This window comes from Hymenobacter sp. PAMC 26628, assembly GCF_001562275.1.
Lineage (GTDB): Bacteria > Bacteroidota > Bacteroidia > Cytophagales > Hymenobacteraceae > Hymenobacter.
Genome location: NZ_CP014304.1, coordinates 5,181,421 through 5,239,091, shown reverse-complemented (window position 1 = coordinate 5,239,091; position 57,671 = coordinate 5,181,421). Strand labels below are relative to the sequence as shown.

Annotated in this window: 44 protein-coding genes and 1 tRNA gene; 19 read left to right on the top strand and 26 right to left on the bottom strand. The window is 63.7% G+C overall.

What is annotated here, in order from left to right; genetic code table 11:
• Positions 1–477 precede the first annotated feature (477 nt).
• Complete coding sequence (locus AXW84_RS22735) at positions 478–1,083, bottom strand: pentapeptide repeat-containing protein (protein WP_068238718.1); 606 nt, start codon at positions 1,081–1,083, stop codon at positions 478–480.
• A gap of 111 nt (positions 1,084–1,194) precedes the next feature.
• On the opposite strand from AXW84_RS22735, the gene AXW84_RS22730 reads away from it, so the two are divergent.
• On the top strand, positions 1,195–1,980 hold the full coding sequence (locus tag AXW84_RS22730; RefSeq protein WP_157887200.1) for a bestrophin-like domain: 786 nt from the start codon (positions 1,195–1,197) through the stop codon (positions 1,978–1,980).
• Positions 1,981–2,052: 72 nt separating this feature from the next.
• Positions 2,053–2,472, top strand: a complete 420-nt coding sequence (locus AXW84_RS22725; protein ID WP_068238714.1) for a hypothetical protein — start codon at positions 2,053–2,055, stop codon at positions 2,470–2,472.
• Between the two features lie 102 nt (positions 2,473–2,574).
• Here the strand turns inward: AXW84_RS22725 and AXW84_RS22720 are convergent, their stop codons facing one another.
• Positions 2,575–3,645 (bottom strand): NADH:flavin oxidoreductase/NADH oxidase, encoded by a 1,071-nt coding sequence (locus AXW84_RS22720; protein ID WP_068238711.1) that lies wholly within the window; start codon positions 3,643–3,645, stop codon positions 2,575–2,577.
• Positions 3,646–3,796: 151 nt separating this feature from the next.
• On the opposite strand from AXW84_RS22720, the gene AXW84_RS22715 reads away from it, so the two are divergent.
• Positions 3,797–5,158 carry a Gfo/Idh/MocA family protein gene (locus tag AXW84_RS22715; protein ID WP_082774068.1) on the top strand — a complete coding sequence of 454 codons (1,362 nt, stop codon included), beginning with the start codon at positions 3,797–3,799 and terminating at the stop codon, positions 5,156–5,158.
• A gap of 80 nt (positions 5,159–5,238) precedes the next feature.
• The gene (locus AXW84_RS22710) at positions 5,239–6,102 is read left to right on the top strand and encodes a pirin family protein (protein WP_236943204.1); all 864 of its coding nucleotides are present in this window, start codon (positions 5,239–5,241) and stop codon (positions 6,100–6,102) included.
• A 188-nt stretch (positions 6,103–6,290) separates the two neighbouring features.
• On the opposite strand, the gene AXW84_RS22705 is transcribed toward AXW84_RS22710, so the two are convergent.
• A complete protein-coding gene (locus AXW84_RS22705) occupies positions 6,291–8,396 on the bottom strand; it encodes a M13 family metallopeptidase (protein ID WP_068238709.1) in 2,106 nt (701 codons plus the stop codon).
• 440 nt (positions 8,397–8,836) lie between these two features.
• Between AXW84_RS22705 and AXW84_RS22700 the strand changes: the two genes are divergently transcribed.
• From AXW84_RS22700 to AXW84_RS22680, 5 genes are all read left to right on the top strand, one after another.
• Positions 8,837–9,706 carry a prephenate dehydratase gene (locus AXW84_RS22700; protein ID WP_068239935.1) on the top strand — a complete coding sequence of 290 codons (870 nt, stop codon included), beginning with the start codon at positions 8,837–8,839 and terminating at the stop codon, positions 9,704–9,706.
• Positions 9,707–9,902: 196 nt separating this feature from the next.
• Complete coding sequence (locus tag AXW84_RS22695; protein WP_068238707.1) at positions 9,903–11,114, top strand: pyridoxal phosphate-dependent aminotransferase; 1,212 nt, start codon at positions 9,903–9,905, stop codon at positions 11,112–11,114.
• A gap of 95 nt (positions 11,115–11,209) precedes the next feature.
• Entirely contained in the window at positions 11,210–12,055 is an 846-nt protein-coding gene (locus AXW84_RS22690; RefSeq protein ID WP_068238705.1) for a prephenate dehydrogenase, read from the top strand.
• A gap of 79 nt (positions 12,056–12,134) precedes the next feature.
• Positions 12,135–13,205, top strand: coding sequence for a chorismate mutase (locus AXW84_RS22685; RefSeq protein WP_068238703.1), 1,071 nt, complete (start codon positions 12,135–12,137; stop codon positions 13,203–13,205).
• Between the two features lie 188 nt (positions 13,206–13,393).
• A complete protein-coding gene (locus AXW84_RS22680) occupies positions 13,394–14,011 on the top strand; it encodes an Hsp20/alpha crystallin family protein (protein WP_071892455.1) in 618 nt (205 codons plus the stop codon).
• 109 nt (positions 14,012–14,120) lie between these two features.
• Here AXW84_RS22680 and lysA read toward each other — a convergent pair whose 3' ends face one another.
• On the bottom strand, positions 14,121–15,326 hold the full coding sequence (gene lysA / locus AXW84_RS22675; RefSeq protein ID WP_068238701.1) for a diaminopimelate decarboxylase: 1,206 nt from the start codon (positions 15,324–15,326) through the stop codon (positions 14,121–14,123).
• Between the two features lie 204 nt (positions 15,327–15,530).
• Here lysA and AXW84_RS22670 point away from each other — a divergent pair, with 204 nt between their 5' ends.
• Positions 15,531–16,052 (top strand): DinB family protein, encoded by a 522-nt coding sequence (locus AXW84_RS22670; protein WP_068238699.1) that lies wholly within the window; start codon positions 15,531–15,533, stop codon positions 16,050–16,052.
• A 5-nt stretch (positions 16,053–16,057) separates the two neighbouring features.
• Here the strand turns inward: AXW84_RS22670 and AXW84_RS22665 are convergent, their stop codons facing one another.
• The 5 genes from AXW84_RS22665 to AXW84_RS22645 form a co-directional block, all read right to left on the bottom strand.
• The gene (locus tag AXW84_RS22665; RefSeq protein WP_068238697.1) at positions 16,058–16,624 is read right to left on the bottom strand and encodes a hypothetical protein; all 567 of its coding nucleotides are present in this window, start codon (positions 16,622–16,624) and stop codon (positions 16,058–16,060) included.
• A gap of 50 nt (positions 16,625–16,674) precedes the next feature.
• Positions 16,675–18,441 carry a M56 family metallopeptidase gene (locus AXW84_RS22660; RefSeq protein WP_068238695.1) on the bottom strand — a complete coding sequence of 589 codons (1,767 nt, stop codon included), beginning with the start codon at positions 18,439–18,441 and terminating at the stop codon, positions 16,675–16,677.
• 2 nt (positions 18,442–18,443) lie between these two features.
• Positions 18,444–18,818, bottom strand: coding sequence for a BlaI/MecI/CopY family transcriptional regulator (locus AXW84_RS22655; protein WP_068239933.1), 375 nt, complete (start codon positions 18,816–18,818; stop codon positions 18,444–18,446).
• A 570-nt stretch (positions 18,819–19,388) separates the two neighbouring features.
• A complete protein-coding gene (locus AXW84_RS22650) occupies positions 19,389–19,835 on the bottom strand; it encodes a hypothetical protein (protein WP_068238693.1) in 447 nt (148 codons plus the stop codon).
• Positions 19,836–19,879: 44 nt separating this feature from the next.
• Entirely contained in the window at positions 19,880–21,145 is a 1,266-nt protein-coding gene (locus tag AXW84_RS22645; protein ID WP_068238691.1) for a TCR/Tet family MFS transporter, read from the bottom strand.
• Between the two features lie 151 nt (positions 21,146–21,296).
• Here AXW84_RS22645 and AXW84_RS22640 point away from each other — a divergent pair.
• Together AXW84_RS22640 and AXW84_RS22635 are read left to right on the top strand one after the other, a co-directional pair.
• Positions 21,297–21,369 (top strand) — tRNA-Met (locus tag AXW84_RS22640).
• Positions 21,370–21,620: 251 nt separating this feature from the next.
• Positions 21,621–22,634 carry an IS701 family transposase gene (locus AXW84_RS22635; RefSeq protein ID WP_068230834.1) on the top strand — a complete coding sequence of 338 codons (1,014 nt, stop codon included), beginning with the start codon at positions 21,621–21,623 and terminating at the stop codon, positions 22,632–22,634.
• 81 nt (positions 22,635–22,715) lie between these two features.
• Here AXW84_RS22635 and AXW84_RS22630 read toward each other — a convergent pair whose 3' ends face one another.
• Positions 22,716–23,432 (bottom strand): 3-ketoacyl-ACP reductase, encoded by a 717-nt coding sequence (locus tag AXW84_RS22630; RefSeq protein WP_068238689.1) that lies wholly within the window; start codon positions 23,430–23,432, stop codon positions 22,716–22,718.
• A gap of 111 nt (positions 23,433–23,543) precedes the next feature.
• Here AXW84_RS22630 and AXW84_RS22625 point away from each other — a divergent pair, with 111 nt between their 5' ends.
• Complete coding sequence (locus AXW84_RS22625; RefSeq protein WP_068238687.1) at positions 23,544–24,215, top strand: HAD family hydrolase; 672 nt, start codon at positions 23,544–23,546, stop codon at positions 24,213–24,215.
• Positions 24,216–24,232: 17 nt separating this feature from the next.
• On the top strand, positions 24,233–24,790 hold the full coding sequence (locus AXW84_RS25320; RefSeq protein ID WP_157887199.1) for a hypothetical protein: 558 nt from the start codon (positions 24,233–24,235) through the stop codon (positions 24,788–24,790).
• Here AXW84_RS25320 and AXW84_RS26685 read toward each other — a convergent pair.
• The 4 genes from AXW84_RS26685 to gltB form a co-directional block, all read right to left on the bottom strand.
• Complete coding sequence (locus AXW84_RS26685; RefSeq protein WP_082773711.1) at positions 24,705–25,403, bottom strand: IS630 family transposase; 699 nt, start codon at positions 25,401–25,403, stop codon at positions 24,705–24,707. The genes AXW84_RS25320 and AXW84_RS26685 overlap by 86 nt on opposite strands.
• The gene (locus tag AXW84_RS26680; RefSeq protein WP_442905548.1) at positions 25,400–25,762 is read right to left on the bottom strand and encodes a helix-turn-helix domain-containing protein; all 363 of its coding nucleotides are present in this window, start codon (positions 25,760–25,762) and stop codon (positions 25,400–25,402) included. Before AXW84_RS26680 ends, AXW84_RS26685 begins: the two co-directional genes overlap by 4 nt.
• A 372-nt stretch (positions 25,763–26,134) precedes the next feature.
• A complete protein-coding gene (locus AXW84_RS22610) occupies positions 26,135–27,604 on the bottom strand; it encodes a glutamate synthase subunit beta (protein ID WP_068238685.1) in 1,470 nt (489 codons plus the stop codon).
• A 170-nt stretch (positions 27,605–27,774) separates the two neighbouring features.
• Positions 27,775–32,304, bottom strand: a complete 4,530-nt coding sequence (gene gltB / locus AXW84_RS22605) for a glutamate synthase large subunit (RefSeq protein WP_068238683.1) — start codon at positions 32,302–32,304, stop codon at positions 27,775–27,777.
• A gap of 283 nt (positions 32,305–32,587) precedes the next feature.
• Between gltB and AXW84_RS22600 the strand changes: the two genes are divergently transcribed.
• The 3 genes from AXW84_RS22600 to AXW84_RS22590 all read left to right on the top strand — a co-directional run bounded on the left by AXW84_RS22600 (position 32,588) and on the right by AXW84_RS22590 (position 36,795).
• A complete protein-coding gene (locus tag AXW84_RS22600; protein WP_071892452.1) occupies positions 32,588–34,252 on the top strand; it encodes an MFS transporter in 1,665 nt (554 codons plus the stop codon).
• Between the two features lie 356 nt (positions 34,253–34,608).
• On the top strand, positions 34,609–36,006 hold the full coding sequence (locus AXW84_RS22595; RefSeq protein WP_082774067.1) for an exopolysaccharide biosynthesis polyprenyl glycosylphosphotransferase: 1,398 nt from the start codon (positions 34,609–34,611) through the stop codon (positions 36,004–36,006).
• Between the two features lie 42 nt (positions 36,007–36,048).
• A complete protein-coding gene (locus AXW84_RS22590; RefSeq protein WP_068238677.1) occupies positions 36,049–36,795 on the top strand; it encodes a WecB/TagA/CpsF family glycosyltransferase in 747 nt (248 codons plus the stop codon).
• An 80-nt stretch (positions 36,796–36,875) separates the two neighbouring features.
• Here the strand turns inward: AXW84_RS22590 and AXW84_RS22585 are convergent, their stop codons facing one another.
• Complete coding sequence (locus AXW84_RS22585; protein WP_157887198.1) at positions 36,876–39,911, bottom strand: Ig-like domain-containing protein; 3,036 nt, start codon at positions 39,909–39,911, stop codon at positions 36,876–36,878.
• Between the two features lie 546 nt (positions 39,912–40,457).
• On the opposite strand from AXW84_RS22585, the gene AXW84_RS22580 reads away from it, so the two are divergent.
• The gene (locus tag AXW84_RS22580; protein ID WP_068238673.1) at positions 40,458–41,432 is read left to right on the top strand and encodes a polysaccharide deacetylase family protein; all 975 of its coding nucleotides are present in this window, start codon (positions 40,458–40,460) and stop codon (positions 41,430–41,432) included.
• Positions 41,433–41,488: 56 nt separating this feature from the next.
• The gene (locus AXW84_RS22575; RefSeq protein WP_068238671.1) at positions 41,489–42,691 is read left to right on the top strand and encodes a glycosyltransferase family 4 protein; all 1,203 of its coding nucleotides are present in this window, start codon (positions 41,489–41,491) and stop codon (positions 42,689–42,691) included.
• A gap of 87 nt (positions 42,692–42,778) precedes the next feature.
• Here AXW84_RS22575 and AXW84_RS22570 read toward each other — a convergent pair whose 3' ends face one another.
• The 11 genes from AXW84_RS22570 to AXW84_RS22520 all read right to left on the bottom strand — a co-directional run bounded on the left by AXW84_RS22570 (position 42,779) and on the right by AXW84_RS22520 (position 57,405).
• Positions 42,779–43,966 carry a glycosyltransferase family 4 protein gene (locus AXW84_RS22570; RefSeq protein ID WP_068238669.1) on the bottom strand — a complete coding sequence of 396 codons (1,188 nt, stop codon included), beginning with the start codon at positions 43,964–43,966 and terminating at the stop codon, positions 42,779–42,781.
• Between the two features lie 7 nt (positions 43,967–43,973).
• Complete coding sequence (locus tag AXW84_RS22565; protein WP_068238667.1) at positions 43,974–45,179, bottom strand: hypothetical protein; 1,206 nt, start codon at positions 45,177–45,179, stop codon at positions 43,974–43,976.
• Complete coding sequence (locus AXW84_RS22560; protein ID WP_068238665.1) at positions 45,179–46,018, bottom strand: glycosyltransferase family 2 protein; 840 nt, start codon at positions 46,016–46,018, stop codon at positions 45,179–45,181. Before AXW84_RS22560 ends, AXW84_RS22565 begins: the two co-directional genes overlap by 1 nt.
• Positions 46,019–46,052: 34 nt before the next feature.
• Complete coding sequence (locus tag AXW84_RS22555; RefSeq protein WP_071892449.1) at positions 46,053–47,315, bottom strand: glycosyltransferase family 4 protein; 1,263 nt, start codon at positions 47,313–47,315, stop codon at positions 46,053–46,055.
• Positions 47,312–48,343, bottom strand: a complete 1,032-nt coding sequence (locus AXW84_RS22550; protein ID WP_204248405.1) for a nucleotide-diphospho-sugar transferase — start codon at positions 48,341–48,343, stop codon at positions 47,312–47,314. The genes AXW84_RS22555 and AXW84_RS22550 overlap by 4 nt, the downstream gene beginning before the upstream one ends.
• Before the next feature lie 247 nt (positions 48,344–48,590).
• A complete protein-coding gene (locus AXW84_RS22545) occupies positions 48,591–49,868 on the bottom strand; it encodes a glycosyltransferase family 4 protein (RefSeq protein ID WP_068238660.1) in 1,278 nt (425 codons plus the stop codon).
• A gap of 192 nt (positions 49,869–50,060) precedes the next feature.
• Complete coding sequence (locus AXW84_RS22540; RefSeq protein ID WP_068238658.1) at positions 50,061–51,353, bottom strand: O-antigen ligase family protein; 1,293 nt, start codon at positions 51,351–51,353, stop codon at positions 50,061–50,063.
• Between the two features lie 34 nt (positions 51,354–51,387).
• Positions 51,388–52,623 carry a glycosyltransferase family 4 protein gene (locus tag AXW84_RS22535; RefSeq protein ID WP_068238656.1) on the bottom strand — a complete coding sequence of 412 codons (1,236 nt, stop codon included), beginning with the start codon at positions 52,621–52,623 and terminating at the stop codon, positions 51,388–51,390.
• The gene (locus AXW84_RS22530) at positions 52,620–54,200 is read right to left on the bottom strand and encodes a lipopolysaccharide biosynthesis protein (protein ID WP_068238654.1); all 1,581 of its coding nucleotides are present in this window, start codon (positions 54,198–54,200) and stop codon (positions 52,620–52,622) included. The genes AXW84_RS22535 and AXW84_RS22530 overlap by 4 nt, the downstream gene beginning before the upstream one ends.
• 39 nt (positions 54,201–54,239) lie before the next feature.
• Positions 54,240–56,627: a polysaccharide biosynthesis tyrosine autokinase gene (locus AXW84_RS22525; RefSeq protein WP_068238652.1), complete on the bottom strand. Its 2,388-nt coding sequence runs from the start codon at positions 56,625–56,627 to the stop codon at positions 54,240–54,242.
• 64 nt (positions 56,628–56,691) lie between these two features.
• Complete coding sequence (locus AXW84_RS22520; protein ID WP_162268278.1) at positions 56,692–57,405, bottom strand: polysaccharide biosynthesis/export family protein; 714 nt, start codon at positions 57,403–57,405, stop codon at positions 56,692–56,694.
• Positions 57,406–57,671 lie beyond the last annotated feature (266 nt).

The window sequence follows — 57,671 nt, the reverse complement described above, 5'->3', positions numbered from 1 at the left end:
GGGTCGACCGCGGGCCAGCGGGACTGCCTAGATTGCTCGTGACGACTCGACTTACTACCGCGCAGCACACGGAAGACTTCTTGCTGCAATTGGACTCCGTCCGAGGGCCAGGAAGCTACCGGTGCTCGCCCCAGTTCACCGGCACGGTCAGACCGGTGCCAACCGGATTTGCCCTGCAGGACAACCTGACGACGGAGGCCACCCATCGGCTGGCCCTGAGCACGGCCGCGACCAGCCGCATTGTGCTAACGCAGGTGGACACGGTGCGCCACATCATAGCAGGCACGTTTGAGGGACAACTGCGTCAGACCTGGGCGCCCTACGTGACCAGTGAACTAACACAAGGTCGCTTCGATATCCGCTATTGACGCCAGTTGGGTATCAATAACTAGTGTTCAGGAAAACGGTGATTTAAATAAGCCATTAGGCTTTTAAATCTTGTAAACGGTCCTTCACAGCACAAAAAAACCCGCTCCCTTACTCCACCACCAGCCCGTACTTCTCCAATAAGCCCGGTAGGCTGGCCAGGGCGAAACGGGCCCCTGCGAGGCCGTTGGCTTCGGGGTCGAGGGCGAGGCCGGTGGCGGTGCGGAAATCGGCCCCGGCCAGCTGGGTGTCGTGAAACACGGTGCCGACCAGCGAGCAGTCGGCAAACAGGGCCCCGGTGAGGTCGGCGTTGGTAAAATCGGCCTCGTCGAGGGTGCAGTGGGCGAAGCGGGTGGCCGGCATTTTGCGGCCCCCGAAGGTAGCGTAGCGCAGCTGGCAGTGATCGAAGTGCACGCCAAAAAACAGGTCGCGGCAGGCCCCGAAGGGCACGCCCAGCAGCTTGCAGCCGTCGAAGGCCACGTTTTGCAGGGCGGTTTGGTTGAGCTGCGCCGCGGCCAGGTTGCAGCGCTCGAAGCGGCAGTCGAGGAAGCGCAGGCGGCTGAGGTCGGCCCCGCCAAAGTCGCCACCGATGAAATGGAACTGCTCGAACTCGGGGCCCTCGGCCAGCAGGCGGCGGGCGTCCCAGCGCTCCACCACTTGGTCGGAGGGGAAACGGGTGGGCGGGCGCAGCACAACGGGTTTGCGGGACGGTTTCATGGGCGCAAAAGGCGAACGGTGGGGGCCCAAAAGTAGCACCGCTGGCCGGTATGCTTCACGCGGCGTACCGGCAAGGGCGCGTTTCTTTGCGGCCCGCTTATGCCGTTCCTCTTGCTTGCTTCCGCCTGGCTGGCCGTCGTCGATTCGTACTGGGCCACCTTCATCTACCCCGTGGGGCTGGGCCTGGCCGTGTACCTGGGCAGCTGGCTGGCCCAGCGCCAGTACCTGCGCCACGGGCGGGCCTGGAAGCCGATTGGCGTAGAAGGTGGCATTTTCAGCATGTTCGGCCTGCTGCTTTCCTTCACGATGGTGGCCTCGGGCACGGCCGTCAAAACCCGCGACGCCACGGTGCACGCCGAGGCCAACAGCATTTCCGACCTGCACCGCCAGAGCCAGCTGTACCCGCCGGCGCTGCGGGCCCGGGTGCGGAGGTACTTATTGGCGTCGTTGCGCGACCAGCTGGCCCACCCCACCCCCAACGCCACTGAGTGCCTGCGCCTGGTGCACCGCGCCGACTCGCTCAACCAGGCCTTCGACGCCGGCCTGCTGGCCCACCTGGCCGGGGCCCCCGCGGACCGCCCCGTGGTGCAGCAGATTTTGACGCTGGCGGCCGCCAAAAACGCCAATTATTTCGCCCTGCTCTACACGTTTCGCGAGCGCACGCCGCGCACCATTTTGGTGGCGCTGGTGGTGCTCTCGCTGGCCATGGGCTTTATGATTGGCTTCATGAACCGCTTCCAGGACTACCCCAGCCAGATTATTCCCATCATTTTCGTCGTCGCGGTGGCCGTGCTCGTCACCACCATCCGCGACCTCGACAACCCCGGCCGCGGCGTGGTGACGCCCGACTACGACGACCTCACCAACGTGGAAGCCGTCATTCGCCGGGGGCCCTAGCGGGCCCGGCCCAAACCCCAGGCGCCGTTTTGTAGTTTAGCGCGGATGGGCGGCGCTCTTCTTTTTGTTTCTATGGCTTCTCGCTCTGTTTATTTTGAAAATGCCGCGGGGCGCGTTTGGGAAGAACCCCTGAACTACCTGCGGCTCGATTACTACGCCGCCCCGCGCGAGGAAGTGGCCTTCCGGGCCCTGCTCACGCACGTGCTACAAGCCATGGTGCGGCGAGGCTGGGGCAAAATGCTCATTGACCAGCGCAAAATGGTGCCCTACTCCGACGCCGAGCGCGCCTGGCTGGTGGATGAGTGGCTGCCACGCGCCATCCGCGAGGGCGGCTACCGCTACGGCGCGGTAGTGCTGGCCGAAAGTCCCTTTGCCCGCGTCAGCATGACGCGCCTCGCCTTGGCCTCGCGCGAGTTGGGCAACACCTACAAGACCTTTGATAACGAGGACGACGCCGCAGCCTGGCTCACGCAAGCCGTGTTGGCGCGGTAGCGCAAAGACGCTTTTAAAGCATAAAACAGGGGCCCCAGGCATTACCCAGGGCCCCTGTTTTATGCTCTAAAAGCGTCGCTTAAAAGCCATCCAAATAGGCGCTTAGTGCCGCGGTTTGGCGCGTTCGTACTGCACGGGCCAGGCCACGTCGGCGCGTAGCTCGTGGGCGGCGTGCAGCGGGAAGTAGGGGTCGCGCAGCTCCTCGCGGGCCAGCAGCACGAGGTCGGCCTGGCCGCTGGCCACAATTTCCTCGGCCTGGGCCGCGGTGGTGATGAGGCCCACGGCCCCGGTGGCCACGCCGGCCTCGCGGCGGATGCGCTCGGCAAACTCGACCTGGTAGCCGGGCGTGCTCGGGATTTTAGCGTGCGGCACGTTGCCGCCCGTAGACGTATCGATGAGGTCGGCGCCTTCGGCTTTCAGCACCTTCGCCAGCTCCACCGAGTCCTCGATGGTCCAGCCGCCTGCCGTCCAGTCGGTGGCCGAAATGCGCACCAGCAGCGGCAAGTGATTGGGCAGCAGGGCCCCCACGGCGCGCACCACTTCCACCGTCAGGCGAATGCGGTTCTCGAACGAGCCGCCGTACTCGTCGGTGCGCTGGTTGCTGAGGGGCGAGTAGAACTCGTGCAGCAGGTAGCCGTGGGCGGCGTGGATTTCAATAATCTGGAAACCCGCCGCCAGGGCCCGTACCGTGGCGGCCCGAAAATCGGCGATTACTTTTTGGATACCCGCCGCATCCAGGGCCACCGGCCGCGGGTAGTCGTCGGCGAAGGGCACGTCGCCGGGGCCCACCACCTGCCAACCGCCGAACGTCATCGGCACGGCGCCGCTGCCTTTCCAGCTGGTGTAGGTGCTGGCCTTGCGGCCGGCGTGGGCCAGCTGGATGCCGGGCACGCTGCCCTGGGCCGTGATAAACGCGTTGATGCGCCGAAGGAAATCCACGTGCTCGTCTTTCCAGATGCCCAGGTCGTCGGAGGTGATGCGGGCCTCGGGCGACACGGCGGCCGCCTCAAAAATGATGAGGCCGGCGCCGCCCACGGCCCGGCTGCCCAGGTGCACCAGGTGCCAGTCGTTGGCGAAGCCGTCGACGCTGCTGTACTCGCACATGGGCGACACGACGAGGCGGTTTTTGAGGGTGACGCCGCGCAGGGCGAAAGAATCGAAGAGGGAGGGCATGGAAAGGTGTTCGGAGTGAGCAATCAGATACCCGCAACGGCCCAACCGGCCCCCGGGTTTTTTTAGGGATTCCAAGCCCAGCCGTAGCAACGCGACCCCCGGCCCGGCACGTACAGCCAAGCCGCTCCTCATCTTCCAATCTTTTCGCGTTATGTTCCAAGAATCTTCCACCCCGGCCTTCGTGCCCGGGGCCGATGCCCCCGCGCTGGGCGCCACCGCTGCCTCGCGTCGCCAGTTCATCAACCACGCCGGCCGCGGCCTGCTGGCCACCGCCGTGGCCGGGGCCCTGCCCCTGGCCGCTGCCGAAGCCGCCGACCTGAGCGGCTTCGGCACCCAGGCCCAAACGCCCACCGGCGACCTCGACATCAAGCTGCCGCCGCTGGAGGCCCCCACCGACCCCAAGGCCGGCCCGTTTCCCAACCCCGACGCGCCCGACCAGCGCGTGGGCTTTGCCATTGTGGGCCTGGGCCACCTCACGCTGGCCGAGATTTTGCCCGCCTTCGGGCAGTGCAAGCACGCCAAGCCGGTGGCCCTGGTGAGCGGCGACGCCGACAAAATGGCCAAGGCCGCCAAGCAGTACGGCATCAAGCCCAGCAGCTGCTACTCGTACCAGGCTTACGACCAGCTCAAGGACAACCCCGAGGTGCAGGTCATTTACATTGTGCTGCCCAACGCGCAGCACCATGAGTTTACCATCCGCGGGGCCAAGGCCGGCAAGCACATTCTGTGCGAGAAGCCGATGGCCAACTCAGTGAAGGAGTGCGAGGAAATGATTGCCGCCTGCAACAAGGCCGGCAAGAAGCTGATGATTGCCTACCGCATCCAGTACGAGCCCCTGAACCGGGCCGCCATGAAGCTGGTGCGCGACAAAACCTACGGCAAAACCAAGCTCATCCAAATGATGAACTGCCAGAACCAGGCCCACGACCAGCAGTGGCGCCACAAAAAAGCCCTGGCCGGCGGCGGCTCCTTGCCCGACGTCGGGCTGTACTGCCTCAACACCACGCGCTTTTTGCTGGGCGAAGAACCCACCGAGGTATCGGCCCAGATTTACAGCACGCCCGGCGACGACCGGTTCCGGGAAATTGAAGAAAACGTGAGCTTTACGCTGCGCTTTCCAAGCGGCGTCATCTCGCAGTGCATGACGGGCTACGGCTCGTTCAACGCCAAGAGCTACGCCGTGCACGCCGAAACCGGCACCATCAAAATGGACCCGGCCTTTCCCTACAAGGGCCTCAAGCAGGAGCTGGTGCACGCCCCCAACGGCAAGCAGGTCATCGAGCAGCCCAGCAACCCTGATAAGCAGCAGTTTGCCCTCGAAATGGACCACATGGCCGAGTGCGTGCGCAACAACAAAACGCCCTACACGCCCGGCGAAGAAGGCCTCCAGGACCAGCGCATTATGGAAGCCATCTACCAGTCGGCCAAGGAAAACCGGCCCGTGAAACTAACGGCCGGCGTGGGCAAAACGGACGCCTTCCGGGGCCCCGCGCCCGCCGAGGAACCGGCGTAGCTTTGCCCCGTTTCCCTCACACTGCGGCAACGGCGCGGGGCCCCAGGCCCCGCGCCGTTGCCCTTTCTACCCTTCCAGGTATGATTCCATCTATCCGCACCGTTCGGCAGCAGCACCGGGCCGTCAACGCGCCCATTGCCGGTCTGCTGACCTACCGGGCCCTGCCCACCGATTCGGTCGATTACGTCGACCCTTTTCTGTTCCTCAACCACCACGGGCCCCAGATGTACCGGCCTCATAACCAGGGCCTGCCCTTCGGCCCGCACCCGCACCGCGGGTTCGAAACCGTGACGTTCATCCTGAAGGGCGACATTCTGCACAAAGACAGCAGCGGCCACGAGAGCGTGATTACGGCCGGCGGCATCCAATGGATGACGGCCGGCTCCGGGCTGATTCACGCCGAAGTATCGTCGGATGAGTTCAAGGAAACCGGGGGACCCCTGGAGATTTTGCAGCTCTGGGTGAACCTGCCGGCCCAGTACAAGATGACCGACCCGCGCTACACCGGCCTGCAAGCCAGTGAAATTCCGCTGGTCACGGCCACCGCCGGCGTCACCATCCACGCCGTATCGGGCGAGTGGGCCGGCACCGTGGGGCCCATCGCGTCGCTGGCCGACGTGCAGCTGGCCTGGCTCGATTTGGCGGCGGGGGCCCGGATAACGCTGCCCATCGCGGCGGCGCGCACCATTTTTTTTTACACCGTGGCCGGCCAACTGCGCGCCAACGGCACCGAAACCCAGGCCCGCCAGCTGCTGGAATTCAACCACGACGGCGACCGGCTGACCATTGAGGCCCTCGCCGACAGCGTGCTGCTGCTCGGCCACGCCCTGCCGCTCAAAGAGCCCAAAGTGGCCTACGGCCCTTTCGTGATGAACACCGAGGCCGAAATCCAGCAAGCCTACCAAGACTACCAACTCGGCAAATTTGGCACCTGGAATGGGTAGCAACGCAACCCCGCAACTGCAATAGATAAGGCTGTATTGAAGCAGTAAGGCCTTCGTGCTGAGCCTGCCGAAGCAACTCTCCCCCTCACTAAACAATTTAATTGATTGGCGAGGGGGAGAATTGCTTCGGCAGGCTTAGTACGACGGCCTTGTCTATTTATTATTCGCGGGATTTTAATTAAAAACAATTACCAAATCACGGCCCGGTCGGCTGTGGTGCGCGTCATTTTGCTGCCTTCCTTGCAGCCGAAAGCGGCCTGGAATTGCGGCATGTTCATGATGGGCCCGATGGTGCGGTACTGGTCGGGCGAATGCGGGTCGGTGAGGATTTGCTGGCGCAGGGCCTCGGGCCGGATGTTGGAGCGCCGCAGCTGCGCCCAGCTCAGGAAAAAGCGCTGCTCGGGCGTGAAGCCGTCGAAGTTGGGCCGGGGCCCCGCGCCGTAGCGCTGCTGCAATTGCTTCTCCAGGGCCCCGTACACGACGGTGAGACCGGCGAAGTCGGCCAGGTTTTCGCCCATCGTCAGCTTGCCGTTCACGTGCACCGAGTCGAGGGGCGAAAATTCGTCGTACTGGCGCCCCACGAGGGCGGCGCGCTTCGTGAACTCGGCCGCGTCGGCGGGCGTCCACCAGTCGCGCAGGTTGCCCTGGGCGTCGTACTGGCGGCCCTCGTCGTCGAAGCCGTGGGTCATTTCGTGGCCCATCACCCCGCCGATGGCCCCGTAGTTCACCGCGTCGTCGGCCTTGGGGTCGAAGAACGGCGGCTGCAAGTAGCCGGCCGGAAACACGATTTCGTTCAGCGGCGGGTTATAGTACGCGTTGATGGTGGAGGGCGTCATGCCCCACTCGTTGCGGTCGATGGGGCCCCCAAAGTGGGCCAGCTCCTGGCGGCTGTCCCAGGCGCGGGCGGCCAGCAGGTTTTGCACGTACGAAGCGCGGCTGATGGCGAGCTTCGAATAGTCCTTCCACACGTCGGGGTAGCCGATTTTCACGTGCAGGGCCCCCAGCTTTTTCAGGGCTTCGGCCTTGGTGGGCGCGCTCATCCAGGTGTTGGTTTGGATGTGCTCGGCCATGCTGGCCTTCACGTTGTTCACCATTTCCAGGGCCTTTTGCTTGGCCGCGGGGCTGAAAGCCTGGTCCACGTACAGCTGCCCGAAGGCTTCGCCCAGGTTCTGGTCGGTAGCGGTTTGCACGCGCTTCCAGCGGGCGGGCTGCTGCTTGGCGCCGGTCAGGGCCTGGCTGTAGGCGAAGGCCGCGTCGGCGTAGGCGGCGGGCAGCGCCGGGGCCACCGAGCGCACCAAGTGCCAGCGCATATAGGTCTTGAGGTCGGCCAGCGGCTCGGTTTTCAGCACCGCGTTCAGCTCATCGAAAAACGCCGGTTGGCCCACAATTACCTCTTGGGCCTTACCCAATTGCTGGGCCGCCAGCAGGCGCGTGGGGCCGAGGGCCGGGTAGCGCTTTTGGGCGGCGGCCAGGGCCATTTGGTTGTAGTTAGCCTGCGGGTCGCGCAGCTCCACGCGGGTACGCGAGCCCTTGGCCAAGCGCGTTTCGATGCGCTCCACGGCGGCGGCGTTGCGGGCAGCTTCGGCAGGCTTATCGCCCAACAGGCCAAACACCTGCGTCATATACGTGCGGTACGCGGCTTTCACCTTGGCCGTGCGCGCATCGTCTTTGAAGTAGTAGTCGCGGTCGGGCAGCGTGAGGCCGCCCTGGTCCAGCTGCACCACGTAGCGGGTCGTGTTTTTCTCGTCCACCTGCACCCCACCGCGGAAAAATACGCCCGTCTGCAATTCGTGCGCGTGGGCGATGAGCGCGGGCAGCTGCGCCCGGTCGCGCAGGGCCCCGATGCGGGCCAGCTCGGGCCGCAGGGGCCCCAGGCCGGCCCGCTCAATGGCCGCCGTGTCCATGGCCGCGGCGTAGAAGTCGCCCACCTTCTGGGCGTTCGAGCCGGGGGCGGCGCCGCGGTTGGCGGCCGCATCTTCCAAGATCTGGCGCAACAGTTTCTGGGTGCGCTCGCCGAGCAGGTTGCGGGGGCCCCAGCGCGAGGCGTAGTCGGGCAGCGGGTTATTCTTCAGCCAGTTGCCGCCCGAAAACTGGTAGAAATTGTCGCAGGCTTCCACCGTGCGGTCAAGGTCGGCCACGTCGAGGCCCACGCCTTTCGGGTCGGGCGCGGCGGGGGCAGTAGTGGGGCTGGCGGCCGGCGGGGCCACCGCGGTGGTGGCCGGGGTGCTGCGGGCGCAGCCGGCCAGGGCCAGCGCCGCGGCCGCCAAACCTGCGCGAAGAGGTGCTTTTATCATGTAGCGAAAGTAGAATATTTGACGGAAAAAGCTGTACTAACGCCAGTTAGTTGGGGCCCCAGGGGCAATATTTTTTCTTCATCTGCTAGGATATTCCAGTATTCGCTGAGAACTTGCCGCCGCAAACCCGCCACCGCATGCCCCGCACCAGCTACTTTTTTGGCTTTTATTCTTTCTACGCCGCCGCGTAGAACGAGCCACCGTGTAGCCCACCGCTAGCGCCGCTCGTTCTTCGGGAGGCGCTTTTTTAATGCCCGTTTATTTTGAATCCGATGCTGACCGCCCCCGCTTTTTATTATTTCGGCTACCGCTATTTCTTCTTTTTTAAGAAGAACCGGGCCTGCCGTTGCGGGTGCTAATTGAAAAGCACACCTCCCCAACCAAGCAAGGCCCCGGACTTCCGGCGGCCTTTTTTATTGTCGTTTTTTGCCTCCACTGCCATGCACGTTGCCATCCAGGGTTTCCAGGGAAGTTTCCACCAAGTAGCCGCCCGCCAGTACTTCGGGGCGGCCGCGGCCTTGAATTTCTGCGCCACCTTCGGCGAAGTGGTGGCCCAGGTAGCCGACGGCCGCGCCGACGCCGCCCTCATGGCCATGGAAAACTCGTTGGCCGGCAGCATCCTACCTAATTATTTGCTACTGGAACGGGCCGACCTCACCATTACCGGCGAGGTGTACTTGCCCATTCACCAACACCTACTGGCCTTGCCCGGCACCACGCTGGCCGACGTGCAAGCCGTGCACTCGCACCCCATGGCCCTGCGCCAGTGCGGCGATTTCCTGGCCCAGCACCCCCACTGGCAGTTGGTAGAAACCGAAGACACCGGCCTCAGCGCCCAGCTGCTGGCCGAGCGCCAGACGCCGGGCGTGGCCGTAGTGGCGGGGGCCCAGGCGGCCGCCGCATTCGGCCTGCAATTGCTGGCCCCCGCCATCCACGACGATCCCCATAATTACACCCGTTTTCTGGTGCTGGAGCGGGCCCCGGAAGCCCAGCCCATGACCGCGCCCGACAAGGCCTCGCTGTATTTCTACACCTCGCACGCGCCGGGCTGCCTGGCCCAGGTGCTCACGCTGGTGGCCGCCCACGGCTTCAACCTGAGCAAGTTGCAGTCGTGCCCGCGCCCCAGCCAGCCCTGGCACTACGGCTTCCACGCCGACGTAGAATTTGACAACCCCGCCCAACTGGCCACGCTTTTGCACGAGTTGCCCCACGTAACGGAGGAATTGCGCGTGCTGGGCACGTACCAGCGTGGCAGTATGGAATTCGGGGAATTGGTGACGGAGAATAAAGCGTCGGCAGGTAGTATTTAATTACAGATAGCATTTAATTATGCAAAGCCGTCATGCTCATCTGACGTTCGCGTAGTCGAAGCATCTACCTAGCTAACTAAATGATTAATTACTAATGTAATAGAGATGCTTTGACTACGCGGACATCAGATGAGCATGACGGCCTAATTAATTACCTAATTCAGCTCATCACCTATAAACAATTAACCGAATTAATATGAACGTCTCCGTAGCCAGCCGCCTTGCCCACACCGGCGAATATTACTTCTCGCGCAAGCTGCGCGAGCTGGCGGCCCTCAACGCGGCGGGGGCCAACATCATCAGCTTGGGCATCGGCAGCCCCGATTTGCCGCCGCACCCGAGCGTGACGGCGGCGCTGGCGGCCACGGCGGCACTGCCCAACGCCCACGGCTACCAGAGCTACCAGGGCACGCCGGCCTTGCGCGGGGCCCTGGCCGAGTTTTACCAGCGCCACTACGGCGTGGCCCTCGACCCGGCCACCGAAATCCTGCCGCTGCTGGGCTCGAAGGAAGGCCTGATGCACATCGGGATGACGTTTTTAGAAGCCGGCGACGCGGTGCTCATCCCCAACCCCGGCTACCCGACCTACCGGGCCGTGGCCGAAATCTGTGGAGCGGAGGTGCGCGAGTACGACCTGACCGCCGCCACCGGCTGGCTGCCCGACCTGGGGGCCCTGGCGGCCACCGACTTGTCAAACGTAAAAATGATGCTGGTCAACTACCCGCACATGCCCACCGGCACGCCCGCCGGCCTACCGTTCCTCACCGAGCTGGTGGAATTTGCCCGCGCCCACGACATTCTGCTGGTGCACGACAACCCCTACGGCTTCGTGCTGAACGAGACGCCACCCACGAGCTTGCTCTCGGTACCCGGCGCGAAGGACGTAGCCCTGGAGCTAAACTCGCTCAGCAAGTCGCACAACCTGGCCGGCTGGCGCGTGGGCGCCCTGGTGGGCCGCGCCGACTTGCTAGCCGCCGTGCTTCGCTTCAAAAGCAACATGGATTCGGGCATGTTCCTGCCCGTGCAGCAGGCCGCCGTGGCCGCCCTGGCGCTGGGCGACGACTGGTTTCAGGAGCTAAACGCGACGTACCGCGCCCGCCGAACCTTGGTCATCGAACTGCTGCAAACCCTGGGTTGCGCGCCGGCCCCGGGCCAGGTGGGCCTGTTCATTTGGGCCCCCGTGCCCGCCCACTACGCCGACGGCTATGCCCTGAGCGACGCCGTACTGGCCAAAGCCCGGGTATTTTTGACGCCCGGCGGCATTTTCGGCAGCAACGGGCTGGGTTACATCCGCGCCAGCCTGTGCCAGCCCGAAGCCCTGCTGCGCGAGGCCCTGGCGCGGGTAATAGAAATGCAAAAAGACCGTCACGCGGAACGTAGCGAAGCATCTTTCCCGCTGGTTAATTGATTACTGCCGCAGTAGAGGTGCTTCGCTGCGCGCTGCATGGCCGCTTAATTGCAAACTTCCTACCCACAAACCCGCCTATCCTCACACCTTTCATCATGACCGTTACCATCATCGGCCTCGGACTTATCGGCGGCTCGCTGGCGCTCAGCCTGCGGCAGCACGGGCTGGCTGCGCACCTCATCGGGGTGGAGCAGAGCGCCGAGCACGCGCGCCGGGCCCTGGAACTGGGTTTGGTGGACGAGGTAGAAGCTGACCTGCCCGCCGCCGTGCGCCGCGCTGACCTTGTGGTGGTAGCCGTGCCCATGGACGCCATGCTAACCGTGCTGCCTCAGGTCCTCGACGCCACGGGGCCCCACCAAACGGTGATTGACGTGGGCTCGACCAAGGCGACGCTGCTGGCAGCCGTGGCCGGGCACCCGCGCCGCGGCCGCTTCGTGGCCACGCACCCCATGGCGGGCACCGAGTATTCGGGCCCCGAAGCGGCCGTGCTGGGCCTCTACGAAGGCAAAACGGTGGTACTCTGCGACACCAATCACAGCGACGCCGACGCGCTGCAGCTGGTCGAAAAGCTGTTTCGCGCCCTGCCCATGCGCTTGCTTTACCTCGACGCGCAAGCCCACGACTTGCACACAGCCTACGTGTCGCACATCTCGCACATCACCTCGTTTGCCCTGGCCCTCACCGTGTTGGAGAAAGAAAAGGAGGAGCAGCGCATCTTCGACTTGGCCGGCGGCGGCTTTGCTTCCACCGTGCGGCTGGCCAAAAGCTCGGCGGCCATGTGGGTGCCCATCTTCCGCCAGAACCGGCCCAACGTGCTCGACGTGCTCGACGAGCACCTGCACCAGCTCCAGCACCTGCGCGACTTGCTGGCCCAGGAAGATTACGCCGGCCTGACCGACAAAATTCACCAAGCCAACCACATCCGCAAGACCATTCCCTAATAATTTAGTAATAAAAGGTACAAGCCGGCACAAATGCGGCTAGTTATTCCCTCCGCAAACAATCCATCTCCTCAAACCCATGTTCGACAAGCTCTTCAACCGCCAACCCAACGACAAGCCGTTCCTGATTTCGGGGCCCTGCTCGGCCGAAACCGAAGACCAGGTCATTGAAACCTGCCAGCGCCTAGCAGCCATCGGCAAAGTGCAGGCCCTACGCGCCGGCATCTGGAAGCCGCGCACCAAGCCCGGCGGCTTCGAAGGCGTGGGCGCCAAGGGCCTGCCCTGGCTGAAAAAAGCCAGCGAGCTGACCGGCCTGCCCGTGGCCGTGGAAGTGGCCACCGCCAAGCACGTCGAGGATTGCCTGGCCTTCGGCGTGGACCTGGTGTGGGTGGGCGCGCGCACCACCGGCAACCCGTTTTCGGTGCAGGAAATTGCCAATGCCCTGCGCGGCGTGGACATTCCAGTGCTGGTAAAAAACCCCATTCACCCCGAGCTGGAGCTGTGGGTGGGCGCCATCGAGCGCCTGCAAAAGGCGGGTTTGAAGCAAGTAGGCATGATTCACCGCGGCTTTTCGAGCTACGGCAATACCGATTTCCGCAACGCGCCGATGTGGCACCTGCCCATCGAGATGAAGCGCCGCATGCCCGAGCTGCCCATTCTCAACGACCCCAGCCACATCTGCGGGCGGCGCGACACGCTGTTTGCCGTGGCCCAGCAGGCCCTGGACCTGGACTTCGACGGGACCATGATTGAGAGCCACATCGACCCCGACAACGCCTGGAGCGACGCCAAGCAGCAAATTACGCCCGAGGTGCTCGGCCAGCTCATCACCGACCTGGTGTGGCGCCACGAAACCACCGACAAGGCGGAATTCCTGACGGCATTGGCCGGCTTGCGTGAGCAAATCAACAACCTCGACGCCGAGGTAATGCAGCTGCTGGGCCGCCGCATGGCCGTGGCCGAAAAAATCGGCCAGTACAAGAAAGAAAACGATATCACCATCCTTCAAACCGCCCGCCTCAACGAAATCATGGAGCGCAGTAAGCGCCAGGGGGCCCAAGTAGGCCTCACCGAAGACTTCGTGGAGCGCTACATGGAAGCCGTACACCTGGAGTCGGTGATGCGCCAGGAGCGGGTGATGAACGGCTAGGCACCGGCGCGGCGGCCCAGCCACTGCCCGACCCGCGGCCGGCAAAAAAATTTAAAAAAAGTGTTCTTAATGGCCATTAAGAACACTTTTTTTTGAAACCCGGGAAAAATCAGGTTCGTAAAAATCCCTAAGTCGGCAACGACTTTCATCCTTCTCAACCTTTTTTCTAACCTTAACTTTTTCACGTCATGGCCATTCAAACGTATCAGGATTCCTTCGGGAACCTCGTGCCGCAGACATTCTCCACCATGCTTGACCGCTTCTTCAACGATTCGGTGGCAGGACGGAGCCGGGTGGCGGCGTTCTCGCCGCAGGTCGACGCTTACGAGACCGAAAAGGGCTACCAAGTGGAGGTGGCGCTGCCCGGCCTCAAGCAAAACGACATTAAAGTAGACTTCCGCCAGGGCCGCCTGACCATTTCGGGCGAGCGCAGCTTCCGCAACGACCAGAACGACCGCCGCTACCACGTGGTGGAAAGCTCCTACGGCTCGTTCCAGCGCTCGTTTCAGTTGCCCGACACCGTGAACCCGAGCCAAATCGAAGCCACCTTTGAGGATGGCATCCTGCACGTGACGGTGCCCAAGGACGAGCAGAAGACCATGCGCCACCAAATCCAGGTGAAGGGTAGCCAGCCCGCCAACGGGCCCGCACCGGAACGCCTTAGCCAGCAAGCCGCCGAGGGCGCGCAAGATACCAGCGCCCGGGTAGCCAACGCCCAAGCGGCCAGCGCGGCCAGCGCCGGCGGCTCCCAGTCCACCAGCAGCGCCAAAGGCAAGGCCCAGTTGGCCGCGAACACGGTCAACTAGCTGTTAATTAACCGGTTATGAGCAAGAAGGGCGCTCCAGCTGGAGCGCCCTTCTTATTTGGTATCTGGCCGGGGCCCAAACGGTGGTGCGGGCCCTGGCCGCGCCGCCGTTATTCCTGGCCGGCCAGCAAATCTTCGAACGTTTGGCGGCGGCGGATTTGCCGCAACTCACCGTTTTCGAGGAGCACTTCGGCGGGGCGCACGCGCGAGTTGAAGCTGCTGCTCATCTCGAAGCCGTAGGCCCCAGCGTTGTGGAAGGCCAGCAGGTCGCCCTCGCGCACTTCGGGCAGGCGGCGGTCCCAGGCGAAGGTGTCGGTTTCGCAGATATTACCCACCACGGTGTACACCCGCTCGGGGCCGTCGGGGTGGCTCAGGTTGCTGATGTGGTGGTAGCTGTCGTAGAACATGGGCCGAATCAAGTGGTTGAAACCCGAATCGACGCCGGCGAACACCGTGGCCGGCGTTTGCTTCACCACTGCCACGCGCACCAGTAGAAAACCGCTTTCGCTCACCAAGTATTTGCCCGGCTCGAACCAGGCTTGCAGCGGCCGGCCGTACTCCTTCTCAAACTCGGCGAAGGCCGCTGTGACGCGGCGGCCCAGCTCGGCCATGTCGGTGGCCACGTCGCCGGGCTTGTAGGGCACCTTGAAGCCCGAGCCCAAGTCCAGAAACTCCAGGTCGGGGAAGCGGCGGGCGGCCTCAAAAAGCACGTCCAGGGCCCTCAGGAACACGTCCACGTCCTTTATTTCGGAGCCCGTGTGCATGTGCAGGCCCTTTACGTTCAAGCCAGTACCTTTCACCACGCGCTCCAGGTGGCGCATCTGGTGGATGCTGATGCCGAATTTGCTGTCGATGTGGCCGGTGGAAATCTTGTAGTTGCCGCCCGCCTCGATGTGCGGGTTCAGGCGTATGCACACCGGGTAGCTGCCGCCGTACGTGGTGCCGAAGCGCTCCAGCATCGAAATATTATCGATGTTCAAGTGCACGCCCAAGTCCTTGGCGGCCACAATTTCTTCAAACGTGACGCTGTTGGGCGTGAAAAGGATATTTTCGGGCGCAAAGCCGGCGTGTAGCCCCAGCTTCACTTCGTTGAGGCTCACGCAATCGAGGCCTGCGCCCAGGCCCCGGATGTGGCGCAGAATGGCTTGGTTACTGAGGGCCTTGCAAGCGTAGAAAAAGCGCGTGGAGTGGCCAGTAAAGGCCGTTTCCAACTGGTGAAACTGCCGGGCGATGGTTTCGGCCTGGTACACGTAGAGCGGGGTGCCAAACTGCTCGGCAGCAGCCAACAGGCTTTCGGCGGGGATGGTAGCGGACATAGACCACAAAAGTACGGCCGCCCCGCCCGCCGAACGATTCAAAAAGCTGTTTTTCGGATTATGCTGAGTTTGCCGAAGCAGCTCTCCCACTGAGTGAATGGTTGCTGCCGCAGGAGAGCTGCGTTTACAAGCGGGCGCCAGACGAGTATAATAGCCAAAAACAGCTTTCCTTACTTTAAACTTGCTCCTGTTCTTCCCTAGCTCATGCCCGATACCCTGCCCGAAGTGTGGCTCCGGGGGCCCCTGCCCGCCGTACCGCCGCTGCTTCAGCCGGTGGCCCACGCCCTGCTGCAAGCCCAGGCCGACGTAGCCGCCGCCCTCGCTCCTTTTCCCGCCGCCCAGTTGTGGGCCCGGCCGGCCGGCGTGGCCTCGGTCGGCTTCCACCTCCAGCACCTGGCCGGCGTGCTCGACCGCATGCTCACCTACGCCCAATACCAGCCCCTAAGCCCCGCCCAGCTCACCTACCTGGCCGCCGAAGGCCACCCCGCGCCCGATGCCGGGGCTCCTGCTGCGCAAGTAGCAGCGCTGCAAAAAGCCTTCGGGGATAAAGTGCAGCAGGCCCTGGCCCAGCTGCACCTTACCCCCGAAAACACGCTGACCGACTACCGCCCGGTGGGCCGCGCCGCCCTGCCGTCCACCGTCATCGGCCTGCTGGTGCACGCCGCCGAGCACACCCAGCGCCACGTGGGCCAGCTGCTCGTTACGGCCCGCATTTTGGCCGGCTAGGGGCCCTACTGGGCCACCGGCTGGCCTTGGGCGTTGAAGTACAGCTTGTACGTTTTGCCACCGTTTTCAAATTCTGCGGCGTAATACCCAGCTTGTTTTTTATCCTCGTAGATGGAATTCAACTTGGCGTTGGGGTACGTCTGCTTGATGTATTCACGCACGGCTGCTTCGGCAGCGGTATGAGCCGGTGAAGCAGCCGTGAATACAATATTATGCTTCTTGTTGAAAGCCAGCACTTCTGGTGAGCCCTCCATGCTTTTGGTGGTGATGAGGATTACGCCGCTGCCCGTGGCCTTGCCGGTCAATTCCTCGGCTTGCTTGCCCTTTAGCACGTTGATGTAACCAATATCACCCGGATTCATGGCGCTGAGGGCGTCGGGGGCCGCCAGCTTGCCGTCCACGTAGTACACGACGTCGGCCGGCAGCGGCTTTTTGGGTTCGTTGGCCACCACCGTGGGCGTCACGGTTTGGGCGTGGGCCCCGGCGGCGCCCAAGGCCAGCGCCACAGCCAGGGGCCCCACCAGGGCACGGCGTAAGCTCAACGAACAGGCGAAAATGAGTTGGTTATGCATGGGAATGAATAAGTTGCGTGGGTGGAAATGGGAAAAGGAGAAATTGTAAATTACTCGGTCACGGGCTGGCCTTGGGTGTCAAACACTGCATACTGTGGCCGGCGGCCCTTCGTCACCTCCACTCGGTAATTGAGATGGCCCGTTTTAGCGTTTTTCGTCTCCATCACGCCCGTAATCCGGCTGTCGGGGTAATTCTTGGTGATGTAGGCCAGCGCCGGCGCCGCCACGTAGCTGATAGATACTTCGCGGCCGGCGGACGGGGCCGTTTGGGCGGGGCCCGCCACCGTGGCATTCGCAGGAGCAATGGATGCGTACACCGGCACTTGGCGCTGCACTTTGGCATTGAACGCCATTACCTCCGGTAAATGCTCGCCGGCTTTAGTAGTGATGAGGATCACACCATCCGCTCCGGGATTACTACCGAGAAAATCGTTAGCCTGTGCCCCCTTCAGCACATCGATGCTGGCAATATCCGTTGGCTTTACGGCACTGTTTAACTCGCTGCCAACCAGTTTACCGTCGACGTAGTAAACGGGTTGCTTAGGGGCTGTGGGCTTTGCTTGCACTTGCGCGACAGGGGTTGGCTCGGGGCCCCCGTTGCGCGTTAGCGTTCCCACACCCTGGCCGTCAATTCCCATACGGTTCGGGGCCACGCGCCGCACTTTTTCGTTGAAGGCCACCACGGCGGGCTCCGCCTTTTTGGCCTCGGTAGTGATGACGTAGGCACTTTTGTTGGCTCCTAGCAGCGGGCGCGCCTGCCTGGCGGGCACTACGCGCACGCTGGCCACGGCGGCTGGGTTCACTTGGGAGATGGTAGCGTAGCTGCTCGCCTGGCCATCAACGTAGTACGCGGCCGGGCCGGCTAGCTTCAGCACCGTGGTACCGGCATTGTTGGTGATGGCGAACGACTCATCAGCCGGAGTGGCTGGATTCGGGGCGGGCTGCGCGTGGGCGGCCGAATAGGCCAGCGCGGCGGCCACCACCAGGGGCCCCGCCAGGGCGTAGCGCAGCAGCTGCAAACGATTGGAAACGGGCTGGTTCATCATCAGAATGCGGTTTTTGAGGGTGGAAAGCGAGAAGGGCGACACCAAGGCAGGGCTGCCCGCGGCGGGGCCCAACCGGAGCAGGCTGTACTGGTAGGCACGGCGGTCGAGGCCGGTGCGCAGGGTGGCCGCGTCGGCTAGGTATTCGAGGTTGTCGAGCAGGGCGCGGCGCAGCAGCCACACCGCCGGGTTCAGCCAAAACACGGCCGTGGCCACGTGCGCCAGCAGCACGTCGAGGGTGTGGGCCTGGCGCACATGGGCCTGCTCGTGGGCCAGCACCGCGGCCAGCTCGGCGGGGGCCGGGTGCGGCGCCGGCAAGTAGATGGTGCGGCCGAAGGAAAATGGGCCGCCCCCGCCGGCCAGTTGCCGGTACGCCACGCCGCCGGGGGCCCCGGCGGGCCGGGCCGCCCGGTGCAGCCGCGCCAGCGACAGCAGCTGCACCACTAGGCGGCCCAGCAGCAGCGCCACCCCGGCCGCGTAGGCGGCCAGCAGCCACGCCGGCCAGTCGGGCCCCGGGGCGGGAAGTGCCGCCGCGGGGGCCCCGGCGGGCAGCTCGGCCAGTACCCAGGCCACGGCGGGCGCGGGCGCGGCGGCTGGCCACAGCGCTGGCATCGGCAGGGCCGGGTAGGCGGCGGCAAAGAGCAGCGCAAACGCCAGGTACGCCCGGTTCAGGGCGAAAAACGTGAGCGGGCGCAGCAGCCCGAAGTACGCCGCCGCGAACAGCAGCAGCACCGCGTGGGCCTTGAGCAGGTAGAGCAGGGGCGCGGACGGCATGGCTACTCGGCCTTTTTATCGCCGCCCTCGATGAGGCGGAGAATGTCCTGCAAATCGGCGGCGCTGATCTTTTCCTCCTTCGCAAAAAAGGATACCAGCTCCTTATACGAATCCCGGAAGTGCTCCTTCACCAGGGCCCCCAGCGAGCGGCGCTGGTAGTCTTCGGCCGATACCAAGGGGCTGAAGCGGAAGGAGTTGCCGAGCTTTTCGGCGTGCACGTAGCCCTTGCGCTCCAGGTTGCGCAGGGTACTGGCCAGCGTGGTGTAGGGCGGGCGCGGGGCGGGCAGGCCGTCGAGCACATCCTTCACAAAGGCCCCGCCGGGCAGGGGCCACAGGGCTCGCAGGGCGTCTTCTTCGGGTTGGGTGAGGCGTTCCATCAGCATTATTACGATTGTTTCGTAAATCTACGAAATAATCGTAATAAGTGTTCCTCTTCGCCCGAAATATTTTTATCACCGCTGGCTAGGCCTGTTTTACGAAAGGCATGCTTAAGGCACCTTACCCCGCCCCCGCCGCCCATAAAATGGCTCTAAAATGGGCGTGGCCGCTGCCGAACTCCGCCTTAGGACGCGGATTCGACTATGAGCGACCGATTTAGAGCAGTTTTGGGCCCCCGTGAGGTTCCGGCGGCGATTTCTGTACACGGAATACGAAACCGCCCTGGGCTGGCAAACGCGCCAGTAGGCTGCTTTCTGTAGGTTCTTGGGCAGGCTGCGACCGTTTGTCAACCGAGCGTGAGGGCTCGTCAACAGCCACGGGCGTTTTCAGGTGCCCGCTACCCACTGCCTCGTAATGGCTGCCGGCACGACAAAACGCGGTAGCGGAAACTCATAACAGCAATCAAACTATCCGACAGGCACTTCTGGCGGCTTTTCGGTACCCTGACGCGGGTGGGCACCGGCCTGTGCTACTTACCCGCACGCGTTGGGCCCCCAACGGCTCCTTATTTAAATTGCGGACCCGCCGGGCGCGCCCTGGCTTTGTTGCTGCGCATACAGCCAGGCCACGGCCGCGCCCTCGTCGCCGAAAAATGCCACCGCAAACGGCCGGCCCTCGTAGGCATCCACGTCGGCAAACCCGGGGCCCTCCCGTATGGCCTGGTGCAGGGCCGGGCTAGTGAGGTAGGCCACGCACAGTTGGGGCCCGAGCCGAACGGCCATGGCGGGGAAGTACTCGCCGAGCAGCCACGCGGTGGTGGCGGGGTCGTTGGAGGCGCGGCGGCGGATGTCTTGCAGCCAGTAGCGGCAGTTGGCGGCGTGGGCGTGGGCCGTCAGGCACTCGTAGGCGGCGGGCAGGGCCGCCGGGTCGGGCTGGTAGCCCCAGCGGCCCACCAGAATGCCGAGGTCGGCGCGGTGCACGACATCAAGCAAGGGCAGCGTATCGGGTATGGACATAAAAACGAATAAAAAAGGATAGCTAAACTGGGTCTTCGCCAAAGTTAATGCAGGGCGGGAGCCCCCGCCAAGGCCGCCGCAGTGGCCGCGGGGTACTTGCGCAGCGTGCGCACGGCCAGGGCGGCGCTGGCCAGCGTAAGCACGGCCCCGAGCGCAAATGGGGCCCCGGGGAACTCGGCCACCGCGCCGGGCCCAGTGAAGGCGGCGAACAAGTGCGTCATAAACAGGGGCCCCACCACGCCCGTGAGGCTAAGGAGGCTGGTGAGGGCCCCCTGCAACTCGCCCTGCTCGGTGGGCGGCACCTGGCCCGAAATGGTGCCCTGCAACGCCGGCCCCGCAATGCCGCCCAGGCAGTACGGCACCAAAAAAGCGAACATCATCCAGCCGTGCGTGGCAAAGGCAAACAGCACAAAACCAAGTGCGTAGCACAGCAGGCCCACCACAATGGCGCGCGGGGCCCCCAGCTTCGGGATGGCCACGCGCACCAATCCGCCCTGCACCAGGGCCGTGAACAAGCCCACTGCGCCCAGCGAGTAGCCCACCAGCTTGGTGCCCCAGTCAAACTTGTAGATGGTATAGAACGTCCAGACGGACTGCGTGGCCGAACCCGCTAAGTAGATGAGCACCAGCGAAGCTACCAGCCCCAGGATGACCGGGTAGCGCCCCAGCCGCAGCAGCGAGGCCACGGGGTTGGCGCGGGACCAGGCGAAGGGCCGCCGCCGCTCGGCGGGCAGCGACTCGGGCAGCACAAAGTAGCCGTAGCAGAAGTTGACCAGGCTCAGGACCGCCGCGGCCATAAACGGCACCCGGGGGCCCCAGGTGGCCAGCACCCCGCCCAGCGCCGGCCCGATGATGAAGCCCACCCCGAAGGCCGCCCCCACCAGCCCAAAATTCTGGCTGCGCTTCTCGGGCGTGCTGATGTCGGCGATGTAGGCCGTGGCCGTGGTGAAGCTGGCCCCGGTAATGCCCGCCAGCACCCGCCCCACAAATAGCCAGGCCAGCGTGGGCGCGAAGCTAAGAAACACGTAATCAAGCCCCAGGCCCAGCAGCGCGGCCAGCAGCACCGGCCGCCGCCCCAGCCGGTCGCTGAGGGCCCCCACCACCGGCGCACACAAAAACTGGGCCCCCGCGTAGGCAAAAGACAGCCACCCCGCGTACTCCGACACCCGGCTGATGCCCTCGCCCGTGAGCTGCTCGAGCAGCTTGGGCAACACCGGAATGATGATGCCCAGCCCAATCACGTCGATGAGCACGGTGACGAAAATAAAACCCAGGGCGGCGGGACGAGGCGAAGAGCTAGGAGCGGGCATAAGCAGCGAAAAGACCCGCAAAAGTAGCCGCCCCGCCCCCGCCGTTGCATTTTTTCGCGCTGATACTCACCGTTTCGGCCCATTGGCCGCGCCAATTGCGCACATTCTGCGGCTTTTCTTAAAATTTGTATTACCTTTGTATTACAAACAGTGCGGGGTGGAGCAGTTGGTAGCTCGTTGGGCTCATAACCCAAAGGTCATAGGTTCGAGTCCTATCCCCGCTACCTAAAAGGCCGTTTTCCAACAGGAAAACGGCCTTTTCTTTTTGCCCGCTGGGCGTTGAGAAGCTGTTTAAAATTGGTTTAAAAGCATTCAGAGCGGTCATGCTGAGCGCAGTCGAAGCATCTCTCTCGCGGCAATAATCCTGCTGATTGAATTACTTACGCGGGAGAGATGCGTCGACTTCGCTCAGTATGGCCATTTTACTGAATCAGGACTTACGCAAAGGTGCTACTTTGAGGTAAACCCATGAGCCATGCTGACCCAAGCAAAGCACATTGATTATCTGCTCAGTACACCCCGCAACTACACGTGCACGCACCTGGCGGCGCATCTGCCGGGCGTGAGCCACGACGAGGTGAACCGATTTTTGCGCAACAGCGCCTTTTCCGCCAACCAGTTGCGGGCCCTGGTGCTGCCACTGCTGCGTGATTCGCCAGAGGCTTTTTTGCTGGTCGACGACAGCGTCCAGGACAAGCGCTACAGTCGCTTCATCGAAGTGGCCAAGCGGCAGTACTCCGGCACCGTGCACGGCCCGGTCACGGGCATCGGCTTGGTCAAGCTGGTACACAGCAGCGGCGAAAGCGGCGACTTTTTGCCCTTGGATTTCCGCGTCTACGCCCCGGACGCCGACGGGCTGACCAAGAACGAGCACTTCCAAGCCATGTTTGCGCAGGTCGTGGCCGAGGACAAGCTGCTGGCGCGCACGGTCTTATTCGACTCCTGGTATGCGGCCAGCGCGAATTTGAAGCAGATTCACCGGGCCGGTTGGACGTTTTTCACTACTCTGAAAAGCAACCGCTTGGTGAGCCTGAGCAAAGAAAGCGGCTACCAGGGCCTGGACACGCTCGAACCGCCGGCCAGCGGCTGGAGCCAGGGCGTGGAAGTGCGGCTGCAACAAGTGCCCTTTGCGGTAAAACTCTTCAAGCTGGTTGCCACGGACGGCAGCATTGCATGGGTTGTTACCAACCACTTGGCCGCCCACCTGAGCCGCGAAATGGTCATTGAAGCCGTGCAGCGGCGCTGGCAGGCGGAGGAATTCCACCGCAGCTTCAAACAGCTCACCGGCTCCGAAAAATGCCAGTGCCGCAAGGCCAGCGCCCAGCGCAACCACCTCACTTGCTGCTACCTGGCCTGGGTGTCGCTGCGCCAGCACGCCCGTGCCATCGGCCAAACCATTTACCAAGCCCATCAGCAGCCCTGGTCGGCGTTTCTGCGCCAACAGCTCCAAAATCCTCCTTTCCCTGTAATACTACCCCTTCCTGCGTAAGCCCTATGAATAAAACAATGTCTAAACAAGAACGGCCAGGGCCAATTTGGGGCCCCGGCCGTTCTTGTTTAGACCAATTCCTTACGGGTTGGTGCTCCACATGCCAGCTTCCTTGATGAAGATGCGGCGGTTGAGCTTAAGCTGGGCCACCATGAACTCGGCCAAATCTTCGGGCTGCATCACCTTATCGGGGTTGCCGTCGGTGAGGCCGCTGCCGATGGCAAGGTCCGTGGCCACCGTGCTCGGCGTAAGGGCCGACACGCGGATGTTCTGCTTGCGCACCTCCTGCATCAGGGCTTCCGTGAGGCCCATGAGGGCAAATTTGCTGGCGCTGTAGGCACTGCTGCCCGCTGAGGCGCGCTGCCCCGAAGTGGAGGCCACGTTGATGATGTCGCCCGTTTCGCGCGCAATCATGCCCGGCAGCACGGCGCGCGTCACGTAGTACACGCCCATCAAATTCACCTGGATGATGTGCTCCCAGTCGGCCGGCTCCATCTCCAGGAACTTAGCGAAGGTGCCGATGCCAGCGTTGTTAATGAGGATGTCGATGGGCCCCAACGCCTGCTGCACCTGCGCCACCGCCGCTTCCACAGCGGCACGGTCGGCCACGTCGACGGCGGCCACGGCGGTTTTCACGCCCAGGGCCTGCAGCTCCTGAGCTACTTCTTGCAGCTGGCTTTCGGTGCGGGCCAGCAGGCCCACGTGCACGCCTTCGTGGGCCAGGGCCACGGCCGTGGCGCGGCCGATGCCTTTGCCGGCGCCGGTCACCAGGGCAATTTTTCCTTTGAGGGATTCCATGTTTTTTCGTTTGATGGGCCCCCGTATAACCGTTGGCCCCCCCGGGGGTTTCAGTGCTTCACCTTGGCGCGCCGGGGCCCCACGCGGGGCCAGCGCGCCGTTTCTTTGCGCATGCCCTATTCCACGTTGCTTTTCGATTACGACGGCACCCTGTGCGACACCCGCCAGGCCATTTACCACAGCCTCCAGCAAGTATTCCGCCTGCACCGCGCGCCGGTGCCCACCACGGCCGCCCTTGATGAAGTGGTAACGCTGGGCCTGCCCACCCTCGAAATCCTGTACATGCTGCACCCCGCCGGCGCCGACGCCGACGTATCGGCCTGGGTGCCCGCCTACCGCGCCATCTACGCCGCCGAGGGCGAGCCGCTGGTGCAGCCCTTCGCCGGGGCCCCCGAGGTGCTGGCCGAGCTGCAAGCCGCCGGCTACGGCCTGGCCTACGTCAGCAACAAGAACATTGTCACCCTGGGCACGTCGCTCGACCGGCTCGACTTGCGCCGCTACGCCTCGCTCGTCGTGGGCGAGGGCAGCTCCCCCGACCGGGTCATGGCCCTGAAACCGGCCCCCGACATGTTCTACGAGGTGGTGCAGCCGCACTTCGAGGGCACGCCCGCCGCCGCCATGCTGATGATCGGCGACACGCCCTCCGACCTGCTGTTTGCCCGCAGCGCCGGCGTGCCCGCCTGCTGGGCCGCCTACGGCTTCGGCGACGCGGTTACCTGTATGGCCCTGGGGCCCCAGCACCACATCCGCGACGTGCGCGACGTGCTGGAGCTGGTGGGGTAAGCTAAGCTACTCTAAACTTGCGCCAGACCATTTTGAGAGTTATGAGCAGTAATTTTGAAGAGCAAAATTCCTCACGTTTAGTCTCTGTTACTATGGGAATGGATTATTATATTTCTCCAAATACGGAGGTAAAATGTGAAAATGAGTTTCCGGAAAGGCTATCCCAATTTTTTGAACAGATTGGAGGCTATGGCGAGTTTGCTGAAGCAACCCAAATCAGTAAAATATTGGACATTGATTTGTCAATTTTTCAAGATATCGATTATGATGTTCACGATAAGAGCGAAGACACTGCGCACTGGCATACTGTTGACGAATATTTGTCAACAATCGAAAACTTTATAAATAAATTGACTGAAAGACCGACCTATTACACTCAAGTACTTCATGGTGCAACCCCAGATAATTCTAGCATTGCGAATCAAGTGTTACGAATAGCTACCTTACATAATGAAAGTGAAGCTGCTAAACAGTGGGTAGAACTAGTGCCTAGTCAGGGGAATTATTTGCACAAACCTTTTGATAATGGCGGGAGAGTTTCTGTCGGGCCTTGTCAAGCGAAAATTGCCAGTTGACGGTTGCTCGCCGGGCATTGCGCTCCGCCACGCAGGCGTCGACGTGCGCGCGCAGTTCGTCTTGGGTGGGAATGCGCTGGTGCAGGCACTGGCGGGCAATGGCCGATAGTTCGAGTTCGACCATGTTAAGCCAGGAGGCATTTTTGGGTGTGTAGTGGACCTCGAAGCGGGCGGCTAGGGCGCGGGCCTGGGCGGCGGGCAGATGCTGGTAGAAGACGGCATCGGTGTGGGTGTTGAGGTTGTCCTGGACTAGCACGATTTTCTGGGCCTGGGGGTAAGCAGCGTCCAGCGCTTGCATAAAGCGGCAATAGTCGGCCCCGGTGCGGCGGGCCGACACCTCGACCAGGCGCTGCCCCGTGCCCGGCTCGAAGGCCGCCAGTAGGCAGGCCGTACCCTGACGCACATACGTGCTGCTTTCGCGCCGGGGACGGCCGACTTTGGCGGGTCGCTCGCCCACTGCGGGCTGGGCCGGCACAGGCGGCAGCGGTTCGACGGGCTGGCCGTGCAGCACGCAAGGGCGTTCATCGAAACAGACCACCGGAAACTGCGGGTCGTGGACCCGCTCATAGACGGCCAGTACGTCTTCCATACGGGCCAGGAAGGCGGCGTTCATTTCGCCCAGGCACCAGTGTTGCTGGCGGTGGGGCTGTAGCTCGTTTTTTTGAGCACCTGGCTCACGGTTTCGTGCGAAATGGTGTCCACCAGGCACGATTCTACGGCTTTGTCGGCCAGCAGGCGCAGGGTCCAGCGACTGTGCCCTATCGGAGCCGGGGTGCAGGCCAGGGCCGTGAGCGCGGCGCGGGCCGCCCCGTCAAAGCGCCGCGGACCGCCGCTGCGCGGGGCCTCGCCGAGCGCCGTGGCCAGCCCCTGCTCGACGTAGCGGCGGCGCACCTGATATACCGTCTGCACGCAGCAACCCAACTCAGCCCCGACAGGGTAGCCGCTCACCCCATCAGCCAGCCGCAACAGCATCCGCCCGCGTTGGACTGTGCGCCCGGCGTGCCGGCCTTTGCGCGTTAAGCTTTCAATAGTCAGGCGATCAGCCGATGACAGGATAAATGGTGTGAGTGGTCTTCCCATTCAACGGCAACGACCTGCCTCTCTTTTTGTTCGAAAAACTCCCCTGACTAAGCACTAGAAAGAAAATACGAAGCGTGTTATCCGCCTGATTATAGCTTTTTAAGCAGCGGACAACTATTAGCAGAGTTGAAGATTTTTCAACAAACTCTGCTATGCTACAGAGATAACGGGGTAACAGAAGCTCGACTTTATTATGCGTAAAAAAGGGGGCCCCGGAAGCAATTGCTTCCGGGCCCCCTTTTATAAATTGAACTTGCGTTCATCTCACGCAAACATGCCCACCGCGTTTTTGCTTGGCAATGCCGTCTGCCCCATTAGAAACACGTCGATTTGGCGGGCGGCTTCGCGGCCTTCGGAGATGGCCCAGACGACCAGCGATTGGCCGCGGCGCATGTCGCCGGCCACGAACACGCCGGGCACGTTGGTTTGGTAAGTGGTTTCGGGGGCTTGCACGAGGCCGTTTTTTTCCACGCCCACGCCCAGCTGGGCCAGCAGGCCCTCGTAGGGGTTGGCGTGGAAGCCCATGGCCAGCAGCACCAGCTCGCAGGGGATTTCGCGGGTCGAGTTCGGCACTTCTTCCGAGGTGAGGCGGCGGCCCATGGCGTCGGTTTCCCAGGTCACGTCGCTCACTTGCAGGGCCCTGACGTGGCCGTTTTCGTCGCCTAGAAATGCCTTGGTGCTGATGCCCCAGTGGCGCTGGCAGCCCTCTTCGTGCGAGCTGCTGGTGCGGAACACCGTGGGGTAGTGCGGCCAGGGCGTGTGGGCCGGCCGCTCGTTGGAAGGCTGGTTCATGAGGGCGAACTGGGCCACGGCGGTGGCCTGCTGGCGGTTGGCAATGCCCACGCAGTCGGAGCCCGTGTCGCCGCTGCCAATTACCACCACGTGCTTGTCGGTGGCCAGGATGTCGGGGCCCTGGACGGGAATGTTACTCACGCGGCGGTTTTGCTGGCCCAGGTAGTCCATGGCGTAGTGGATGCCGGCCAGCTCGCGGCCGGGCAGCGGCAGGTCGCGCGGGGCGATGGCCCCGCCGGCCAGCACCACGGCGTCGAAGGTGCGCTGGAGCTCGTCGGCGGGCAGGTCGCGGCCGATTTCGGTGTTGCAGCGAAACACGATGCCGTCCTTTTCCATCAGCTCGATGCGACGGTCAATCACCCACTTCTCCAGCTTGAAATCGGGCACGCCGTAGCGCAGCAGGCCCCCGGGCTGCTCGTCGCGCTCGAACACCGTGACGGCGTGGCCGGCCTTGGCCAGCTGCGCAGCCACCGCCAGCCCGGCGGGCCCCGAGCCCACTACGGCCACCGTTTTGCCGGTTTTCAGCACCGGCGCGGTGGGGTGCACGTAGCCTTTCTCGAAGGCAATTTCGATGATGTGCTTCTCGATTTCCTCGATGGCCACCGCCGTGCTGTGGATGCTCAGCACGCAGGCCGACTCGCAGGGTGCGGGGCAAATGCGGCCCGTGAATTCGGGGAAGTTGTTGGTGGTGGTGAGGATTTGGTAGGCGTCTTCCCAATCCTGCCGGTACACGGCCTCGTTGAACTCGGGGATGATGTTGCCCAGCGGGCAGCCCGAGTGGCAGAAAGGGATGCCGCAGTTCATGCACCGGGCCGCCTGCTGGTGCAGCGCCTCGGGCGGGTACAGGCCGATGAACTCCTGGTAATTGGTGGTGCGCACCTGCGGGGCCTCCTTGGCGGGCAGCGCGCGCTCGAATTGCTTGAAACCGGTGATGTTGCCCATTGCGGGTTATCGTATTGGAAGTTAAGTTTTTGCGTTTGAACGTCATGCTGATCGCAGCCGAAGCATCTCTCCCGCTGAGTAATTATTTACTGCCGCAGTAGAGATGCTTCGGCTGCGCTCAGCATGACGGCCTTTTTGCCTTACTCATCATCGTTGGATTGCCGGGGCCCCTACCCCGCCGCTTGCAGCTGCGCCCGTTGCAGCACCTTCTTGTATTCCGAGGGAAATACCTTCACGAAGCGGCCGGTTTCCTCGGCCCAGTTGGCGAGTAGGAACTGGGCTTTGTCGCTGCCGGTCAGGTCGTGGTGGCGGCGCAATAGGGCCTGAATTTGGTCTTCATCGTCGGCGGTGAGGCCTTCGAGCTCCACCATTTCCAGGTTGCAGTTTTCGGGGAACGTGCCGTCGGGGTCGTAAATCCAGGCGATGCCGCCGCTCATGCCGGCGGCGAAGTTGCGCCCGGTCTGGCCCAGGATGAGGGCCCGGCCGCCGGTCATGTACTCACAGCCGTGGTCGCCCACGCCCTCGACCACGGCCGTGGCCCCGGAGTTACGCACCGCGAACCGCTCGCCGGCCTGCCCGCGGGCAAACAGGGCCCCGGAGGTGGCCCCGTACAGCGCCACGTTGCCGATGATGATGTTGTTTTCGGGCACCAGCTGGCTTTCTGGGGCCGGGAAGATGGCCAGCTGGGCCCCCGAGAGGCCCTTGCCCACGTAGTCGTTGGCTTCGCCGGCCAAGCTGAAGGCCAGGCCTTTGACGGCAAACGCGCCGAAGCTTTGGCCCGCCGAGCCTTTGAAGCGGAAGTGGATGGTGCCCTCGGGCAGGCCGGCGGCGTGGTAGCGTTTCGTGATTTCGTTGGAAAGCAGCGTGCCCAGCGTGCGGTCGGTGTTGCGCACGTCGAACGAGCCGAACACCAGCGTCTGGTGGTCCAGCGCGGGTTGGGCGTGGGCCAGCAGCTCCCAGTCGAGGATGTTGGCGAGGCCGTGGTCTTGGTCTTCGCTCTTATATAAGGTGGCGCCGGTGGGGTTGGGGGCCGGGTAGAGCACGCCGCTCAGGTCCACCTGCCGGGCCTTCCAGTGGCTGACGCCCGCTTTGCGCTTGAGGAACTGCGAGCGGCCCACCATCTCGTTCACGGTGCGGAAACCGAGCGAGGCCATGATTTCGCGCAACTCTTCGGCCAGGAAGCGGAAGAGGTTGACGATGTGCTCGGGCTGGCCGGTGAAGAGCTTGCGCAGCTCGGGGTCCTGGGTGGCCACGCCCACGGGGCAGGTGTTGAGGTGGCACTTGCGCATCATCACGCAGCCCCCGGCGATGAGGGCAGCGGTGGCCACGCCCCATTCTTCGGCCCCCAAAAGCGCCGCTACGGCCAGGTCGCGGCCGGTTTTGAGCTGGCCGTCGGCTTGCAGCACCACGCGGCTGCGCAGCTGGTTGCGCACCAGAGTTTGGTGGGCTTCAGCCAGGCCCAGCTCCCAGGGCAGGCCCGCGTGGCGGATGCTACTGAGCGGCGAGGCCCCGGTGCCGCCGTCGTAGCCCGAAATCAGAATTACGTCGGCGTGGGCCTTGGCCACGCCGGCGGCGATGGTGCCCACGCCCGCCTTGCTTACCAGCTTCACGTTGATGCGGGCGGCGCGGTTGGCGTTTTTCAGGTCGAAAATCAGCTGGGCTAGGTCCTCGATGGAGTAGATGTCGTGGTGGGGCGGCGGCGAAATCAGGCCCACGCCGGGCGTGGCGTGGCGCACTTTGGCAATCCACTCATCTACTTTATGGCCGGGGAGCTGGCCGCCTTCGCCGGGCTTGGCCCCCTGGGCCATCTTGATTTGCAATTCGTCGGCATTGGTCAGGTAGTGGGCCGTGACGCCGAAGCGGGCCGAGGCAATCTGCTTGATGGCCGAGCGCATGGAGTCGCCGTTCGCCATCACCTCGAAGCGCAGCGGGTCTTCGCCGCCCTCGCCGGTGTTGCTCTTGCCGCCGATGCGGTTCATGGCAATGGCCAGGGTACTGTGCGCCTCGTGCGAAATCGAGCCGAACGACATGGCCCCGGTGGCGAAGCGCTTCATAATCAGCGCCGCCGGCTCCACTTCCTCCAAGGCAATGGCCTCGCGGTGCTGGGCAAAGTCGAGCAGGCCCCGGATGCTGAAGGCCTGGCTGGGGTGCGCGTTCAGCAGCTTGGCGTAGCGCTGGTAGGTGGCGTAATTATTCGTGCGGGTGGCGAGTTGGAGCAGGTGCACCGTTTCGGGGTTGAACATGTGCGCCTCGCCGCGCCGCCGCCACTGGTAGAAGCCGCCGTCGCCGAGCCCCTCGGCCTCGGGCGGGGTGTTGCTGCGGAAGCCCTGGAAGTGCTTGTACAGCGTTTCGCGGGCAATTTCGTCGAGCCCCAGGCCCCCAATGCGCGTCACGGCCCCGGTAAAGTAGCGGTCCACCACTTCCTGGTTGAGGCCCAGAATCTCGAACACCTGGGCCCCGTGATACGAGAGCAGGGTCGAAATGCCCATCTTGGAGAAAATCTTCAGCAAGCCGTCGTTCACGGCCTTCACGTAGTTTTTCAGCAGCTGGGGGCCCTCCAAGCGGGTTTCGAGGCGGCCATCCAGGTGCGTGGTCTGGATGGTGGCCAGGGCCAGATACGGGTTGATGGCGGTGCCGCCGAAGGCCAGCAGGCAGGCGAAGTGATGCACTTCCCACACGTCGCCGGCCTCCACCACGAGGCCCACCGAACCGCGCCGGCTGATGCGAATCAGGTGGTGGTGCACCGCCGACACGGCCAGCAGCGACGGGATGGGCGCGTGCTCGGAGTCCAGGGCCCTGTCCGACAGAATCAGCACCTCGAAGCCGTCGTTCACCGCGTCCTCCGCGTAGCGGCACAGGCGCGCCAGGCCGGCTTCGAGCGAGCTGGGCAGCCCATCGGCCTTGAAGTAGGTTTGGAGCGTTTTGGCGTGGAACAGGCCGGTGTCGATGCTGCGCAGCTTTTCGAGCTGGTGGTTGGCGAGGATGGGGTGGCGCAGGGCCACGCAGTGCCCGTGCATCTTGTCCTCGTCGAGGATGTTGCCGTTGTTGCCGATGAAGGTGGCCAGGCTCATCACCAGCCGCTCCCGAATGGGGTCGATGGGCGGGTTGGTGACCTGGGCGAAGAACTGCTTGAAGTAGCTGCTCAGGTGCTGCGGCTGGTCGGAGAGCACGGCCAGGGGCACGTCCACGCCCATCGAGCCGATGGCCTCTTTTCCTTCCAAAGCCATCGGCAAAATCACGGTTTCGATGTCCTCGCGGGTGTAGCCAAAGGCCTGGTGGTACTTGAGCACGGCGGCCGCGCCGAGGTCGGAAAATACCTGGCGGGGCTCCTCCAGCTCGTCCAGCCGAATCTGGTAGTTGCGCAGCCAGTCGCCGTAAGGCTGGCGGCTGGCGGCCTGGTGCTTGATTTCAGCGTCGGTGATGATGGCCCCGGCCACGGTGTCCACCACGAACATTTTGCCCGGCTGCAAGCGCCCTTTCTCCAGGATAATTTCCTCCGGGATGGGCAGCACGCCGGCCTCGGAGGCCACCAGCACGCGCCCGTCGTTCGTCACGACGTAGCGCAGCGGGCGCAGGCCGTTGCGGTCGAGCATGGCCCCCACCAGGCGGCCGTCGGTGAAGTTGAGGGCCGCGGGGCCGTCCCAGGGGGCCATAAAGGTGGCGTGGAACTCGTAGAACGCCTTTTTCAGCGGGTCCATTTGCTCGTTGCCGTCCCAGGCCTCGGGCACCAGCATCATCAGCACGTGGGGTAGGGTGCGGCCGCAGTGCAGCAGCAGCTCCACGATGTTGTCGAGGCACGCCGAGTCCGACTGGCCGGCGTCAATCACGGGCAGCAGCATCGCCATTTCCGCAGCCGTGAAGTAGGGCGAGGCGTAGGTTTGCAAGCCGGCGTAAAACCAGTTCAGGTTGCCGCGCAGGGTATTAATTTCGCCGTTGTGGGCCAGGTAGCGGAAGGGCTGCGCCAGCCGCCAGCTTGGGAACGTATTGGTCGAGAAGCGCGAGTGGATGAGGCCAAAGCCGGTCGTCACCCGCTCGTCGGTGAGGTCGGGGTAGTAGCCGCGCACCTGGTAAGTGGTGAGCTGGCCCTTATATACGATAGTCTGGCAGGAGAACGAGGCGAAGTACAAATCGTCGAGGCCTCCGGGCAGCACTTCCTTCACGTTTTTCACGATGAGCCGGCGCAGGATGTAGAGCTTGCGCTCGAAGTCCTCGGTGGTGAGCACCGTAGCGGGCCGGGCCACGAACACCTGCTCCATCACCGGCTCGCCGCTCAGGGCCGTGACGCCGATGCCGGCCGGGTTCGTCGGTACGGGCCGGTAGCCGAGCACGCGCAGCCCGAGCTGCTTGGCCGCCGCGTCGATGAGGCCCCGGGCGGTGGCGCGGGCGGCCGCGTCTTTTGGCAAAAAAGCCTGGCCCACGCCGTAGCCGCCGGGCTCGGGCAGCTGAATATCCAGCGCCAGGCATTCCTCTAAGAGGAACCAGTGCGGGATTTGCAGCAGCAGGCCCGCGCCGTCGCCCGAGTCGTGGTCGCAGCCGCAGGCGCCGCGGTGCTCCATGTTTTCCAACATGGTCAGCGCGTCCACCACCATCTGGTGCGACTTGCGCCCGGTGATGGACGTGAGGAAGCCCGTGCCGCAGGCGTCGTGTTCGAACTCCGGGCGGTAGAGGCCCGCCGAAGCAGCGTTGTGGTCAACCGTCATTTTATTTTTAGTTATTTGATTGTCAAATAAATGCTACCCCGCGTACCGTTGGCCCAGGCCCCCTAGGGGCCCTAGCCGGCGCGCCCGGGCCGCCCCAACGGGTGGGGTAGCCAAGGTGCTGCGCGTTAAAGTATTACACAGCGTGGTTTTCGCCTAATCAATTTTTCGCCGGTTTATTATTTCCAAAGTACCGGCCCGGGAGCCTCCTTGGGGCCCCGGGGACCCGGTTAGCGCACCCCGGGGGCGCGACATCCGTAAGCCGGTGAGCGCTGTTATTTCCCTGATGACTCCTTCCCTCACCCCTGCCCCAGCCGCCCGGGCCACCATGTGGAGCCCCCTGGCCTACCACGTGTTCCGGGCCGTGTGGATTGCCTCGCTCGCGTCCAACGTGGGCACCTGGATGCAGAACGTGGCCGGCGTGTGGCTCGTAACGACGCTCACGACCTCGGCCCTGCTCGTGGCGTTAATGCAAACCGCCACCAGCCTCCCCGCCTTTTTGCTGAGCCTGCCCGGCGGGGCCCTGGCCGACTTGGCGGACCGGCGCAAGCTGCTGCTGGGCACGCAGGGCTTTATGGCGGTGGTGGCCACCATCTTGGGGGCCCTTACGCTGGGTGGGCAGGTGTCGGCCTTTGGGGTGCTGGGCTTCACGTTTCTGCTGGGCATGGGTTCGGCCCTGAACGGCCCGGTGTGGCAAACGGTGACCACTGAGCTGGTGCCGCGCCCGGTGCTACCCTTCGCCATCACGCTGAACGGCGTGAGCAACAACATTGCCCGGGCCATCGGGCCGGCGCTGGGCGGGCTGGTCATCGCCTACTACTCGCCGGGTTGGGTGTTCATGCTCAACGGGGTATCGTTTTTAGGCACGTTCGCCGTCATCTACTTCTGGAAGCGCGACGCCGAGGAAAGCCAGGGCCCCACCGAGCACTTCCTGGGGGCCCTGCGGGCGGGCATGCGCTACGTGCACTACGCGCCGCCCATCCACGCGGTGCTGGTGCGGGTGTTTGCGTTTGGGTTCGGAGCCAGCGCCATGTGGGCGCTGCTCTCGGTGGTCATCGCCCGCAAGCTGCACCTGAGCGCCGGGCACTACGGCGTCATGCTCTCGTGGCTGGGCGCGGGGGCCGTGGCGGGCGCCTTTCTGATGGGCCGGGCGGGGCAGCGCATCAGCCTCAACCAGCGGGTGTTGCTGGGCGTGCTCACCTTCGTGGGCACCAACCTAAGTCTAGCATTCATCGAGAACACCGCCATCCTGGGGCCCATCATGTTCGTGTCGGGCACGGCCTGGCTGATGGCCATGACCAGCTTCAGCACCACTGTGCAGCTAAACGTGCCGAAGTGGGTGCAGGCGCGCGTGGTGAGCATTTACATGCTGCTGTTCCAGGCCGGCATGAGCCTGGGCAGCTTGGCGTGGGGCGAGTTGGCCGACTACTTCAGCCCGCAGGTGGCCCTGTGCGTGGCCGCCGGCTGGATGGCCGCCAGCGTTCTGCTAGCCGTGCCGTACCCGCTCCAGGCCGCCGATAACCTCAACCTTGACCCTGCCGAGCCTTGGCTCGACCCGCCCGTAGCCGACGGTCCCGCCGACCTCGATGACGGCCCCGTGGTGGTAATGATCACCTATTCCATCGAGCCCGCCGATTGGGCCGCGTTCCAGCCGGTGGCCAACCGCCTTTCGCGCCTGCGCCTGCGCGACGGGGCCCTGCGCGCCGGCGTATTTGCCGACCTGGCTGACCCCTCGCGCATCACCGAATTTTTCTATGTGGCCACCTGGGGCGAACACCTGCGCCAGCACCACCGCTTCACGCGCGACGACCAAGTGGTGGAGGACCAGGTGCGCCAATTCCACCGGGGCCCCGAGCCGCCGCACGTGGCGCACTTCCTGGCCTTCCCCACGGCCATCAACGTGCCCGTGGAAGTAGCCGCCCCCTACCCCAACGTAGAACTAACCCACTAATTATTGGCACGGCCTTTGGAAGGGGCTTTTTTAATTAAAGTTAAAAATTAAATAATAACAATTTGTTGGATTAATATCAACAAAATTATATATTAGCTCTCAGTTCGCTACAATCTGCCATAAAACGATAAAATACAGTTTAGCCTAGGAATTAATTCTGTTTTTTAAATATAATTATTTTAATTAAAAATCGTGCGCAACGGGTTGTTTTTATAAAATTTACAATTAGATATGTTTTAAACCATAATTGCCAAGGCTAACGGTGCCTTAGTTCCGTATGTGCCTCTGAAAAGACTCCTGATGGACTGCCACTGGGCACGAAACCATCGATATAACGCTGCCTACTTATCCTGCCCATGATACTTTATGAACGCCGCACGCATGTCAACCAGATGATTCTGCTGGCTGCTGATGTCTTGATTATTTTTGGGGCTTTCCGCTTTATTGAATTCTACCACCGTGGCGACTGGCAATTTAGCGGTGATTACCCGCTATTTTTTGCCGTTTTTGCCCTGTTGTGGTGGATTGTGGCGGGCCAAGTCACCAACCCTACTTCCCTGGACCGGCTCACTACGTACTTGGAGAAATTTTGGGCCCTGGTGCTGGCCTTTCTTATCCACGCAGTGGTGCTCACGGCAGGCATTTTGCTGCTGCGGGTACGGCTGCTGCCCATTCGCTACATCTTGTTGCTGTACAGCGTGGCGGGCGCGGCCGTGGTGAGCGGACGCTTGCTGGTGGCGTTCTTCTACCGTACCTACCGCTACCGGCTGGCCCGGCCCCACAGCCGCTTCGTGATCGTGGGCGCCAGCCGCAGCGGCCGCGAGATGTACCAGTTTCTAACGCTGCACGATCCGGTGGCCAACCAGTTCCTGGGTTTTTTTGCCGACGAGCCAGTAGCGGCCGACCTCCAGCCGCTGGTGCGCGGCGGGCTGGCCGACCTCAAGGAATTCTGCGAGCGGGAACAAGTCGATGAGATGTACTTTGCTCTGCCCCTCAACCAGTCTGACCTGATTTCAGAATTGTCGGCTTTTGCTGATGACCACTTCATGGCCTTCCGCATCGTGCCCGACTTTGAAGGGACGCTGCACAAGGGCGTGGACGTACACTACCACGGCCGGGGCCCCATCCTCACGGTGCGCCGCCACCCACTGGCCTTCCGCACCAATCAGATTGCCAAGCGCGGGTTCGACCTCGTGTTTTCGGGCTTGGTAATCGTGGGCATCTTCCCGATTTTACTGCCCATCCTGGCGCTGTTCATCAAGCTGGATTCGCCGGGCCCCGTGTTCTTCAAACAGATGCGACCCGGCAAGCGCAACAAGCTGTTTCCGTGCTATAAGCTTCGCACGATGCGCACCGACCTGAGCGGCACTGAGTTGCAAGCCACCAAGGGCGACGCCCGCGTGACGCGGGTGGGCCGCTTCCTGCGCTCGTCGAGCCTCGACGAAATTCCGCAGTTCTTCAACGTGTGGCTCGGCCACATGTCGGTGGTGGGGCCCCGGCCCAATATGGTGTCGCAGCTGGAAGAGTACTCCAAGCACATCCACACCTATGCCCAGCGCCACGCTGTAACGCCCGGCATAACGGGCCACGCCCAGGTGAACGGCCACCGCGGCGAAACCCGCGCCGCGGGCGCCATGGAGAAGCGTGTGGAATACGACCTAGAATACGTGGAGAACTGGTCGTTGCTGCTTGATGTGAAAATCATCGGCAAAACGGTGTGGAACATGGTAGCCGGCGAGAAGAATGCTTATTAATTCTTTAAGCTCGCCGGCAGCCTTGCCCTTACCTTAGCACCTATGTTATCGACGCAAACTGTTATTGATTCGGGCATCACCACGGGGCCCTTCGACGAATTCGTGGACCGCATCCTGCGCCTTGGCGCGGCCCGCACCTCGGCCTACGTGTGCTGCGCCAATGTGCACATGGTAGTGGAAGCTCACCGCGACCCAAGCTTCCGTAAGGTGCTAGCCGAGGCCGACCTCGTGACCCCCGACGGGGGCCCTGTGGCCAGCGTGGCCGGGTGGCGCGGCGGCCACCCCCAGGAGCGCGTAGCCGGTATGGACCTGGTACCAGCCCTGCTAGAGGAAGCCGCCCGCCGCGGCCAGTCGGTGTATTTTTACGGCACCACTGACGACGTGCTCGAAGCCATTGTGGTACGGGCCAAGCGCGAGCTGCCCACCCTACGGCTGGTGGGCACCTGCGCCCCGCCCTTCCGGCCCCTCACCCCCGACGAAGAAGCCGCCCACGTGGCTGCCATCAACGCCGCCGACCCGGATTTGCTGTTCGTGGCCCTGGGCTGCCCCCGTCAGGAGCGCTGGATGGCTGCGCACCGCGGCCAGGTAAAAGCCTGCATGCTGGGCGTGGGCCAAGCTTTTCTGGTATACGCAGGTATGGAGCAGCGCCTGCCCGTGTGGGCGCGCCGCCTGTGGCTGGAGTGGGCCTACCGCCTCTGGCTGGAGCCCCGCCGACTGTGGAAGCGCTACCTCGTTACGAACTCGCGGTTTCTCTTTCTATTGGCCCGCACTTCGCTGGCCAAGGGCTGATATTGAACATTTAGAAAGTGGGGGAGGAATTGGGCAACCGCTGTTTCCCAATTCCTCCCCCACTTTCTAAAGTCAGTACCCTAGTGCCGCACCTCTAGGCGCTCCACGAGCGTGGGCTGGCTGCTCTGAATTTGCAGGGCGTAGATGCCGCTAGGCAAGTTTCTGGTATCGAGCACAAACTGGTTGTCGCCGGCCGTGGCCTGCTGCTGCGACCGCGCTATGGGGGCGCCCTGCATGTCGGTCACTACCAACGTAACGGCAGTGGATTGCAGAAAATTTACGGACACTGTAACTTGGTCGTCAGCCGGGTTGGGGAAGAGCGTAGAGCCCGCGGCGAGAGCAATAGCGGCTGCACTGGCCGTTGCACCGGCCGCCGCTGATGCTCCGCTTTGCAGCACCAACTCTACGTCGTCGTAGTAGAACGACTGCCCACCGCTGGCCTTGGAGTAGAAGCCAATTTCGCACTGGCCGTTGCTCACGGTGATGTTCGGCAAGGTGATTTGAACCCACTGCCCGTCGGGGGTATCCGGAACGGCCGCGCTCACTAAATCGCCACCGTAGTTGCTGGCCCTCATTTGGACGGTAGTTTGGCCGCCGCTGCTCTTCACCCACGCCCGTAGCGCGTAAGTACCAGCCGCCAGGTTGCTAATCGTTTGATAGGTATAAACCTCGTATGCCTCGGGGCGGTAATGGGTGCCGTGGTATAGGCCCGAGTGGGCCCCTGGGTACGCCTCGATGTAGCTGGCAAATATCCGGGTAGCGCCAAAGGCCTGGGTGGTCCACTGGCGAGGGTCCCACCGCGGCAGGAGGTCGTCGTCGAAGCTGGCGTTTATCACGGTGTTGGCCCCGGTCGCGGTGGGTTGGAGCACAAATTCCACGTCGTCGAAATACAACCACTGTCCGCCGCTGGCCTTGGAGTAGAAGCCAATTTCGGCCCGACCGCTTACTACGCTGATGTTCGGAATTTGGACTAGCGTCCAGCCGCTCATGCTGGTGCCGAGGTTGGCCACGCGCATGTCGCCGCCGTAGTTGCTAGCGCGCATTTCGGCGCGGGGTTGGCCGCCGCTACTCTTCACCCATGCCCGCAGCGTATAGGTACCGGCTGGCAAGTTGCTGATCGTTTGATAAGTATATACTTCGTATTTGTCTGGGCGGTAGTGGGTACCGTGGTACAAGCCCGCGTGGGGCCCCGGGTAAGCTTCGGTGTAATCGGCGTTGTCGTTGGTACTCGCACCGGTGGCGGTTTGCCAGCCGGCAGGGGCCCCCACGGGCAAGCCGCCGGCCTCAAAGCCCGGGTTGGCCACCAAGTTGGTGCCAGCACCAACCGGCGCCGGCGCTGGGGCAGCCACGGCCACCGACACGGTAGCCGAAGTGGTACTGGCCGCAGCATTGTCGGTTGCCACGGCGGTCAGCGTGTACGTGCCGGCAGCTGCGGGCGTCCAGCTCAGCTGGTAGGGGGCTGCGGTAGCTTCGCCCAGCTTGGTGGCGCCGTTGTAGAATTCTACTTTGACTACCGTGCCGTCGGTATCAGCGGCCGTGGCGCTCAGGGCGACGGCTTGGCCCAGCGTGAGGGCGGAGGGGGCGCTCAGGGCCACGGTGGGCGCGAGGTTGGGCGCGGCGGCTGATTGGGGTGCCAGCGTCACATCGTCAAAATAGATGGCTTGGTTGGCATCGGCTTTGGAGTAAAAACCTATTTCGCACCGGCCGTTGGTCACCGCAACATTGGCCACGGTGAGCAGCACCCAGCCGGCGGCCTTTTCGCCCCCGGGGGTAGCGGCAATATCAGCGGTCAGCACAGGCCCCCCGTAGTTGCTGGCCCGCATCTGGGCGGCGGTTTGGCCCCCGCTGCTTTTCACCCAAGCGCTGAAAGCATAAGTGCCGCTCGGCAAACCACTGACTACTTGGTACGTGTACACTTCGTAAGCTGAATAGCGGTAATGAGTGGCGTGGTAAGTGCCCGTGTGGGCCCCGGCGAACGATTCGGTGTAAATGGATTTGGCGTCGGAGCCGGCGCCGGTTTGCCAGCCGGTGGGCGAGCCAGAGGCGGCGCCGTCTGCTTCAAAACCGGGGTTAACGACCTGGCCGGTGGCCACTACCACCGGCGGGGCCGGGGCAGCGGCGCCCAGGGGCCCCACCACTACGCCGTTCTGTTGCAGCTTTTGGGCCCATAGGGCCCCTTCGTTGTCCTCGGTGGCCAGCGTCACGGGGTTGGGCAGGTGCACCGTACCGGTGCACGCGTCGCAGTTGCCCGGGCTCAGGTCCTGGCGGTCGGGAAAGGGGTTGTTAGCCCCCCACCGCACGAAGCCGATGACGTTGTTCTCGATCCGGTTGTTGAAAAACAGGCTCGCCAGTTGCTGGTAGTAGTTGAATACAGCTGTGGCGGCGTAAGTAGCCTGTAGACGCGAGCCGTCGGGCAGCAGGCCACTGGTTACTAAGCGGTTGTCGTGGTAGTACACGTCGTGGCCGGCGGCAATGTTCATCGCCGCGTTGCAGGTACTCACAAACTGGTTGTGGTCGGCCTCGATGTAGGCCGCGGCCCCGTCCATGGTGCCCGCGTCGCCGTCGGTGGTCAGGCCCGTACCCGTAAACTGGCCGTCGGTGGCTGGAAAAGGGTACGCCCCACGCACGAAGTTGTCGTGCACGTGCACCGGGCTGTCGGCCGTGCCCGAGCTGTTGTACAGATTAATATTGTCCTCCACCAAGCTCTGATTGGGCGCATTGATGACCTCGTTGTAGGCCACGTCGACGCCGGCCAGGTGTTGCACCGTGTTCAAAATCAGGAAGCTGCTGCGGGCGCTGCCGCCGTTGCGCCAGCGCCCGTCGATGTTGCGCACCCGGTTATAGCGCACCGTCAGGGTTTGGCCGCCCCCCCCCGTGCCGCTCCAGCGGTTCACCACGATGCCGCTGGTTTGCACCAACTCGTTGTGTTCCACCACCAAGCGCTGAGCTCGGTACGAATCGATGAAACGGCCAGGGGCTTGGTTGTCCACGCTCGGGGCCAGGCCCTGACCGCGGCAGTTGCGCACGGTCAGGTTGGCGCCCTCACCGGCCTGAATCAGGTTGCCCGCCCCAGCCAGGCTGCACCCGTCGAGCACGACGGGTTCGTTGGTATTCACCAGCACGGCCGGCTGCCCGGAGGTGTTGCTGCGGTAATTGCCGGTGTAGGTACCACCTTTGGTTATTACAATTGGATCAGCGTAAGTTACCGTTTGGGCCTGCGCCGAAATAAGGGGCAGGCCTGCAGCAGCGAACAGTAAAAAAGCCTTCGTACTGGCTGTAAGCGCGCGTTTACGAGAGGATGCAGCGATGGTCTTGTCAATTTTTAACATCAAGGTGACAGAAATGTGAATTTCCGATTTAATTAAAAATATTATAAAACATAAAAAAGCCTGAGGCAAAGATATACAATTATTTCGTTCGTAAACACTTGAGCCAAAATTATATAACTTGCACTTTTCTGCAAACGATTGCGATTTTATAGTCATATAAATAGTGGAAAAATTCAATGTGTATGAATTATTAGCCGACGAGGTTCTGGGAAAGCCAATACCCTGCTCAGGCCTGAAAGGCGACTATGGCAATGGCTGCCATTATCCGGTAACGGGCTTACTTTTACGACATAACGACGTGCTTTTCGTCTCCACCGCTCCCCGCAAACAGTGATGGCCTTTGCCTGGAGGAGTGCCCTCGACCGCCTCGACGAACGACTTGCCCTGGCCCGCCTGGCCGCGGGCCCCGAGCGGCCGGCGCTGCTGGCGTTCATGTTTCACGTATTGTTCGAGGACGAGGCCGCGATGAACCGGCACGAGGTCGACCCGCAGCAGCGCATCACCGTGCGGGTATTCGAGCAATTCGTGGCCTACTTTGTGGCGCACGGCTATACGTTCGTTGCGCCGGCCGACGTGCTGCGCGGCCTCGACCCCGCGGGCAAGTACGCCCTGCTTACCTTCGACGACGGCTACTATAACAACCGCCTGGCGTTGCCCATCTTGCAGCGCTACGGCGTGCCGGCCACGTTCTTCATTTCCACCCACCACGTGGAAGCGGGCCAGGCGTTTTGGTGGGACGCGGTGTACCGCCACCGGCACCGGCACCCCCTGCCCCCCGCCGCGCAGCAGGCCGAGTACGCCCACCTTAAGCAGCTGCGCCACCCGGAAGTCGACCACTATTTGGTGGACCACTTTGGCGCAGGGGCCCTGCAACCAGTGGGCGACCTCGACCGGCCGTTCACGCCCACCGAGCTGCAGGAATTTGCCCGCGCGCCGGAGGTAATCCTCGGCAACCATACCCACCACCACGCCGTGCTGACCAACTACGCCCCGGCGGCGGCCAAGTACGAACTGGCGGCGTGCCAGCAGGCACTGGTGCGGCTCGTGGGGGCCCCGGCCAGTGCCGTGGCATACCCCAACGGCAATGCATCGGCGGCGGTGCGGGCGGCGGCCGTGGGCGCGGGCCTGCACCTAGGGGCTACCGTGCAGGCCGGCAAAAACTACCTACCTTTTGACCGCTACGGCGTAGACGTGCTGCTACTTAACCGCTTCCTGCTGTGGGGCGACCAGGACGTGGCGCGACAGTGCGCTTTATTCCGCACCGACTTCCACCTGAAGCAACTGCTTCGTTTCTGGCGGCGGGCTTAGCTACCCACAGCTATTGTTCTACCTCGATTATCCTGTTTTCCCAATTACCTATTCCCGTGAAGATCCTTTGGCTTGCGCCGTACCCGCACCCGCTCGATACCCAGGCCCACCCCGTGCCGTGGGTGGGGGCCCTGGCTGACTTGCTGAAGCTGGAGCCGGGGGTGGAGCTAACCATTCTGAACTGGACGCACCGCCTCGCCACGCCCGTTGACAAGTTTGAGCGCGACGGTATTCGATTTATTTATTTGAAAACGCCGTCGGTACGGGACGACATCCTCACCCTTTACCGGCGGCGCATTGCCTTAGTAAAGAGATATTTGCAAATCCATTGCCGCGAATATGACCTACTGCACCTGTACGGCTCGGAGCTACAATTGCCGGCCATGACGGCCGGCTTGCCCGTGCCCCAGTTGCTGACGGTGCAGGGCCTGGTGTCGCAGTACCCACGCTTCGTGCCGGGCGTGGTGTCGTGGCTGAAGGTGCTGTGGACGCTGGCCGGCCGCTACGAGCGCCGCTACCTGCCCGCCATCCACCATTTCTCGTGCCGCACGCACTGGGACCAAGCCCTGGTGCAAAAGCTTAGCCCGGGGTGCACCGTGCACCACAACTGGGAGGTCATCCGGCCCGCGTTTTTTCGGGCCCCGGGGCCCCGGCCGACGGGCCGGCCGCAAGTGGTGTTCATGGGGGGCACCCAGGTAATGAAAGGCTTCCGCGAGGTGCTGGCTGCATTCGACCTGCTACGCCAGCAGCTTGATGTGCAGCTCGTTATTGCGGGAGCTGCCGACGCGGCCACGGTGCAGGCGGCGGTAGCGGGGCTATGCCATATTGGGCCAGCCGACGTGGTGTGCCCCGGGGTGCTGGGGGCCCCGGCGCTGGCCCAACTCTTTGCCGAATCGGTGTGCTTGCTGCACCCGTCCTACGTCGACAACAGCCCCAACAGCGTGTGCGAGGCCCAGGTGGCGGGCCTGCCGGTGGTAGCATCCGACGTGGGTGGCGTCCGCTCGCTCGTCGAGGACGAAGTAACGGGCTTGCTGTGCACGTTGGCCCCGGCCAGCATTGCCGCCCAGGCCCTGCGCCTGCTCAGCGACGGGGCCCTGCGCCAGCGCCTGGCCACCCACGCCGCCACCGTGGCCCGCGAGCGCCACGACCCAGCTACCATTGTAAACCGCACGCTGGCCATTTACCGAGCAGTGCTGCGCGATTTTCACAAGCACCCGGCTGCTAAAGCGAAACAGCTGCCCAGCAAGGCACTATCATAGAAAACCGGGGTAGCAATTGGCAGTTGCTTATTGTCAGTTATCGGCAATTATTAATCTAGTAGCTGATCACCAGCACCTAACAACTCACTAAGCGGTTGCCGGCTGTGCGTACAAGGCCAAGTATTGGTCAGCTATTTTGCCCAGTGGGAACCGCTCGGCCACGATGGCTACGGCCCGGGTGGATACCTGCTCGTACAGGGCCCCATCGGAGAGCAGGCGGTTCACGGCTCCGGCAATGGCTTCTACGCTGGTGACGTCGACCAGCAGGCCGCCGTCTTCTACCACCCACGGCACGGCACCGCTGTCCTGGCCGGCCACCACGGGCACGCCGTAGGCCATGGCCTCGACGAGCACCATGCCGAACGATTCTTCGAGCGAAGTGTGCAGCACAAGTGTGCTGGCGGCGATTTTCTTTAGCACTTCCTCGTGGGGCGTGGGGCCCCAGAAGACCACGTTTTGCACGTCGTGCTGGCGGCAGAACGCCTCGGCTTCCTCGCCCGGCACGAAGGCTGTGCCCATGGCCCAAAGCACGGCCGCCGGGTGCCGCTGCTGCACGGCCCGGAAGGCCAGCAGGGCGTTTTTGCTGTTTTTGCGGTCGTCCCAGCCATTTACCACCGTGCTGAGCACGGGCCGGTCAAGGGGCGCTTTTACCAGGCTGGCGCGACCGGGGATGACCACTGGGTTGGGCACCACGGCCACCGGGGCCTTCGTCCAGGGCTGCACGGTGGCGGCCATGTACGGCGACACGGCCGTGAAGCGGTGGCCCTTGCGGAACACGTAGCGCGCCATTACCAAGTGAAACAGGCGGTTGAGAGTGCGTACGTACTCAAAAATGATGCGGGCGTTGTCGTGCACCGTCACCAGCGTTTGCGGGTCGTAGGCCAGGCCAGCCAGGGCAAATTCGTAGGTCCAGTGGGCGTGCACTACTTCGGGGCGGAAGCGCCGGAGCTGGGCCAGCATCTGCTGGCGCTCGAACCAGAAAAAATCGGCGGTGCGGCCCAGGCGCCGGCCGTTCAGGCGGAAGGTGCGGCTGCGAGCGGGCACCACCACGTAGGTCAGGTTAGGGCCCTCGTGCACAAAGGGCGGGTCGTCGTCGCCCAGCTGGTCGTCGAGGGTGATGGCCACCACCCGGTGCCCGCGGGCCACGTACTCGCGGATAAGGTTGCTAATCAGCGGGGCCCCTTCGCGGCCTTTGGGGTACGAGCGGGCAGCATCCCGCTCCGCAGAGGGCAGCAGGTCGTTGGTGGCAATGGGGGCTAGAACGCCGATGTACATCAGGGAGTTATTTAGAAACTGAACCGGCCCGCACCAGCTGGGGCCCCACTGCTATGCCGGCTTTGTGCAGCTTTTGCTGCCAACTGCGCCACTCGCCTTCCTCCGTTACCCAGCCGATGGGGCCGGGCAAATGCTCGGTCCCGGTGCAGGGCGCGCAGGCCCCCGGGCTCAAGTCCTGGCGGTCGGGCGTGGGGTCGGTGCCGCCCCACTTTACGTAGCCCACGGCGTTGCGGGCCACGCGGTGGCCAAAAAACACGGTTTCGGGCTGGTGGTAGAAGTTGAACACGCCGAGCCCGGCGTGGGCGGCGTTGAAGCGCACGCCGTCGGGCAGGTAGCCAGCGGTCACGGCCCGGTTGTCGTGGAAGTAGATGTCGTGGCCGGCGGCAATGTTCATGGCCGCGTTGCCGGTGGCCACAAACTGGTTGTGGTCGGCCTCCACGAAAGCCGTGGCGCCGTCCGCCGTTTTGGCATTGCCGTCGGTGGTCAGGCCCGAGCCCGTGAACTGGCTAGCCGCAGCCGGAAACGGGTAAGCGCCGCGCACAAAATTGTCGTGCACCCGCAATGGGCTGGCCGCCGTGCCCGACGAGTTATACAGGTTGATGTTGTCTTCCACCAAACTTTGGTTGGGCGCGTTCACCACCTCGTTGTAGGCGATTTCGACGCCGGGCACATGCTGCACCGTGTTCAAAATCAAGAAGCTGCAATGGGTGCTGCCGGTGTTGTTGCGCCAGCGGCCGTCCACGTCGCGCACCAGGTTGTAGCGCACCGTCAGGGTTTGGCCGGGGCCCCCGGTGCCGCTCCAGCGGTTCACCACGATGCCGCTGGTTTGCACGAAGGCGTTGTGCTCCACTACCAGGCGGCGCGGGCGGTAGGCGTCGAGGAAGCGGCCGGGGGCCTGCTTGTCGGCGGTGGGCGGCAGGCCGCGGCCGCGGCAGTTGCGCACAGTTAGGTCGGCACCCTCGCCGGCTTCGATAAGGTTGCCGGGGCCCGTCAGCGCGCAGCCGTCGAGCACCACGGGCTCGGTGGTGGCCACGCGCACGCAGGCCGTGCCCGAGGCCGTGCTGGCGTACGCACCCGAGTAGGTGCCGCCCTTGGTGATAACGAGCGTGGCGTCGCCAGTGGCGTGGTGGCTGGCGCAAGCTGCCACGCCGGGGCCCCCGGCCAGCAGAGCCAGCCACAGCCAGCGGGCGGCGCGTTGCGCAAGGGCGCGCATTAGTGCAGAAAGTAACCCACCAGCCGGCGCGCGTAGCCGTTCAGCAGGAAGTACGGCAGGTAGGGCTTGGGACAATTCTTGAGAGCGAAGTGAGTGAAATTGACCATGTTGCCCCCGCCGCGGATACCGAACAGGTGTTGGTAATATCCTTTTACGCTGCGGTGCTTGCGGGTGAGGGTTTGGCCGCTTTCCTCAGGGTAGGTGCTGAGTTGGGCGGCGTAGTTGCAGAACACGGGGAAGCCGGCACGGCGCGCCACGCTGGTGTAGTCGAAGTCAGCCAAATAGTGCGGCAGGCGCTTCTCGTCAAACAGGCCTATTTTGTCAATCACGGCCTTGGGAATGAGCAGGCCGCGCCCGGGCAGGTACGTGACGGGGTGCAGGCCGGTGCGCAGGCCGGCGGGCAGCTCATCTAGCAGGTCGTGGCGGGTATTGGTTTTGAAATCAAGCCGCTCGCCGGCGTAAATCACCTCGCCGGTGGCGGCGTCGAACTCCAGGGCCCCCAGCACGGCGGTGGGGTTCTGGGCGGCGGCGGCTAGCATTTCGGCCACGAAGGTGGGAGCGGCCACCACGTCGTTGTTCAGGGTGAGCACGCGGGTGGCGCCCAGGGCCAGGGCCCGGCGAATGCCCAGGTTCACGCCGGCCGTCCAGAACAGGTTGCCATCGCCGGTTACCACTTCCACTTCGGGAAATTCCTGGGCCAGGGCGGCGGCCGTTTCGTCGGTCGAGCCGTCGTCGACCACCACCGTACGAAAGTCCTGGTTGGTTTGCGCGCGCAGCGATACCAGGCAGTCGCGGGTGTAGCGCCAGCGGTTAAAAACGGGGATAATGATGTAGAGCATAGCAACGATTAAAGTTAAGAACTTGGGCCGCTCCCTACTTGTACAGGGCCTTGGCGGGCATGGGCGAAGCATCCAGCAGGCCGCTGGCGAGCCGCTGCATCTGGTGTCCCCGCGCGTCCCAGGTTTGGGTGCAGGCGAAGGCGTAGCCGGCGCGGCCCATGGCCACGCGCGCGGCCGGGTGGTCGTAGCAATATTCGACGGCGCGGGCCAGGGCCGCCACGGTTTCGGCGGGCGTGTCCACGGGGGCTTTAATGGCGGCGGCCCGCGGAATAAAATCGTGCGCGCCCTGGTGGTCGAGCGTAATGATGGGCAGCCCGGCGCCCATGGCCTCCAGCAGCTGCGTGGCAAACGAGTCGCGCAGGCTGGCGAACAGGAACACGTCGTGCGTTAAAAAGGCGTCGCGCACTTCCGGCCAGGGCAGCGTGCCGCGCCACGTCGCGCGGTCCGTCAGGCCGTGCTGGGCCAGCAGGGCGGGCAGCTGGGGCCCCAGCACGCCGTCGCCCACGATGGTGAGGTGGAACGGCACCCGCGGGGCCACCCGCGCCAGGGCTTCGAGCACCAGCGGCAGGGCCTTGCGCGTGACGAGCCGCCCCAGCCACAGCAGCCGCAGCACGGGCGCCGCGGCCCGCTCCGGAAACGCGGCGGGCAGGTAGCCGGCCGGCAGCCCCGAGTCCAGAAACATTTCGACCCGGGGCGCACCCAGGCGGCGGACCTCGGTAGCGGTTTCCGTGTTGGTGGCCAGCACTAGCGCGGCCCGGCGCAAGCTTTGCCGCACGTTGTGGTCGCAGGCAGTCAGCAACTGACTGATGGCGTTGCGCAGCGTTTCGGTCTTGAACCAGTCGGGCACGTAGCGCCGGAACGCCGCCGGGGCCCGCTGGCCACCGCCCAGGGGCCCCACCACCAGGGGCCGGCCCAGGCGCCAGAGCCAAGTAGCCATTTGCAAGCTACTATATGTGGCGTGGTGCACCAAGTCGAACCCCTCGGGCGGGGCCAACTGCCGCGCCGTGCGCCAGGCCAGGTACTGCCACACCATGTAATGCACATATACCCCGAACTGCCAGCGGTAGAGGTACTCCACCCAACCCGGCACGGCCACGTACACCAGGTGCAAACGGGCGCGCTCGGCCGGCGACAGGTGCTGGACGAGGTACGCCTCCAGGTCGGCGCGGCCGTTGGGCGTGGTTAGGCACCACACCTCGTGGCCGAGCTGCCGCCACTGCTGCATCCAATTGAAGCCGTTGCCTTCTTCGCCGCCCCGGTTGGGGGCGCAAGCGTAAGCCGAGAGAAGCAGCCTCATGACTGGGCGGGCTTAGCCGGCTGGGAGAGGACCGGCTTGGCGGCTTGCTTGGGGCTCTGGAGGCCGGCGGCCACTGGCTTTTGACCCGCAAACACGCGGCGCACCATGGCTGCCAGCCGGCTTCGGAAGAACTCGTTGAAGCGGCGGTTGTCGCGGCGGCGGTCCTGGGCCACTTGGGCGGGGTGGCGCAGCGGAAAGGCGAGGTCGCGCGCTGGCAAGTCGCCCAGCACGTCGCCGCCGTCGTGGGTGTGCGTCGAGTCGTTGCCGAAGCCAATGTTGCCCACCAGGTTCACGGCCGGCACGATGTAGAGGCCCTGGTGGCGGGCAATGGTGTACTCCCACTGGTAGTCCCACACGTCGGGCGGCTGGGGCAGGGCCAGCACGCCGGCCATTTTGCCCAGCCGGTAGCGCTTCTCCAAAGGCCCCGTGAAGGTGCCGTTCAGGGCCCCCGAGTCCGCCACAGCGCGGAAGTCGGTGAGGTGGTAGTCGTAGAGCTGCCAGGCGCGCCGCCAAGTGGCCCAACCCCAACTATTGCGCTGCGTCGAGAAGTAATACGACGGCTCACCGGGGCTCAAGGGCCCCTGGGCCTCCGAGCCGAAGTTGTTGCCACCGATGTGCATCACCCGTGTTTCGTCGCGGTAGCGGGCCAGCAGCTCCTGGCAAAACGGGAAGAAGCTGGGGGCCGGCACGCAATCGTCTTCTAGGATGATACCCTCGGCTTCGTGCTCAAAAAACCAATTCATGGCCGTGACCGGGGCCAAGCCGCAGTTCAGGTTTTGCTCCTGAAACAACGTGAATACTTCGCAGGGCCAGTCCACTTCCTGCACCACGGCGCGGGTTTCGGCGCAGCGCACGGCGTCGGTGGGGTGGCCGGGGCGGGGGCCATCGGCGGCTACGTACAGGCGGGTGGGCCGGGCCCGGCGAATAGTGTCGAACACGCGCCGGGTGGTGCCGGGCCGGCTGAACACCATCAGCAGAACCGGTGTATCGAGGGCCCCGGCGGGCACAGAGGAAAGGGATTGAGGCATAACGTAGCCGTTGGGGTTCAAACGGCTTATACGGTAAAAATCGCGGGGCTGCCGCCGCCGGGCATTGGCGGGAGCGGGCTGCCCCATCGGGCAGGCAAACGGCGCCGCCGCTGATAGGTTTACGGTACAAGGAGGCGTTCGGATGGCCCCGCGCTTTTGCCAGGGCCCGCATTGGCCAGCCGGCGCGTCGGCGGCCAGCAACTCGCTTTAGGAATAAAGCGGGATGCCAGCCAACCAACGCAACCGCCTACGAATGCGCCATCACTGGTCCCGCAGCGCCGGCCGCGGCCGGCACCAGCGGGGCCCCCAGCGCTTGGCCGACCAATTGTTGCATCTGGTGTCCCCGCGCGTCCCAGGTTTGGGTGCAGGCGAAGGCGTAGCCGGCGCGGCCCATGGCCACGCGCGCGGCCGGGTGGTCGTAGCAATATTCGACGGCGCGGGCCAGGGCCGCCACGGTTTCGGCGGGCGTGTCCACGGGGGCTTTAATGGCGGCGGCCCGCGGAATAAAATCGTGCGCGCCCTGGTGGTCGAGCGTAATGATGGGCAGCCCGGCGCCCATGGCCTCCAGCAGCTGCGTGGCAAACGAGTCGCGCAGGCTGGCGAACAGGAACACGTCGTGCGTTAAAAAGGCGTCGCGCACTTCCGGCCAGGGCAGCGTGCCGCGCCACGTCGCGCGGTCCGTCAGGCCGTGCTGGGCCAGCAGGGCGGGCAGCTGGGGCCCCAGCACGCCGTCGCCCACGATGGTGAGGTGGAACGGCACCCGCGGGGCCACCCGCGCCAGGGCTTCGAGCACCAGCGGCAGGGCCTTGCGCGTGACGAGCCGCCCCAGCCACAGCAGCCGCAGCACGGGCGCCGCGGCCCGCTCCGGAAACGCGGCGGGCAGGTAGCCGGCCGGCAGCCCCGAGTCCAGAAACATCTCCACGCGCGGCGCACCCAGGCGGGCAATTTCGGTAGCGGTTTCCGTGTTGGTGGCAAAAGCCAGCGCAGAATGGCGCAGGCTTTGCCGCACGTTGGGGTCAAACGCGGTGAGCAGCCCGCCGATGACGTTGCGCAGCGTTTCGGTCTTGAACCAGTCGGGCACGTAGCGCCGGAACGCCGCCGGGGCCCGCTGGCCGCCGCCCAGGGGCCCCACCACCAGGGGCCGGCCCAGGCGCCAGAGCCAGGTGGCCATTTGCAAGCTACTATATGTGGCGTGGTGCACCAAGTCGAACCCCTCGGGCGGGGCCAACTGCCGCGCCGTGCGCCAGGCCAGGTACTGCCACACCATGTAATGCACATATACCCCAAACTGCCAGCGGTAGAGGTACTCCACCCAGGCCGGCACCGCGAGGTACACCAGGTGCAGGCGCGCCGGGTTGGCCGGGTGCTCCGCCAGGTAGGCGGTCAGGTCGGCGCGGCCGTTGGGCGTGGTCAGGCACCACACCTCGTGGCCCTGCGCGTACCATTGCTGCATCCAGTTGAATCCGAAGCCTTCCTCTCCGCCTTTGGTGGGGTTGCAGGCGTAGGCCGATACCAGCACATTCATGGCGCCAGCAGGGCCCCAGGCCGTTTAACAGCCCGAAATTCCACTGATTGCGCAGCGCCTACAATCAAGGACCGCCGAAAGCGGCGCGGTAGCCGCGAAGCCACCGGCCAGAATAGCGTTTGTTTCATCTTATGCGTAGCCAGCCGAGAGTGACGGCTGCTATAGCAAAGATGAAGTTAATAGCCTGAACAATCAAGCATTCGCATAAGTACTTATTTCTTCGGCTGGCCCTTCTGCCAGCGCCTGTGCTGGGTAGCCGAGGGTAGGCGGCTCGGGCTCACCCAGGGCGGCCAGCAACAGGCCCAGCAGGCCAAAGTGGTAGGTCGACCAATCGTAAGAGGCCGAGAACACCAGCAGGCAGCCGAAATAGGCAATCAACAGGGCCGTGTCGGGCCGCATGGGGCCCCGCTGGAATAGGCGCTGCACCACGCGCACGATGGGCACGAGCAGCACCACTACGATGCCGATAATGCCGAAATAAAAGGCGCGGTCAAGGTAGAAATTGTGGAAGTGGTGGCCCGTGCGGTCAGCCCACATCGGCTGGTCGTTACTGGGGTCGTAGAACTGCATGGGCACCTCAAAGCCTTCGAGGCGCCAGCCAGCCAGCGGGCGCTCCTGCACCAGCGGCATGTACGATTCAATCTGTTTGAGGCGCCAGCTGCCGGTGCCCTGCTTGTCGGCGTTGGCCATGTCGTCCATGCTGGTTTGTAGGCGGCTCACCACTTCGGGGTTGTTCAGCACCAGCGCCGTAGCCCCCAGCGAACCCAATATACCGGGCAGCACCACCAGCATAATCAATTTCGGAAACGAGAACCGCACCCCCGGCGTGCGGCGCAGCAGCAGCAGGTCGAGCGGAATGGCCACGGCCGTGGCAATCCACACCGAGCGGTGCTGGAGAAAGATGATGAGCGGCAGGCAGAAAAAGAAAAAGCCCAGCACCAGCAGCCCGCCGTGGGTGAGGTAACGGTTGAGGCAGTAAAGCGCGATGGGCACAAACAGGTAGGCCGACGACGACCCAAACCCCCGCTCGTTTTCGGCGAAGGCCGTGAAGCTGAGCGAGTCGCGGTGAAACACCAGCAGGTTGGCCAGCAGCACGAACGTGAGCACGCCGATGACCTGGCCCATTGAGGGCAGCCCAAAGCGCCGGTGAAAGGCGTAAATTCCGAACATAATCAGCAGCATGAACAGCTTGCTGAACACGTGCGGGTACACCATCCAGGAGCCGTGGCCGGCGTACGACTCCAGCATTAGCCCGCCGATGGCAGCCAGCACCACCCACATCCAGTTGCGGATCATGGGCTCCATGTAGCGCCCGTATAGCACCATGGCCCCAAACGAGGCCGCAAACAGCGCGTAGGTATACAGCTTGACGCCGTCCGGCTCTTGGTCGACCTGGGGTCCGTAGATAAATTCCCAAAACGCCGCGTTGGTGGCCAGCACGGCTACCAGGGGCAGAATCAGGAGGAAATTCAGACGGATTTTCATAGAATAACAGTAAAGAAGGCCCGGGCAGGCTATGCTATACGGATTGGGCTTCCACAGCCGCTACGGGCAGCGGGGCTACGGGGGCCCCGGCGGGGGCTAGCCCGGACGCTTGGCGGTAGAATGCCACTGTGGAGCGCACCATCGCGGCCACGTCGAAGCGGGGCCGGGCGTAGGCGTACTGGCGCTGCTGCAAGCCGCGCAGCGCGGCGGGGTCAGCCAGCAAATCGGCCAACTGGGCCGCCACCGCCGCGGGGGTAGTGGCCTGCGGAATGGAGGCTTCGGGCGTGGCGGCCAGCAGCTCGGGGCTACCGCCAGCGGCTAAGGCCAGCACCGGACAGCCGGCGGCCAGCGCCTCGATGACGGCATAGGGACAGTTTTCGCGGGCAGCGGTGTGTACGTACACGTCGGAGGTGTGCAGCAGGGCGGCCACCTGCGTGTGGTAGCCGAGCAGCACCACGTCGCTTTCCAGGCCGTGCTGGGCGATGAGGACCCGCAGCATCGCCTCGTCTTCGCCCTTGCCCACCAGCACCGTCACGCAGCCGAGGTGCAACTGCCGCAGTTCCGCGGCCACGGCCACCAAGTACTGCTGGTTTTTGCGGGCTTCAAGCTGGCCGATGTTAAGGATAATGGGCCGGCCCGGAAATAGAGCCCGCAAATCGGGCCCGTTGCCAGCCGGGGCCCCAGCGGCGGCGGGCGGCGCAAAGGCGGCCATGTCCACGCCGTTGTGAGCGATGGCCGTTTGGGCCCCGGCGGGCAAAAACGGCCGCGTGAGGCGCAGCGCGTACTCCGAGATTCCCAGGAAAAACTGGGTGCGGCGCAGCAAAAAGTTGTACCACCGCACCTCAAAGCGGGCCGCCCGGCTCGCCGGCGGCAGCCCTAACTGAATAACTACTTCCTCGCCCGGGTGGTCGTTGTAGTGGCCCGTCACCACCACGGGCACCCGGTCGCGCAGGGCCAGGCGGGCGGCCCAGCCGCTGGCCACGTCCTGGGCATTCACCACATCGTAAGCCTGGCGGCGGTCAATGGCAAAATAAATTTCGGCTACCTGGCCCAGCTCCAGTCCCACTCGCTTGCCCAGTTGGCCGGGCAACAGCCCCAGCCCACGGCGCACCGCGCCGATGGCACGGCGCACCCACGGCTTCAGGTCGTCCTGCGTCACCACAGTAACGCGGTGGTCTTGGGCGCGCAGCAGGGCCGCCAAGCGCTCGTAGTGCACCCGCACGCCCGAAGCGGCGCCTGGCACTTGCAGCGAAGTGAGCAGGATGTTCATTGCGCGAGCGGCTGGTCGAAGGTTTCGAACACGGGCGACACACTAGGCCGGCGTTCCAAAAACGCCGTGTAGCGGGCCAGGCCTGGGTGAGCCGAAGCGGGCATCTGGCGCAGGCCGCGCAACCGCACCAGGCTTTGCTGCAACATGGGCCGCAGCTCGGCCGAGGGCCAGCGCAGCACCACCGCGCCCAGCACCAGGGCCCCAGCGGCTATCTGGGCAAGCAGGGCCACCAGGGCGGGCGCGTGCAGCGGGCGCACCAGCGTGGCCACCGCCAGCAGGCCCAGGCCCACAGCGGCGGCGTTCAGCACCCCCGGCTTATAAATGGCAAACAGCCGGCCGTACGGGATGCCGATATCGCGGTGCGTGATGCGCATGTAAAGGAAGGTGCGTACCACCTCGCCCGTGCCGATGGCCCCGGCAATACCGGCTAACCCGTAGCCCTTCAGGCCCCAAAAGAGCCCCGCCAGCAGGGCCATAAACTCTAGATTTAGAATGGTTTTTTGCTTCAGGTTGGCCCGGGCGTCGGCCACTACGCCGGCAAACAATGTGGTCATACTCAGAGGAATCGACAGGCACAACACCCGCAGAATGGGCACCGACGCCGCCCACCGGGGCCCCAGCAGCACCTGCACTAGCTCGGGGGCGGCCACGGCTACGCCGGCGCACACGGGCAGCACCACGGTGGCCACCAGCGTGCTACTGGTGAGGTACAGGGCCCGGGTGCGGGGCAGGTCGTCCTGGATTTTGCTGAAGGCCGGGAAGGCCACCCGCGCCAAGCTGTTCGTCAGGAAATACATGGGCAAATACAGCAGCATGTAGGCCCGGTTGTAAATGCCCAGCAGCACCGAACCCAGCAGTCGCCCGATCAGCAGCGTGTCGAGGTTTCCGTTGATGAACTCCAAAAAACCCACCACCGACACCCGCCCGCCGTAGCCCAGCAGCCGGGCGTAGGGGGCCCGATCGAAGATGAAACGCAGCGAGTGCCGTACCACCAAGTAGTTCAGCAAGGCCGCGAAAAATTGCTGGGCCAAGCTGGCCGCTACCAGGCTCCACACACCCGCGCCCAGCATGGCCAGCGTAATGCCCACGCCGCCGTAGCCCAGCACGTAGGCCGCCACTTCCACCTTGGCAATGACCTCGAAGCGCATTTCGCGGCGCAGCAGGCTGGTGGCGGTAGCCCCCAGGCCCACAATTATAAAGCCCAGCGCCTGCATCCGCACCAGTGGTACCACGGCTTCGTTTTTTAGGAACAACACCGCCAGCGGAGCCCCCAGCCAAGCAATGCCCGCCACGGCCAGCCCCAGACCCAGCGACGCCGTGAAGGTGGCCCGCACGTCGTGGGCATCAATTTTGGCGCGCTGCACCAAGGCGTGGCCCAGGCCCATTTCGGCGAAGTAGCTGCCGAAGCGCAGCACTACGCCCGCCATGGCCACCAGCCCGAAGGCGGCGGGGTCGAGTAGGCGGGCCATCACGGCGGTGTAGCCAATCTGCATCACGGCTGTGAGCACCGTGGCCGCCGTTGTCCATTGCACGCCGCGCACGGCGGCCGAAGACAGGTTTTGGGTGGTTACGGCCATAGCGGAGGCAGAAGAAAATGGGCGTACCTGCCGGGGGCCCTACGCCCCATATTTATAAGCGTTGGCTTTGTAGCGGTACTCGTAGGTGTTAGCAAAGCGTACGTCGTTGATGAGCAGGTAGAGCTGCTTCACCTTGTGGTCGCGGTGCATTTCGCTGATTTGGCTCACCAGCGAGCGGTCCGTGTAGTTCTGGCGCACCACGTACACCTTGGCGTCGAGGTATTGCAGTAGTACCAGAAACTCTGACACGTAGCCCAGCGGCGGAATATCCACCAGCAGGTAGTCGTATTCGCTGCGCAGTTGCTGCACCAGTTCACCCAGCCGCGCGCTTTCAATCAAGCGCGTGGGGTTTTGGGGCAGTGGGCCGCAACAGAACACGTCAAGGCCGGGAATGCTGGTGGTACTGCGGGCCTCGGCGAGCGTGCTAGTGCCTTCCAAATAGGTGCTAAGACCATGCTCGGCGCGGCGGTCGATGCCGAAGTAACCGGCTAGCGTGGGCCGGCGCATATCGCACTCCAGCACCGCCACCCGGCGGCCGCTCTGGGCCAGCTCAGCGGCCAAGTTCACGGTGCAAAAGCTCTTGCCCTCGCCCGGCACGGAAGACGTAACGCCAATCACGCGCTTATCGAGGCCGGCCGAGAGGTATTGCAGGTTCACGCGCACCGCCCGGAAAGCTTCCGCAATGGCGCTGCGCGGGTCGTGCAGCATGGTTTGCTTGTCCTCATCGGAGCCGTGCGGAATGGCCCCCAGCAGCGGAATGCCAGTGAGGCGGGCCAGGTCTTCCTTGCTTTGCACGCGGCGGTTGGTTTTGTCCTGCATCAGCACGAAGGCGGCCGGCAGCACCAGGCCGGCCAGCAGCGCCAGCAGGCCCACTAGCAGCGGCTTGGGCGCCGAGGGCCCCAGGCCGTTCTGCTTGGCGGCATCCACAATTTTCTTGTCGGTGGCGTTGGTGGCCAAGGCAATGGCCGCCTCGTTACGCTTCTCCACCAGGTAGTTATAGTTCTTTTCGTTGAACTCCGAGTTGGTGCGCAGCGAGCCAAGCTGGCGCTCATTTTCGGGCATCCGGCTCAGCTGGCCGCGCACCTCGCCCAACTGCTGATCGGCGTCGCGCAGCGAGCTGGTCGATGAGTTTACCAGCCCGGTCAGGGTTTGAATAAGCAGCTCCTTGGTCGTGCTGATCTTCTCGTCCAGCACCACCACCAGGGGGTTAATTTCGCTGGCGTTCACAATCAGGGCCGCGCGCTGGCTGCCTAGTTCCGAAAGCTGCTGGATGAGGCCAGTCGTGGCCGGGTCGTCGATGCCGCCGCTGCTCAGGGCCGTTACGCTGCCGGCGCCGCGGTGGGCGCGCAAATAGGAGAGCATGTTTTCGTAGTAGCGGCGGTTAGTTGCCAAGCGGTTGCGGGTTGCGGTCAGCTCGTTTTGCTGTTGAATGCCCACGCCCGACTGGGCCCCGGCGTCCACCACGCTGTTTTGCGAACGGAAGGTGCTCAAATCCTGGGCGGCACGCGTTTTTGAACCCGACAGCTTATTGATTTCATTGTCGAGAAAGGCCAGGGTTTTGCTACCCACTTGGTTTTTCTGATTTAAGTCGTCCTGCACGTAGGTGGCCATCAGCGTGTTGAGAAACTGGGTCTCCTTGGCCGGCACGGTGCCTGAGGTGGTCAGCTCCAGGATGCGCGACTCGTGGTCGGTGGGGCGCACCTTGAGGCGGGCCTGGTACTCGGCCGTGAGGCTGGCCAAATCGTTGAGCTTGAAAAAATAGTTGGCTTTACTACCGCCTAGCTGGTCAGGCTCGGGGCGGAACACCACCGTCAGCAGCGGGCTGCGCAGCGTGTCGCCGGCGGCCACAGTCTGGTCAAATTCCACGTCGGCCACCTCGCGCACCAGGTCGCCGGTAGCCAGCTGGCGCAGCTGGCCACGCTTAGCGTCGGCGTGCACCCGAAACTTATTGCCCGGCAGCGTTTCCACGTAAATGGGGACGCCCGTGAGCTGGGGCCGGCCCGGCACGGCCACCACCCAGAAGGGCATGTCGCCGGCCGCCCGCTCGCGCACTTGCAGCGGCCGCACCAAGTTCAGCCACGAGCTGGGCTCGGCGTAGTAGCTCACCGAAAACGGCAGCTGGGCCAGTGTGCGCCGCATCATGCCCGACGAAGTAAGGAGGCCTACTTCGTCTTCCAGCTTGAGGCCCTTGGGCTTGCTATCAAGCAGCTGCAACAGCTCCTGGGCCTGCTTAGAGCCCGTCGATTGGTCGCCGATGAGCAGGGTGGACTGGAAATCGTACACCGGGGCTTTCACTTGCAGGTACACCCAGGCCAGGGCCCCGGCGATGGCCAGGGCCGCGACGAACCAAGTCCAGCGGCGGCGAAGCTTGAAGAAAAGCTCGTGTAAATCTAATTCGGCAGCAAAAGGGGCAGGACGCGCTTCCATAAGTATCCAGAGGTATATCTAGCTTGGGTAAAAACCCAAGAGTCAATCGGTTAAACCCGTTTATTTATTTGGTAAGGTAGCTAATCAGCAGCACAATGGCAGAAATACCGGCAAACACCAGGCCTAAATTATTGGCATTGCCCCGGTCCGTGCGCGCTTTCAGCGGTTCCACGTACAGGGCATCGTTTGGCAGCAGGTAGTAATAAGGCGATTGCAGCAGGTTAGGGTCAGTTAGGTTTATCAATACGACTTCCGACCCCTTAGCGGTTTGCCGAACGAGCTTCACATTCTGGCGGTTGCCGAATTCGGTAAGGTCGCCGGCCATGCCCAGGGCTTCGAGCACGGTGGCCTGTGGGTTGTAAATGAAGTAACGGCCCGGCAAGCGCACTTCGCCCAGTACTGTGATTTTAAAACTCAGCAGCTTCACCAGCACATTGGCGTCGCGCACGTAGGCGCCCACCTTCTGCTCGAGCAACGCCTGCGCCTGAGTCAGGCTGAGGCCCGTCACCTTGAGGCGGCCCACCGTGGGCAGGTTGATGGCACCGGCCTCGTCGATGGGGTAGCCCGTGAGGTAGAGGGTGCTGGGGTCGCCCGACACCATGCTCTGGGGCCCCGGCACGTTAAAAATTTCGCTTAGGGCAGGCTGCACGCTCTGCACCCGGATGCTGAGCACGTCGCCGGGCTGGAGCAGGTACGCTGGGCGGGCATTGACCACCTCCACTGGTTTTTGCGTCGAGTAGCCATTGCCTTGCAGATACGGCAGTTTCTGCTGCGTCACGCAGCCCCCCAACCCTAGCAACCATACCCAACCTAGCAAGCGCAATCGGAGAAATGACATCATGAGCGAAATATTCAATAAGCTGAATTAAGAAGATATAAAGCAGTTTTGCAAACTTTGCGACAAAAATAGTTCGGCCGTGGCACTACGTTGCCCGTGCGCATTCCTCAAAGAAAAGCCCCCGACCGATTGAATTCGCTGAGGCATACGGATTTTAGTCCATCGGCGGTTGCGCAATAAACCTGCCATTTGGCCCGCACCGCGCC

Excerpts from the sequence above, each read along its gene's own strand:
- AXW84_RS22735 (WP_068238718.1), bottom strand. The coding sequence starts at position 1,083 with ATGAAACCGTCCCGCAAACCCGTTGTGCTGCGCCCGCCCACCCGTTTC.
- AXW84_RS22725 (WP_068238714.1), top strand. The coding sequence starts at position 2,053 with ATGGCTTCTCGCTCTGTTTATTTTGAAAATGCCGCGGGGCGCGTTTGG.
- AXW84_RS22720 (WP_068238711.1), bottom strand. The coding sequence starts at position 3,645 with ATGCCCTCCCTCTTCGATTCTTTCGCCCTGCGCGGCGTCACCCTCAAA.
- AXW84_RS22715 (WP_082774068.1), top strand. The coding sequence starts at position 3,797 with ATGTTCCAAGAATCTTCCACCCCGGCCTTCGTGCCCGGGGCCGATGCC.
- AXW84_RS22710 (WP_236943204.1), top strand. The coding sequence starts at position 5,239 with ATGATTCCATCTATCCGCACCGTTCGGCAGCAGCACCGGGCCGTCAAC.
- AXW84_RS22705 (WP_068238709.1), bottom strand. The coding sequence starts at position 8,396 with ATGATAAAAGCACCTCTTCGCGCAGGTTTGGCGGCCGCGGCGCTGGCC.
- AXW84_RS22700 (WP_068239935.1), top strand. The coding sequence starts at position 8,837 with ATGCACGTTGCCATCCAGGGTTTCCAGGGAAGTTTCCACCAAGTAGCC.
- AXW84_RS22695 (WP_068238707.1), top strand. The coding sequence starts at position 9,903 with ATGAACGTCTCCGTAGCCAGCCGCCTTGCCCACACCGGCGAATATTAC.
- AXW84_RS22690 (WP_068238705.1), top strand. The coding sequence starts at position 11,210 with ATGACCGTTACCATCATCGGCCTCGGACTTATCGGCGGCTCGCTGGCG.
- AXW84_RS22685 (WP_068238703.1), top strand. The coding sequence starts at position 12,135 with ATGTTCGACAAGCTCTTCAACCGCCAACCCAACGACAAGCCGTTCCTG.
- AXW84_RS22680 (WP_071892455.1), top strand. The coding sequence starts at position 13,394 with ATGGCCATTCAAACGTATCAGGATTCCTTCGGGAACCTCGTGCCGCAG.
- lysA (WP_068238701.1), bottom strand. The coding sequence starts at position 15,326 with ATGTCCGCTACCATCCCCGCCGAAAGCCTGTTGGCTGCTGCCGAGCAG.
- AXW84_RS22670 (WP_068238699.1), top strand. The coding sequence starts at position 15,531 with ATGCCCGATACCCTGCCCGAAGTGTGGCTCCGGGGGCCCCTGCCCGCC.
- AXW84_RS22665 (WP_068238697.1), bottom strand. The coding sequence starts at position 16,624 with ATGCATAACCAACTCATTTTCGCCTGTTCGTTGAGCTTACGCCGTGCC.
- AXW84_RS22660 (WP_068238695.1), bottom strand. The coding sequence starts at position 18,441 with ATGCCGTCCGCGCCCCTGCTCTACCTGCTCAAGGCCCACGCGGTGCTG.
- AXW84_RS22655 (WP_068239933.1), bottom strand. The coding sequence starts at position 18,818 with ATGGAACGCCTCACCCAACCCGAAGAAGACGCCCTGCGAGCCCTGTGG.
- AXW84_RS22650 (WP_068238693.1), bottom strand. The coding sequence starts at position 19,835 with ATGTCCATACCCGATACGCTGCCCTTGCTTGATGTCGTGCACCGCGCC.
- AXW84_RS22645 (WP_068238691.1), bottom strand. The coding sequence starts at position 21,145 with ATGCCCGCTCCTAGCTCTTCGCCTCGTCCCGCCGCCCTGGGTTTTATT.
- AXW84_RS22635 (WP_068230834.1), top strand. The coding sequence starts at position 21,621 with ATGCTGACCCAAGCAAAGCACATTGATTATCTGCTCAGTACACCCCGC.
- AXW84_RS22630 (WP_068238689.1), bottom strand. The coding sequence starts at position 23,432 with ATGGAATCCCTCAAAGGAAAAATTGCCCTGGTGACCGGCGCCGGCAAA.
- AXW84_RS22625 (WP_068238687.1), top strand. The coding sequence starts at position 23,544 with ATGCCCTATTCCACGTTGCTTTTCGATTACGACGGCACCCTGTGCGAC.
- AXW84_RS26685 (WP_082773711.1), bottom strand. The coding sequence starts at position 25,403 with ATGAACGCCGCCTTCCTGGCCCGTATGGAAGACGTACTGGCCGTCTAT.
- AXW84_RS26680 (WP_442905548.1), bottom strand. The coding sequence starts at position 25,762 with ATGCTGTTGCGGCTGGCTGATGGGGTGAGCGGCTACCCTGTCGGGGCT.
- AXW84_RS22610 (WP_068238685.1), bottom strand. The coding sequence starts at position 27,604 with ATGGGCAACATCACCGGTTTCAAGCAATTCGAGCGCGCGCTGCCCGCC.
- gltB (WP_068238683.1), bottom strand. The coding sequence starts at position 32,304 with ATGACGGTTGACCACAACGCTGCTTCGGCGGGCCTCTACCGCCCGGAG.
- AXW84_RS22600 (WP_071892452.1), top strand. The coding sequence starts at position 32,588 with ATGACTCCTTCCCTCACCCCTGCCCCAGCCGCCCGGGCCACCATGTGG.
- AXW84_RS22595 (WP_082774067.1), top strand. The coding sequence starts at position 34,609 with ATGATACTTTATGAACGCCGCACGCATGTCAACCAGATGATTCTGCTG.
- AXW84_RS22590 (WP_068238677.1), top strand. The coding sequence starts at position 36,049 with ATGTTATCGACGCAAACTGTTATTGATTCGGGCATCACCACGGGGCCC.
- AXW84_RS22580 (WP_068238673.1), top strand. The coding sequence starts at position 40,458 with ATGGCCTTTGCCTGGAGGAGTGCCCTCGACCGCCTCGACGAACGACTT.
- AXW84_RS22570 (WP_068238669.1), bottom strand. The coding sequence starts at position 43,966 with ATGTACATCGGCGTTCTAGCCCCCATTGCCACCAACGACCTGCTGCCC.
- AXW84_RS22565 (WP_068238667.1), bottom strand. The coding sequence starts at position 45,179 with ATGCGCGCCCTTGCGCAACGCGCCGCCCGCTGGCTGTGGCTGGCTCTG.
- AXW84_RS22560 (WP_068238665.1), bottom strand. The coding sequence starts at position 46,018 with ATGCTCTACATCATTATCCCCGTTTTTAACCGCTGGCGCTACACCCGC.
- AXW84_RS22555 (WP_071892449.1), bottom strand. The coding sequence starts at position 47,315 with ATGAGGCTGCTTCTCTCGGCTTACGCTTGCGCCCCCAACCGGGGCGGC.
- AXW84_RS22550 (WP_204248405.1), bottom strand. The coding sequence starts at position 48,343 with ATGCCTCAATCCCTTTCCTCTGTGCCCGCCGGGGCCCTCGATACACCG.
- AXW84_RS22545 (WP_068238660.1), bottom strand. The coding sequence starts at position 49,868 with ATGAATGTGCTGGTATCGGCCTACGCCTGCAACCCCACCAAAGGCGGA.
- AXW84_RS22540 (WP_068238658.1), bottom strand. The coding sequence starts at position 51,353 with ATGAAAATCCGTCTGAATTTCCTCCTGATTCTGCCCCTGGTAGCCGTG.
- AXW84_RS22535 (WP_068238656.1), bottom strand. The coding sequence starts at position 52,623 with ATGAACATCCTGCTCACTTCGCTGCAAGTGCCAGGCGCCGCTTCGGGC.
- AXW84_RS22530 (WP_068238654.1), bottom strand. The coding sequence starts at position 54,200 with ATGGCCGTAACCACCCAAAACCTGTCTTCGGCCGCCGTGCGCGGCGTG.
- AXW84_RS22525 (WP_068238652.1), bottom strand. The coding sequence starts at position 56,627 with ATGGAAGCGCGTCCTGCCCCTTTTGCTGCCGAATTAGATTTACACGAG.